General features: G+C 42.4%; 52 protein-coding genes and 2 pseudogenes (1 of these 54 running past the window's edge). 35 read left to right on the top strand and 19 right to left on the bottom strand.

Going from position 1 to position 57,671, the window contains the following annotated elements:
* The 8 genes from ACM0OX_RS17735 to ACM0OX_RS17700 form a co-directional block, all read left to right on the top strand.
* Window positions 1–1,761, top strand: the 3' portion of a protein-coding gene (locus ACM0OX_RS17735) for a hypothetical protein (protein WP_414516398.1). It extends 261 nt beyond the left edge of the window; only the last 1,761 of its 2,022 coding nucleotides appear in the window; its start codon lies off the left edge, out of view; it ends in the stop codon at window positions 1,759–1,761.
* 22 nt (window positions 1,762–1,783) lie between these two features.
* Window positions 1,784–2,419 carry a hypothetical protein gene (locus tag ACM0OX_RS17730; protein WP_414516397.1) on the top strand — a complete coding sequence of 212 codons (636 nt, stop codon included), beginning with the start codon at window positions 1,784–1,786 and terminating at the stop codon, window positions 2,417–2,419.
* A 206-nt stretch (window positions 2,420–2,625) separates the two neighbouring features.
* Entirely contained in the window at window positions 2,626–5,970 is a 3,345-nt protein-coding gene (locus ACM0OX_RS17725; protein WP_414516396.1) for a hypothetical protein, read from the top strand.
* A 33-nt stretch (window positions 5,971–6,003) separates the two neighbouring features.
* A complete protein-coding gene (locus ACM0OX_RS17720; RefSeq protein ID WP_414516395.1) occupies window positions 6,004–6,819 on the top strand; it encodes a hypothetical protein in 816 nt (271 codons plus the stop codon).
* Between the two features lie 20 nt (window positions 6,820–6,839).
* Window positions 6,840–7,958, top strand: a complete 1,119-nt coding sequence (locus ACM0OX_RS17715) for a hypothetical protein (protein ID WP_414516394.1) — start codon at window positions 6,840–6,842, stop codon at window positions 7,956–7,958.
* Between the two features lie 158 nt (window positions 7,959–8,116).
* Window positions 8,117–8,848, top strand: a complete 732-nt coding sequence (locus ACM0OX_RS17710) for a hypothetical protein (protein WP_223278179.1) — start codon at window positions 8,117–8,119, stop codon at window positions 8,846–8,848.
* 17 nt (window positions 8,849–8,865) lie between these two features.
* Window positions 8,866–10,500 carry a hypothetical protein gene (locus tag ACM0OX_RS17705; protein WP_414516393.1) on the top strand — a complete coding sequence of 545 codons (1,635 nt, stop codon included), beginning with the start codon at window positions 8,866–8,868 and terminating at the stop codon, window positions 10,498–10,500.
* A 173-nt stretch (window positions 10,501–10,673) separates the two neighbouring features.
* Window positions 10,674–11,444 (top strand): hypothetical protein, encoded by a 771-nt coding sequence (locus tag ACM0OX_RS17700; RefSeq protein WP_414516392.1) that lies wholly within the window; start codon window positions 10,674–10,676, stop codon window positions 11,442–11,444.
* A 248-nt stretch (window positions 11,445–11,692) separates the two neighbouring features.
* On the opposite strand, the gene ACM0OX_RS17695 is transcribed toward ACM0OX_RS17700, so the two are convergent.
* From ACM0OX_RS17695 to ACM0OX_RS17685, 3 genes are all read right to left on the bottom strand, one after another.
* Window positions 11,693–12,175 (bottom strand): type II toxin-antitoxin system VapC family toxin, encoded by a 483-nt coding sequence (locus ACM0OX_RS17695; RefSeq protein ID WP_414516391.1) that lies wholly within the window; start codon window positions 12,173–12,175, stop codon window positions 11,693–11,695.
* The gene (locus ACM0OX_RS17690; RefSeq protein ID WP_414516390.1) at window positions 12,168–13,472 is read right to left on the bottom strand and encodes an AAA family ATPase; all 1,305 of its coding nucleotides are present in this window, start codon (window positions 13,470–13,472) and stop codon (window positions 12,168–12,170) included. The genes ACM0OX_RS17695 and ACM0OX_RS17690 overlap by 8 nt, the downstream gene beginning before the upstream one ends.
* A 658-nt stretch (window positions 13,473–14,130) precedes the next feature.
* Window positions 14,131–16,854 (bottom strand): ATP-binding protein, encoded by a 2,724-nt coding sequence (locus ACM0OX_RS17685; RefSeq protein ID WP_414516389.1) that lies wholly within the window; start codon window positions 16,852–16,854, stop codon window positions 14,131–14,133.
* A 507-nt stretch (window positions 16,855–17,361) separates the two neighbouring features.
* On the opposite strand from ACM0OX_RS17685, the gene ACM0OX_RS17680 reads away from it, so the two are divergent.
* Entirely contained in the window at window positions 17,362–18,771 is a 1,410-nt protein-coding gene (locus tag ACM0OX_RS17680) for an ATP-dependent DNA helicase (protein ID WP_414516388.1), read from the top strand.
* 252 nt (window positions 18,772–19,023) lie between these two features.
* Here ACM0OX_RS17680 and ACM0OX_RS17675 read toward each other — a convergent pair whose 3' ends face one another.
* From ACM0OX_RS17675 to ACM0OX_RS17650, 6 genes are all read right to left on the bottom strand, one after another.
* Entirely contained in the window at window positions 19,024–19,335 is a 312-nt protein-coding gene (locus tag ACM0OX_RS17675) for an SDR family oxidoreductase (RefSeq protein ID WP_414516387.1), read from the bottom strand.
* The gene (locus tag ACM0OX_RS17670) at window positions 19,316–20,086 is read right to left on the bottom strand and encodes an SDR family oxidoreductase (RefSeq protein WP_414516386.1); all 771 of its coding nucleotides are present in this window, start codon (window positions 20,084–20,086) and stop codon (window positions 19,316–19,318) included. Before ACM0OX_RS17670 ends, ACM0OX_RS17675 begins: the two co-directional genes overlap by 20 nt.
* 45 nt (window positions 20,087–20,131) lie before the next feature.
* Window positions 20,132–20,647: a cupin domain-containing protein gene (locus tag ACM0OX_RS17665; protein ID WP_084227242.1), complete on the bottom strand. Its 516-nt coding sequence runs from the start codon at window positions 20,645–20,647 to the stop codon at window positions 20,132–20,134.
* A 19-nt stretch (window positions 20,648–20,666) separates the two neighbouring features.
* A complete protein-coding gene (locus ACM0OX_RS17660; protein ID WP_414516385.1) occupies window positions 20,667–21,164 on the bottom strand; it encodes a cyclophilin-like fold protein in 498 nt (165 codons plus the stop codon).
* 46 nt (window positions 21,165–21,210) lie between these two features.
* Window positions 21,211–22,287 (bottom strand): alpha/beta hydrolase, encoded by a 1,077-nt coding sequence (locus ACM0OX_RS17655; RefSeq protein WP_414516384.1) that lies wholly within the window; start codon window positions 22,285–22,287, stop codon window positions 21,211–21,213.
* A gap of 75 nt (window positions 22,288–22,362) precedes the next feature.
* A complete protein-coding gene (locus tag ACM0OX_RS17650) occupies window positions 22,363–22,509 on the bottom strand; it encodes a hypothetical protein (RefSeq protein WP_414516383.1) in 147 nt (48 codons plus the stop codon).
* 18 nt (window positions 22,510–22,527) lie between these two features.
* Between ACM0OX_RS17650 and ACM0OX_RS17645 the strand changes: the two genes are divergently transcribed.
* From ACM0OX_RS17645 to holA, 12 genes and pseudogenes are all read left to right on the top strand, one after another.
* Entirely contained in the window at window positions 22,528–23,454 is a 927-nt protein-coding gene (locus tag ACM0OX_RS17645; RefSeq protein WP_414516382.1) for an AraC family transcriptional regulator, read from the top strand.
* A gap of 722 nt (window positions 23,455–24,176) precedes the next feature.
* Window positions 24,177–25,241 carry a hypothetical protein gene (locus tag ACM0OX_RS17640; RefSeq protein ID WP_414516381.1) on the top strand — a complete coding sequence of 355 codons (1,065 nt, stop codon included), beginning with the start codon at window positions 24,177–24,179 and terminating at the stop codon, window positions 25,239–25,241.
* A 289-nt stretch (window positions 25,242–25,530) separates the two neighbouring features.
* Window positions 25,531–25,977: a DUF1257 domain-containing protein gene (locus tag ACM0OX_RS17635; RefSeq protein ID WP_414516380.1), complete on the top strand. Its 447-nt coding sequence runs from the start codon at window positions 25,531–25,533 to the stop codon at window positions 25,975–25,977.
* Between the two features lie 3 nt (window positions 25,978–25,980).
* Entirely contained in the window at window positions 25,981–26,187 is a 207-nt protein-coding gene (locus tag ACM0OX_RS17630; RefSeq protein WP_414516379.1) for a DUF2997 domain-containing protein, read from the top strand.
* A gap of 142 nt (window positions 26,188–26,329) precedes the next feature.
* Window positions 26,330–26,587: a hypothetical protein gene (locus ACM0OX_RS17625; RefSeq protein ID WP_104902201.1), complete on the top strand. Its 258-nt coding sequence runs from the start codon at window positions 26,330–26,332 to the stop codon at window positions 26,585–26,587.
* A complete protein-coding gene (locus ACM0OX_RS17620) occupies window positions 26,584–28,200 on the top strand; it encodes an AAA family ATPase (protein WP_414516378.1) in 1,617 nt (538 codons plus the stop codon). Before ACM0OX_RS17625 ends, ACM0OX_RS17620 begins: the two co-directional genes overlap by 4 nt.
* Before the next feature lie 104 nt (window positions 28,201–28,304).
* Window positions 28,305–28,856, top strand: a complete 552-nt coding sequence (locus tag ACM0OX_RS17615) for a WGR domain-containing protein (protein ID WP_414516402.1) — start codon at window positions 28,305–28,307, stop codon at window positions 28,854–28,856.
* A 375-nt stretch (window positions 28,857–29,231) separates the two neighbouring features.
* A complete protein-coding gene (dnaN, locus tag ACM0OX_RS17610) occupies window positions 29,232–30,683 on the top strand; it encodes a DNA polymerase III subunit beta (RefSeq protein ID WP_414516377.1) in 1,452 nt (483 codons plus the stop codon).
* 321 nt (window positions 30,684–31,004) lie between these two features.
* Window positions 31,005–31,414 (top strand): annotated as a pseudogene (locus tag ACM0OX_RS17605) (XisH family protein).
* Window positions 31,402–31,755 (top strand): XisI protein, encoded by a 354-nt coding sequence (locus ACM0OX_RS17600; RefSeq protein WP_414516376.1) that lies wholly within the window; start codon window positions 31,402–31,404, stop codon window positions 31,753–31,755. The pseudogene ACM0OX_RS17605 and the gene ACM0OX_RS17600 overlap by 13 nt, the downstream one beginning before the upstream one ends.
* 275 nt (window positions 31,756–32,030) lie before the next feature.
* Window positions 32,031–33,518 carry a DNA polymerase III subunit gamma/tau gene (gene dnaX / locus ACM0OX_RS17595; RefSeq protein ID WP_414516375.1) on the top strand — a complete coding sequence of 496 codons (1,488 nt, stop codon included), beginning with the start codon at window positions 32,031–32,033 and terminating at the stop codon, window positions 33,516–33,518.
* Entirely contained in the window at window positions 33,515–34,489 is a 975-nt protein-coding gene (gene holA, locus ACM0OX_RS17590; protein ID WP_414516374.1) for a DNA polymerase III subunit delta, read from the top strand. The genes dnaX and holA overlap by 4 nt, the downstream gene beginning before the upstream one ends.
* Window positions 34,490–34,902: 413 nt before the next feature.
* Here holA and ACM0OX_RS17585 read toward each other — a convergent pair whose 3' ends face one another.
* Together ACM0OX_RS17585 and ACM0OX_RS17580 are read right to left on the bottom strand one after the other, a co-directional pair.
* Window positions 34,903–35,394: a hypothetical protein gene (locus ACM0OX_RS17585; protein ID WP_414516373.1), complete on the bottom strand. Its 492-nt coding sequence runs from the start codon at window positions 35,392–35,394 to the stop codon at window positions 34,903–34,905.
* Window positions 35,395–35,511: 117 nt separating this feature from the next.
* Window positions 35,512–36,597 carry a helix-turn-helix domain-containing protein gene (locus ACM0OX_RS17580; RefSeq protein WP_414516372.1) on the bottom strand — a complete coding sequence of 362 codons (1,086 nt, stop codon included), beginning with the start codon at window positions 36,595–36,597 and terminating at the stop codon, window positions 35,512–35,514.
* Between the two features lie 96 nt (window positions 36,598–36,693).
* On the opposite strand from ACM0OX_RS17580, the gene ACM0OX_RS17575 reads away from it, so the two are divergent.
* The 5 genes and pseudogenes from ACM0OX_RS17575 to ACM0OX_RS17555 all read left to right on the top strand — a co-directional run bounded on the left by ACM0OX_RS17575 (window position 36,694) and on the right by ACM0OX_RS17555 (window position 42,254).
* The gene (locus ACM0OX_RS17575; protein ID WP_414516371.1) at window positions 36,694–37,413 is read left to right on the top strand and encodes a multiubiquitin domain-containing protein; all 720 of its coding nucleotides are present in this window, start codon (window positions 36,694–36,696) and stop codon (window positions 37,411–37,413) included.
* 9 nt (window positions 37,414–37,422) lie between these two features.
* Window positions 37,423–38,823, top strand: a complete 1,401-nt coding sequence (locus ACM0OX_RS17570) for a HesA/MoeB/ThiF family protein (RefSeq protein ID WP_414516370.1) — start codon at window positions 37,423–37,425, stop codon at window positions 38,821–38,823.
* Window positions 38,820–39,164: a DUF6527 family protein gene (locus ACM0OX_RS17565; RefSeq protein ID WP_414516369.1), complete on the top strand. Its 345-nt coding sequence runs from the start codon at window positions 38,820–38,822 to the stop codon at window positions 39,162–39,164. The genes ACM0OX_RS17570 and ACM0OX_RS17565 overlap by 4 nt, the downstream gene beginning before the upstream one ends.
* A gap of 194 nt (window positions 39,165–39,358) precedes the next feature.
* Window positions 39,359–39,608: pseudogene (locus ACM0OX_RS17560) on the top strand (hypothetical protein); the annotation flags it as partial.
* A 57-nt stretch (window positions 39,609–39,665) separates the two neighbouring features.
* Entirely contained in the window at window positions 39,666–42,254 is a 2,589-nt protein-coding gene (locus tag ACM0OX_RS17555) for a DEAD/DEAH box helicase (RefSeq protein WP_414516368.1), read from the top strand.
* 62 nt (window positions 42,255–42,316) lie between these two features.
* Here the strand turns inward: ACM0OX_RS17555 and ACM0OX_RS17550 are convergent, their stop codons facing one another.
* From ACM0OX_RS17550 to ACM0OX_RS17540, 3 genes are read right to left on the bottom strand one after another with little or no spacing between them, the layout of a single operon-like run.
* The gene (locus tag ACM0OX_RS17550) at window positions 42,317–42,664 is read right to left on the bottom strand and encodes a hypothetical protein (protein ID WP_414516367.1); all 348 of its coding nucleotides are present in this window, start codon (window positions 42,662–42,664) and stop codon (window positions 42,317–42,319) included.
* A gap of 6 nt (window positions 42,665–42,670) precedes the next feature.
* Window positions 42,671–43,033: a hypothetical protein gene (locus ACM0OX_RS17545; RefSeq protein WP_414516366.1), complete on the bottom strand. Its 363-nt coding sequence runs from the start codon at window positions 43,031–43,033 to the stop codon at window positions 42,671–42,673.
* Window positions 43,030–43,356: a DUF5674 family protein gene (locus tag ACM0OX_RS17540; protein WP_084177611.1), complete on the bottom strand. Its 327-nt coding sequence runs from the start codon at window positions 43,354–43,356 to the stop codon at window positions 43,030–43,032. Before ACM0OX_RS17540 ends, ACM0OX_RS17545 begins: the two co-directional genes overlap by 4 nt.
* A 238-nt stretch (window positions 43,357–43,594) precedes the next feature.
* Here ACM0OX_RS17540 and ACM0OX_RS17535 point away from each other — a divergent pair, with 238 nt between their 5' ends.
* The 7 genes from ACM0OX_RS17535 (at window position 43,595) to ACM0OX_RS17505 (ending at window position 49,598) form a co-directional block, all read left to right on the top strand.
* The gene (locus ACM0OX_RS17535; protein WP_414516365.1) at window positions 43,595–44,251 is read left to right on the top strand and encodes a hypothetical protein; all 657 of its coding nucleotides are present in this window, start codon (window positions 43,595–43,597) and stop codon (window positions 44,249–44,251) included.
* A gap of 48 nt (window positions 44,252–44,299) precedes the next feature.
* On the top strand, window positions 44,300–45,154 hold the full coding sequence (locus ACM0OX_RS17530; RefSeq protein ID WP_414516364.1) for a hypothetical protein: 855 nt from the start codon (window positions 44,300–44,302) through the stop codon (window positions 45,152–45,154).
* Window positions 45,154–45,810, top strand: a complete 657-nt coding sequence (locus ACM0OX_RS17525; protein WP_414516363.1) for a type I restriction endonuclease subunit M — start codon at window positions 45,154–45,156, stop codon at window positions 45,808–45,810. Before ACM0OX_RS17530 ends, ACM0OX_RS17525 begins: the two co-directional genes overlap by 1 nt.
* A gap of 353 nt (window positions 45,811–46,163) precedes the next feature.
* Window positions 46,164–47,591 (top strand): hypothetical protein, encoded by a 1,428-nt coding sequence (locus ACM0OX_RS17520; protein ID WP_414516362.1) that lies wholly within the window; start codon window positions 46,164–46,166, stop codon window positions 47,589–47,591.
* A gap of 55 nt (window positions 47,592–47,646) precedes the next feature.
* On the top strand, window positions 47,647–48,060 hold the full coding sequence (locus tag ACM0OX_RS17515) for a XisH family protein (RefSeq protein WP_181927201.1): 414 nt from the start codon (window positions 47,647–47,649) through the stop codon (window positions 48,058–48,060).
* Window positions 48,048–48,386, top strand: a complete 339-nt coding sequence (locus ACM0OX_RS17510; protein ID WP_094333515.1) for a XisI protein — start codon at window positions 48,048–48,050, stop codon at window positions 48,384–48,386. Before ACM0OX_RS17515 ends, ACM0OX_RS17510 begins: the two co-directional genes overlap by 13 nt.
* Window positions 48,387–48,413: 27 nt before the next feature.
* On the top strand, window positions 48,414–49,598 hold the full coding sequence (locus tag ACM0OX_RS17505) for an ARPP-2 domain-containing protein (protein ID WP_414516361.1): 1,185 nt from the start codon (window positions 48,414–48,416) through the stop codon (window positions 49,596–49,598).
* Between the two features lie 306 nt (window positions 49,599–49,904).
* Here the strand turns inward: ACM0OX_RS17505 and ACM0OX_RS17500 are convergent, their stop codons facing one another.
* Window positions 49,905–51,791: a type IV secretory system conjugative DNA transfer family protein gene (locus ACM0OX_RS17500; RefSeq protein ID WP_414516360.1), complete on the bottom strand. Its 1,887-nt coding sequence runs from the start codon at window positions 51,789–51,791 to the stop codon at window positions 49,905–49,907.
* A gap of 127 nt (window positions 51,792–51,918) precedes the next feature.
* Window positions 51,919–52,152: a hypothetical protein gene (locus tag ACM0OX_RS17495; protein WP_414516359.1), complete on the bottom strand. Its 234-nt coding sequence runs from the start codon at window positions 52,150–52,152 to the stop codon at window positions 51,919–51,921.
* A 181-nt stretch (window positions 52,153–52,333) separates the two neighbouring features.
* On the opposite strand from ACM0OX_RS17495, the gene ACM0OX_RS17490 reads away from it, so the two are divergent.
* Window positions 52,334–53,440 carry a DUF5895 domain-containing protein gene (locus ACM0OX_RS17490; RefSeq protein WP_414516358.1) on the top strand — a complete coding sequence of 369 codons (1,107 nt, stop codon included), beginning with the start codon at window positions 52,334–52,336 and terminating at the stop codon, window positions 53,438–53,440.
* Window positions 53,441–53,739: 299 nt separating this feature from the next.
* On the opposite strand, the gene ACM0OX_RS17485 is transcribed toward ACM0OX_RS17490, so the two are convergent.
* The 3 genes from ACM0OX_RS17485 to ACM0OX_RS17475 form a co-directional block, all read right to left on the bottom strand.
* Window positions 53,740–54,468, bottom strand: a complete 729-nt coding sequence (locus ACM0OX_RS17485) for a hypothetical protein (RefSeq protein WP_414516357.1) — start codon at window positions 54,466–54,468, stop codon at window positions 53,740–53,742.
* A gap of 3 nt (window positions 54,469–54,471) precedes the next feature.
* Window positions 54,472–56,463: a M23 family peptidase gene (locus ACM0OX_RS17480; RefSeq protein ID WP_414516356.1), complete on the bottom strand. Its 1,992-nt coding sequence runs from the start codon at window positions 56,461–56,463 to the stop codon at window positions 54,472–54,474.
* A 113-nt stretch (window positions 56,464–56,576) separates the two neighbouring features.
* Window positions 56,577–56,885 carry a hypothetical protein gene (locus ACM0OX_RS17475; protein ID WP_414516355.1) on the bottom strand — a complete coding sequence of 103 codons (309 nt, stop codon included), beginning with the start codon at window positions 56,883–56,885 and terminating at the stop codon, window positions 56,577–56,579.
* A 139-nt stretch (window positions 56,886–57,024) separates the two neighbouring features.
* Here ACM0OX_RS17475 and ACM0OX_RS17470 point away from each other — a divergent pair, with 139 nt between their 5' ends.
* On the top strand, window positions 57,025–57,657 hold the full coding sequence (locus ACM0OX_RS17470; protein ID WP_414516354.1) for a hypothetical protein: 633 nt from the start codon (window positions 57,025–57,027) through the stop codon (window positions 57,655–57,657).
* Window positions 57,658–57,671 lie beyond the last annotated feature (14 nt).

The raw sequence follows: 57,671 nt of genomic DNA, 5'->3' as shown, positions 1-57,671 counted from the left end.
TATCGCTTCTATCTCACCAATGATCCGAACCACAGAACCAGTGGCAAGTACTTGATTAAAAACCTAGAAGGAATTACCAGCAAAGATGAAAACTACTTCACCCCTTCTAACATTGCTGAAATTTGTGGTTTTGCTGAAACAGAACTAGATGATCTCGATGATGAATTAGAAGATGACCTGCTTGATTTAGATGAAGAAAATGAAGAAATAGATGATACAAACGATGAACTAGACGACCTATTAAATGACGATTTCAACACCAAACTTGATGACCTAGATGACTTAGGTGAAGAAGACGAGCCATCTGTTAGTCGTGTTAGCGCAGCCCAAACTAAAACTCAAGCCAAAACTTCAACTAAAACCCAAAGTAATTCTCAGCCTAAAACACAACCTAAAACTCAAGACAGAGCTAAGACCAATAAAACTGCTGCCAAAAACTCCAAATCCAGAGAACCTCTAGACGAAGCTTCGCGTTTAAGTGCCACAGCTGCCACCAATGGGCGAGAAGTGAATGGGGTGAATTTGGCAGGCTTAACAGGACAACTGGCATCTCTGGGAATTGCGGTAGGACAAGGTGTTTTGGAACAGCTAGCAGCTGAAGCTGATGAAAAGCGGCTTGAACGAATTCTCAAAGAACTCCAACAGCAGAATGACCGCGTAGATAACATAGCCAGTCGCTTGCAAGAAGCAAAGCCGGACTCACCAGAGTCTCAAAAGTCTCAAGATTTTCAAACTGTATCTGAAGAATCAGCCGCAGACAATCCACTGGCTGTAGCTGCTACCAAAATCGGCTCGAAAGTAGATAATCTTGGTGACAAACTAGACCCCAAATACCAATCTCAACCATTTGAATTAGATAAGGATGCCAGTGTCAGCGAACAGCTTGACCAAATTGAAGCCTACCTGAAAGTTCTTTCCAAGCGACTTGACCGTTTAGAAATGGTAGTTAGCCGATTGGAAAAACAGATGGCAGCACAACAAAGCAGTTCTGATGTTGAGTCAAAAACTGATGCAGATATTGTCCAACCTAACTCTGCTAACCAGCAACCAGCAAACGTTGACATTTTAGAACATTTGACGAAACGCCAAGCACAGCAACAACAAGCTGCCTGTGCCGATGCTTTAGTGGGGTTTGCCAAAGTTGCTGGTGAGTTATTTGACCAATCACCCCAAGCAGGTATCGCCATTTCCAGTAACAAAACTTTATGGGTAGAAGCACAGGACAAGCAGGTAGCGATCGCCTTAGAAAATACCCAAGGTGAAACACTCTTTGCTGGTACTCGCACTCAGGGACAATGGGCGATCGCACAAGACAATCTCAGCCCTGATGAAAAGACGGGCATCTGCAAACTGCCACAGTCGAAAGAAGAATACGCCCTCAAAGCCAGTACCCAAGCATTAATTCAAAAATTTCAAGAACAACTACCTAACCGATTTAACAGCAACGATGAACCGACATTCACCTGGACTGAAAAGGGCAAAGTCAAGTACGAGTTTGAAGTAGTAAAACTGCCCAATGATACACGGCTACTTCAAGGATTTAACCCTAATCGTAACGATGAACAAGTGCTTGATGCCGTTTTAGTACCAGGGCAGCCCCCGGAGATTTTGCAGTGTAGCATCCCCCTGCGTGAGATAGAAACGCTACTGGACAATCAGCAATCAGCTCCCTCTACCCAAGCCCAGACTGATAAAGATACTGCAAGGCAACGCCAGAAACAAACTCAAAGAAAAGCCAGCAAACCAGAAATGCAAGTTTAATTCTACAAACGAGAAGAGAAAAATGAACAACACAAAATCTCACATTTCTCAGTTCAAACTGCTGCCATCTCGTAAATTTTCAACCAACTTGAGAAATCTGAAAATCAACCGCACAGACTTACTTTTCATTTTACTATGTGTTGCGATTGGAATTTATTTGTTAGCTACCAAACCCATATTCGTCACTATTTTGGGATGTGCCACCATTGTTTTCTTGAGTATTGGGTACGTAATTCGCACAGTACCAATTCTAGAAAAGTATTTAGGTAAAAAAATTCGCTTTTGGCATATTGTTGCCGCCATTATCACTGTTACCGCTTTACTCGATACCTTTACAACTCCAGCCCAAGCTATTTTCTTAAGCGGGTTAGAAAGCTTCTTCAACAATCTAGCTCAACAAAGTTCCCAAGCAGGAGGCGGTTCCACTAGCACTTTGGATGCTAACGTTGTTGGTTTGACATTCAACCTCATCCGAGGTGCATTCTTGCTGCTGGTTGCTGCTGCTTCTCTATTTGCCTATAACCAAGCCCAGCAAGGTAACGACTGGCGACCAATTGTTACTCAAGTTGGTTTAGCGTTCTCCATCGTAATTGCCATTGATGTCATCACTTTCATATTTGTCGGTAATGGCGCAGGAACAACATCAGCCATCAGGTAAACCCAACTTGAATTTTATACCCATTAAATAAGAATTCAGAAGTCAGAAAACATTCGTCATAACTCATCAGTGGGGGATGAGCATAGTTGATCTAGACAACTTTGAGAGGTTTATGACAAGAAGAAAAGTCCTATTCTCCCCCTTATCTTCACTTGTCACTTCTTGGTTGACTGACTACTAATGCAGCACCAGAGAATTATACAAATATGGCACAAGACAATCGAGAATTCATCAAAGTCAATCGGATTCTAGGCAAGCAAGCCAGCATTGGGCCAATTCCGGCTGAACAGCTACTTCCTTGGATTGCCATCATTGTAGTTTGCTATGTTCTCACCAATGGTTTACTCAGTTTGGGTATGGGTTGGTTCTTTGCCACCTCCTTCTGGCTAATTATCAGTTGGTGGATTCTCACAGGCAAACAGCCCCATCAGTTTTTAGATCGATGGCGTAATCCACCAGGAACAGAGTGGTGCAATAGTAACAGCATTTATATCTCACCGATCCCTGAATATCGACCCTGGTGGGTGCGTCGGCGTTACGCAGACTCGCAAGTGCAAATCCGATTCAAGCCGCTGATTGTACCGAATCAATATGGAGGCAAAAGTAAGCTCATGCCCTTCCAAAATGAGGTAAACATCTGCTGTATTGCAGAAATTAAGAAGGATGATCGTGAAGTGGCTGCCCTGTTATTGGATAAAGGCAACTCTCAGTATCAACTCGTGTTTGGGTTTCGCATCGCTGGACTGCATGACATACTACATGAAAATGAGGTTAGCGAATTTGCCCACTCTATCGAAGAGGGTTTGAAAGAACTACCCCCCGGTGAAAAAATTACTTTTTGTACAGGCTGTTATAGTGATGATACTGAGTCATATCCCCTACAGACAGGCTCTACCAAGCGAGTACCGCACAAACGCCAAACCCCACTTACTGCCTTAGCAGACGATTGCCACTTGAAACCAGTTTCTGTGCTGCTTCGCAACGAGCAATTGCGGGTGGAACAACTCAAGGAAGCAGGTTCTCGCCAAATCTGGAATCAAATTGCCTTCTGTACTTGGACGAGCGATGATGAAGCTGGTTCACAGCAAAAGGATTTTGTAGGTGGACTGATTGAAAAATTCAGAAAATTTGGCTCTTGGGCAGTTGAACTGATTACAGGGAACAAACGCATTTACCAAGAGGAGTTTTTCAAAAAGCTCTTACTGCAAGGGTTTCAGCAAGGATTCATTCAGTGGGAATTGCTGCTCAATACTAAAATTGGCTTAGAAGTAACACCTTGCAATGCTACAGATTTGTGGCAGTGGCTTTGGAATCGATTTAATGAGGGTGCAGCACCTCCTATTCCCCAAGTTATTACACTCAAGGAGACTGAGACGGGACTGGAGTTAACAGAAACCCTAACCACCGATAAACACATCTGTACATTACTGATTGAAGGACAACAAGGACGTTCCGCTTGTCCCGAACATCGGGGAGATAATGACCGAGTTTACCTCACAGGTAAAAGCAAGGTTTGTGGAGTCATGGTTGTAACAGATCCCCCCGTTGGTTGGTCTAATGCCCAAGAGCAGCTAAAGTGGGTTTGGAAAATCCTTGCTTCCAGCTACGTCCACGATACAGAAGCTTGGATTGAAATCAGCCGCAGCAACGACTTCTTAATCCAAGACAACCTGGCGCGTCAGGCAAAACAATCCAAAACAGCCCGCACTTTAGCCATAACCAAAGGACAGGGACGGGACGTTGGAGCGGAAATCAAACAGGAGGAATCCTTTGAAGCTCAACGACGACTTTATGAAGGGACGAAAGCATTGCACTGTGCGCCTGTATTTCTAGTTTACCGCCACAGTGCCCAAGAGTTAACCCACGCTTGTAACTTGTTAGCTAACAGTTTTGAGACTGCCAAAGTAATTCGGGAACGTAATATTGCTTGGGAAATTTGGCTGCAAACCCTACCAATTACCTGCAAATGGTTGCTGCACGGAGGCAATCTCAGCGAACGCAGAATAACTTTAGATACCAATACCGTAGCTGGAATCATGCCCCTAACTGTCCCCAAGGACATTGATAAACAAGGTGTGGAATTCCTTACCAGTCGTGGTGGTAAGCCTATTTATGTTGACTTATTTCACCAACAGATAGGACGCGCTCTAATTACAGGTACTTCCGGCTCAGGAAAGAGCGTTTTGGGATGGCGCTTTGCTTTAGAGGCATTAGCGAACAATATTCCCGTTGTTGGTATGGATATCTCTGCTAGTGGTAACAGCACTTTCAAGACGGCAATTGAGCTTTTGGGCGAGCAAGGAGCATATTACGATATTTCCAGTGGCAGCAGTAACCTACTGGAACCGCCAGATTTGCGACGCTTCGACAAGTCAGAACGGGAACGGCGGATGGAATCTTGGAAGGACTTTATTCGCAAAGCATTAACTGCGATCGCAATGGGTAAAGTTGAAAACCCCCATCTAGCTCAACGGGTTGATGCCTTGCTAGTCAAAGCTTTGGACGTATTTTTAAAAGACCCAGAAATTATTACTCGCTACAACCGAGCATTTGAGATGGGTTGGCTTTCACCAGAATGGCAGCAGATACCCACGCTACCAGATTTCGTCAAGTTCTGCACTAGAGAGCGCCTTAATCTGAGATCCTTTGAAGAGATTGACCGACAGGCACTTAACCAAATCCAAAATCAGGTTAGCGCTTTACTGGCATCTAAGTTGGGGAAAGCGATCGCTCGTCCCAGCACTTTTTCCCCATTACCGGCGATTAAATTCTTTGCTCTCAGTGGATTGAGTAACGAACAGGATGCTTACTTGATGGCAATTAACGCCCATAGTGCCTGTATCCGTAATGCCCTATCCCATCCTAAGAGTTTGTTTATTGGCGATGAGCTTTCCGTATTGTTACGTAAAGATGGCTTTGCCCAGATTATAGGCGAAACCTGTGCCACGGGAAGGAAAGAAGGCATTGCTGTTCTGCTGATGTCCCAAGATCCGGATACCATTTGCGAGTGTTCAACAGGCGCTCAAATTATGCAGAACATGACCTACCGGATTACCGGACGTATTACCAGTAGCGGTATTGCTTCTTTCCAACAGTATCTGGGCTATCCCGTCAATATTATCAGTCAAAATGCGACTGAAGCATTCTTGCCCCGTACCAGCGACCTTTATTCCTGCTGGCTAGTAGAAACAGGTGGTAGATTCTGGCGTACCCGCTTTTACCCTGGCGAAATGATGCTGGCCAGTGTTGCCAATAACCAAGATGAACGGGAAGCACGAGAACGGGTGATGGCTCAGTATCCAGATACCGCTAAAGGCAACTTGTTAGGACTGAGAGCGTTTACCGATGCTTACATTCCGGCTTTGAAGGAAAACAGAGGGTTTAAGCATATTGGTCAACAGATACATCAAACCGCAGCATTGCGCGATTGGCTACGCCCAGCCGTAAGTCCTGCGGACATCCACCAAAGCGGAGCATCTCTGCAAGGAGAAAGCGATCGCCCAGAGAATAACGATGACCAACAGGCTCAAGAACGCCTGATTGCAAGTTGATATATCTAAAAACTGCATTAAGGAAGGTGAATCATGAAATCTAAACTTACCTCTATCAGATTGATAGCACCGATTCTAATTTTGTCACTTGGTTTTATCGCCAGTCCAGCCCTTGCTCGCACTCAAGACAACGGTCGAGATCCAGTAGCTGCTGCTGTTAGTAACAAAACTACTGGTAGTAGTATTTTCACCGCAGACACAGCATCTCAAATCAATGATTTTGTGGGAGATGTCAAAAATTTCGCTCAAAATGACCTATTTAATCCTCTTGGCAATCTGCTCAATTCTGCCTTGGGTGCAATTCAAATTCCAGATTTAAACAAAGTTTTGGCAGGAATCATGAACGGTTCAGCCAACAACGACCCTGGTGCCGTGCTGTCTGAAACTTTGGAGAACAAAACCAATGGTCAAAGCTCTTATGGTATCCGTGAAGACCTTGGTAAATATGCTACTAGAACAGTTGCTACAGAGATCGCTAATCAGGCTACTTGGAGCCAAACAGCCCAAAGTCAGATGGCTCAAATTAAGCAAGCTACTCAACAAGATACTCAAGAAAACGTCAGCTTGGGTGAGGAGTCCCAAAGTTTAGATGTCACCCAACAGATTTTGCAAAACCTATCCCAACAGACTGCCCTTAGCAGTCGCGTCAACGAGCGGATGCTTATTGAAGCCCAGCAAGCACGCATTGACAGGGCATTGAGTAACACCTTAACCGCTCAAACAGCCAAGGAACTTTCAGCCATCAATACTGCGGATCGCCGTAAGAGTGTTGCCGCAGGCAATGCTGCCACTCAACAGGCGGGGTTATTGATCATGCCTGGTGGCATTACCCTTGGTTCTGACAAGTAGTAGCTTTGATTTCGACACTCATGATCCACATTATTGCTCAATCATTTCCAGTAACAGGCGGAGAATCCGATGCCCTAGAAATTATCTCCAGTTCTTTAGAACTTTCTCGCGCCACAGTTGAGTCGTGGAATACCGTCTGGCTAGTTACTTTAGATCCGCTCGGTTCAGCATTATGGATTGGCTTGATTAAATTGGGCATCACTTTGGGAGCTGCCAGTATCTTATTTGTAGCGCTGACCACTGGTAAAGAAATCATTGAAAAGCAATCATGGTCAGAACTGGCATCAATCTTTGTTTGGCCCTTCGTGATTATGATTTTCTTGGGGGCCAACGGCAATATGCTGGCAAAGACAATTACTGTTATTCGAGGCTTCGCTTACAACCAAGTGCAAAGCGTTCTTCAGCTTCAAGTTGGTGAACTAACATTTCGAGATGCTATTACCAATGTGGCAATTAGCAGTATCGCTAGACAACAGCTAGAAAACCTCTATAGCGAATGTCAAGGAAAAGTCGGTACAGAGTTAGTTGAATGCTGGAACTCAAAGCAAGCCCAGGCACAGGCAATTGTTACCAAAGCTGAAGAGGAAGCTAAATCTCCACTCCAACCACTACGAGATTTTGGTAGTTTTCTCTGGAATAGAACTTTGCCTGGTCAAATCGGTACTGCTGTTCAGTTTGCCAATGATCCAGGTAGTGTGTTTCGAGATACTGCCATCCCCATTATTCGCTTTATCCTGTATGCCCTGCAATGGGGCTTTGTAAATATTTTGGAAGCTGCTCTGCTGCTGACGGCATTATTTGCACCGATCGCAGTTGGTTTATCTTTGCTGCCATTGCAAGGTCGTCCTATTTGGGCGTGGCTGACAGGGTTTATTTCCTTGTTTGGCGTTCAACTTAGTTACAACATTTTAGTAGGTTTAGCAGCCGTCGTCCTGGTGAAGTCTGGTGCTGAATTAGCATCTGATGTAGCATTTTTATGTTTCCTGAGCATCTTTGCACCAGTTTTGGCGGTATTGATAGCTGGAGGTGGGGGAATGGCAATCTATAACGGCATTTCTGCCAATGTCAAAGGTTTAATCGATATTTTTAGCAGTGCCATTGGAACTGCAACCAGTATTGCTCTACTCCGTAGGGGGTAATACCAATTTTGGATTTTAGATTTTGGATTTTGCGGAAAGTCCCCAGTCCCTAGTCCCTATTTTCAAGACAGGCATCAGAACTTTCCAAGACGAATTAAAAACCTTTAACACAAGGCTGTTCCAGGATTCTCAAACAATACTACTTATGCCAATTTGGTATGACTCTGCAAATTAAACGACTTCAAGCTCCATTGCTTCCAGAAGCCAAAAACCTCCTAGCTGTTTGCTTTATCTGCCTAACTGCATTTAACGGTCTGATATTTTTGTTGACTCTATTCACCGCTTTCAGGGTCAATAAAATTGCCGATCGCAAGACGACCTTTGCCCAGTTGGTAAATGGCGAGACAATCTACATTTCTGAGCAAGACCGTAACTGGCGCTATCCAGCTGTAATTCAAAAGGTAGTTAGTGACTGGACAACCCTGACATTTAACTGGGATGACAAACTCACTGGCACTAATCAACCAGACCAAGGCATTCAAGTTGGTAGAAATGGGCGGATTCCTACAAATACTTGGTTTGCTTCCCTGCTACTAGAACCGGAATTTGCCAAAGCTTCTCTACCGAAGATTGCCGAATTAGTTCCTACTAGCTTCTTTTCAGGTCAGCTGCGTAGCACCACTATTATTTCTTATTTGTCAGAACCAAGAGCAGTACGACCTGGGGAATGGGAAATAGATATGATTGCTACCCGTATCTTAGTTGACCGCACTACTGGTAGAGATGAGCGTATTCCTTTTAACCGCACCTTTACCGTTCAAGCAGTGGAGATTCCCCGATCTCCTTTAGGTAAAGATGCCCCCCTGGTAGAACAGAAAATTTATGAAGTGCGATCGTCTGGACTGCAAATTACCAAGATGGTTGAGTTCAATTCTCAGCAACGACGCTAAAGGAAAAAGGTAGAATTATGAGCAATTCAAATCAAAACCATGAATTTGACTACCTAAATGAAAACTCTGGTGATTCTTCGCCGGAATTCAACAGTACTAACGGCAATCATCGCTCTACCCAAGCCACTTTGGTGGCTGATGATGATATCAGCCCTGAAGAGGAGCAGTTGTTGGCAGGTTATAACCCTACTGCAAATCACCTCATTTCCGAAGAATATCGCTTGAAACAAGATGCAGAAGGAGCAGTAGAGCGACCGTTAGCAGAAAAACCTAGTGTTCGACTAGGTTCAGTAGTTGCCTTAGTGGGAATGGTTATTGGCTCTGTAGCCCTGATCTGGTTTGGATTTCTCCAACCGAAACCTCCTGTCAAACAAGTAGTCCAAACTCCTACTACATCTCCAAAAGACGAACCAGTTTTAGATGAATCTGCCGAACTGAAAAGCAGATTAGCGTTTCAAGACCAACGGCAACAACTCAAAGTAGAACCTGTTGCGGCTAAATCCCCAAGTCCAACCCTACAAAATAAACCTAAACCAACGCCATCTCAACCTCAAGAGACTTTTTCGCCGCGCACAACTCCTACATCACGCATAACACCAATAACTCCTGTAAGAATTTCTCAACCTGCGCCCCCAGTAGTGCGGTATATTTCTCCAAATCCTGTAAGTTATCAAGCTTCAACACCAAGACGACAGCCTGAAAGTAATGTCGATCCTTTCCAGCAGTGGAGTCAACTAGCTAGCCTGGGACAGTCGCAAATCGGTAACTCTAAAGCAGCTGAAACTCAGTCAGAAGTTGCTGTTAACACTCAAACTCCAACAGGCTCGAAACCAACAGCTAGGCCATCCATTTCCACTCCCGAAGACCCTGGTATTCAAACAGTTTTAATTGGCTCCAAAAGCACTGATAGTAAAACTGATAACTTGACTCCAGGAATGGTAGGTATCCTCAATCGCACCCCTGTAGCTACAACCAATCTCAATGTCAATGAAACTAAAGAGGTAGCACTGGGTACATCTGCCACAGGTAGAATTATCATGCCGATGATTTGGGATCAGGGAGGCAATAATAAGAGCGATCGCTTTGCCATCGAATTAACCAAACCTCTCACAGCCACAGATGGCACGGTGGCACTCCCGGCTGGTACTGTTTTAGTAACGAAAACAGTGGCAGTAGGTAAAAAGAATAACTTAGTATCTGCTAGTGCGATCGCGCTTATTTACCCTGACTCCCAAGGCACAGTCAAACAGGAAACCATTCCGGCTGAGACTTTGTTAATTCGTGGTCGAAGACAGCAACCGTTAATTGCTAAAAAGCTGAATGATGTGGGGACAGATATTGCCCAACAAGATTTATTAGTTGGATTACTCAGTAGTTTGGGTAAGGTGGGAAGCATAGTGAATCAGCCCCGTACTCAATCTAGCACTGTTGTTTCTAGTGGCACTTTTAACCAAAGTACTATTAGTAGTAACTCTAATCCTCAGATTTGGGCGGCGGCACTAGAAGGCTTTTTTAGTCCAGTCAGTGAACGTCTGTCTAGACGCTCTGACCAAGCAGTACAGGAATTACTACAACGTCCAAATATCCAGTTTTTACCTGAAGGTACAGAAGTCTCGGTTGTCGTCAATAGTTTTTTGAAAGTTGAACGATGATACCAATTTGGTATAAGTAGCCAGCAATTTAAAATTCAAACAGATTGAAGTCGAGTTATCTACAGCATTCTGGCTCTTGAATAGATACAAACTGAACGTTCTACAACTTAATCTTTGAGATTACTGGAACAGCCTATAAGTCAAAACTTCTAGTCCAAAATTCTTTCATTGGTATGAAACAATTTGCCACTCTTGTTATTGCTAGCACCACAATACTATTTGGGGTAACGATACCTGTTGTACAGGCACAAGCACAAACTCCTGCATATCGCTTGATTGAACGGGATATGGCTGCAAGCAATAGGATTCAGGTTCAAATTACTCCAGGACGTGCTACGCCTATTAGCTTCACTCAAACCGACGAGGCGATCGCCTACATTTTGGTAGCAGATCCTTCACGACTGGTCTACACCACAGATACAGATTTAAAAAACGGACGCGCCACAACCATCTTTCTGAGGGCAATCCAACCACTAAAGTTTCCAGGGGCTACCACCACTGCCATTACTAACTTACTTGTCCAAACTGTAGACAAAACGGGACAAAAGCGACTCTACAACTTCGATATCGTTCCAGTGCGTAGAAACACTGGGTATGTTGGTATTCAGATTGCAAATGCGATTACCTCTGGCACTGCGCTAAGACGCGGAGCGGCTTCTGAAAGTAGCGCAATCGCTGGACAACAGACACTATTAATAGATAAAAATCGCAGAGCTAGAGTAGATGATATTGAAACCGGGCTGAGAATTGCTATTAATCGGGGTTACACCAATAAAAGCGATCCAGTTGTTCCTAAAGTGCAGCAAGTTTTATCTCTGTTGCGAAATAGCAGAATAACAATCCCAGAAGCAGCTACATCTGTTGGTGTTCCAGTTGAGGTTATTTCTGAATTAGGAAGAATCGCCTTAAATGACCGTCTACTCAGATTAGGACAGCAACGCTAGAGGTTATGCATTATGCACTGGTTAAAATACATTTCTTTTTACTAAATTCAGATAATTCAGAATTTGAAAATAGAAAAATTAATTAATGCAATAATTTTGAAGCAGGGAGATAGCGACGGTCAAAAAGCCAACTGAGTGATAAGTCAGTAAGCATTGCTTAATGAGATTATTTGAGAATTTGTTGAGAACACAGGCTTCTTAATGACAACATACGTTCGCCCTAATCTCGATGCTGATGCTAAGTATTGTCATTTTCCCCTTTGGTGATAATTCTGTAAATCGCTGTCCAGTGACCAGATAAACACTTCACTCATTTGGAAAAGATTACAGGACTTATGAAATTCCTGAATGATGCTCATATCTCCAAAGCTGGTTCCTTCTGACTTAAGACGAGCTTTGTTTCTGCCAGCCAGATCGGGGAAGTCGTCAATCCACTCCAATATCTCTGCGGTGTTCGGGAATGTAGTAGGTCTCCAGGGAGCTACGCCTGTGAATGCCTCTTTAACTTCTTTAACAAAACGTAGGGCAGTTTTCCTTCGCATTGTGCCATCGCCGTTCTGGGCAATGTGGTTGCCTGTTTCAAGTATCGTCGCCATAGGCAACAAAAAAGTACAGCCAGATTGAGCATAGGTCTGAAAATCTTCGAGAACTGATGCTCTATGCTGATTATAGTTGGGGACGTTGAGTATTTCGAGGAATATGCTGGTATCTATCAGGCAGATACTACTCATTGCCGTACTCCTGCAAACGAGACAGCCATTCCATAGCTTGCTGTTTTCTGTCTTCAGGTGTGTGCGGCGACTTAACAAACCGATCCACTACCCCAGCAGTTACCAGTTGACCGAGCGGCCCCTGAGATATCAGACTGGGGAAATCGTACATATCCCCAAGCCGTACAAGGCGGCTATCTCCTGACTCTGGATCTCGGAAACAAAACACTACATCACCGAGAGCCGCATCGGGTAAGGCATCCATTAGGGCTGGGTTGTGGGTAGAAAGCAGCACCCGCAATTTCCGCCGCTCGGCAATATCCCGGATGCTGGCGAGTAGATGCTGGGCGCGGTTGGGATGAACGCCGTTGTCGATTTCCTCGATTACCACTAAACTACCAACGGGTGCCGATAGCATAGCCGCCGCGATCGCTAACACCCGCAAAGTACCATCGGATAACAATGCCGCCTCACAATAGCGACGGGTATTGCCAAAGGTTTCTGCTAGTCGCACCATGACTTCATCCCGTGGGCCGAAAAGGAAATCTAGCCCATCTATAGCCTGTTCTGGTAGACTCTGGATAAAGTTGAGAATTGCCTGTTGATTTTCGGCTTGGTTCTCCCACAAGCGATACAGGACGCTGGAAAGATTGGTACCATCTTCTTGTAATCGCTTATCAGATTTGAAACTGTACTCGCGCATTCTGGCGGGGACGGGATCTAGAAACAGGATGTTCTTTAAAACTCGTTGATATTCGCGGACGGTTTCAGGAATTATCTTTTGGGATTTGGGGTACTTTGGATCAAAATGGGCAGGGGTGTCTAATTGCACGAATATAGCCATCTGATCGCTGCACGTTACTCGTGGCTTGTTCTTCCCTTTTGTAAAGTTGTTATATGCGACACCAACATCAGTCCCTACTCCTTGAGAAGGCTGATCTAGGTCATATAGCGGGACTTGACTTGTCGAGCCAACGATTCGCTCACTACTGATGTGCAGTTCTCCGTCACGCACATTCAGGGTTATATCGAGTTGGTTCCAGTCTGGGTAGTCTAAACGGCAACCAATGGTAAAATTTGACTCTCCTCTATGGCACAAGTCATTTACTCGACCGCGTACAACGCGCTCTGCACTATTTACTGCATATTGAATGCTAGAAAGTTTTTGTCCTTGTGCCAGCCATGACAGAAAGCGCAGACCTTCAAGGGCATTACTTTTGCCTGCGGCATTGGCTCCGATTAGTACGGTTAGCGATCCAAGGGGCAATCGGCTTGTACTGTAGCTTTTGAAGCTGGCGAGGGTAAATTCTGTCAGCATGGCACTCATCTTACAATTATCATTTCAAGGCTCAATGGTGGAGGGAGGCGAAGAGGGCATCGAGTTCTGACAGTGAGGCGTGGTGACTCATCTCTAAAGCCCGTTACTGTGAGTCGGTTATTGTGCAGGTTCCGAGTTGGGGACAAATAATCTCTATTGCCTTACTCTTGAAAAAAACAATTCTGTGTTCGTTATCTTCAGAGTCTCCTAAAGTGACTCGTTTACGGATGCTCATGTTTTTCATATCAGAGACGGTATTCTCAAAGAAATCCGATTGATGCCCACAGTCGCAGCGAAAGGATGATGGATACAGTTCTATTGCCATCTTACACACCATGACTTACCCCGCCAAATACTACCATGCTAGTCAGGCGATATTTGACAGGAATAGTAAGGTAATCAGTGGGGTATTCAAGCAAGAATACCTCACTCGCTAGCTGAAAGATGTCCAGAAAACCCCGTGAGATCAAACCAGGATACTGTTATAGCGGTTATCGATTGGATGAGAACACCAAAGTCCTTGCTGTCAAATCATTTCAGCAAAGTTTTTGTATCTCACTGAACTGCACACCGCTATATCACATTACCATTCGCTGCAATAACCGTGAGTTTCAGTTAACTCACCACGAATGCCGTCAGGTGATTGCTATACTCTTGATCAAGTTTTTAATACCTTGATTATCTTGTCCACGAGTTCCATTGGATCAATTGGCTTGGCAATAAAAAGTTGAAACCCTGCTTTTAAAATACGTTGCTCATTTTTGGCTTCAGCAAAAGCAGTGAGAGCGATAGCCTTCGGCATAACTTCGTTTACCGCTGGAATTTGTCCCCCTTGCTCTCTAGTGTGGGAGCGAACCTGACGAATTAAGGTAAAGCCATCCTCATCTGGCATACTGATATCACTAATCAGTAGTGCAGGCGATTGCTGTTCTAAAAGTGCCAATGCTTCTTTTACTGATGCTGCCACTAATACATCTGCTCCGGCGCTCTGAAGAACAGTCTGCATTAACATCCGAGCATCTGCATCGTCATCCACAACCAGAATGCACAAGTTCTGCAACTGGGTAATTTTCTGATTGCCATGCAGCAATTCTGCTACTACTAGTTCCTTATTACTCAACTGCTCTGTCATTGTCACGATAGGTAGTCTCACCGTGAATGTCGAACCCTTGCCGAATCCTGCACTGGCTGCTGTGATATTGCCATTGTGGAGTTCTACAATTGTGAGAGCGATCGCAAGTCCTAACCCCAATCCACCAGCAGAACGAGTAGTGGAAGCATCACGCTGACTAAACCGCTCAAAGACGAATGGTATAAATTCTGCTTCTATGCCCCTCCCTTGATCGATAACAGTAATCTGAGCCTGAGACTCAACTTGTTCCAACCTCACCTCTACACTTTCATTCTTGGAACTAAACTTGATTGCATTTGAAAGCAAATTCCAAACCACCTGTTGTAAACGAATGGCATCACCTAAAACGTTGGATACAGCAGCATCAAGATGTAATTGAATTTGAATACCCTTTGTTTCGGCTGACAATCGAATAGTATCTGCTGCTGACCGAATTACACTTGCTAAATCAACAGATTCGATTTCCAAATTCATCTCGCCCTTCTGCATCCTAGCCAGATCCAGCAAATCGTCAATTAAGCGAACTTGTAGACGGGCATTCCGCTCAATCGTTTCCAGTCCCTCAATTTTCAGTGCTTCATCCATCTCAGATTCAGTTAGCAATAGTTGCGCCCAGCCATGAAGATTATGCATGGGAGTACGTAACTCATGAGACAAGACAGCGACGAATTCATCCTTTACTCGATTTATTTCTGCCAGTTCCTCAGTCTTTTGTCTCAGTTCTTCCTCTACACGCTTTTGTTCGGTGATATCAATACCGATTAAAAATGCGGCTCTGTTCTGGTCATATTTTTGAGCCACAATTAAATAGCTACGATCTGCGCTTATGGATTTCAACTCATATAATGCTTCAGATTGATCTCCAGCAAAGAAATTTTGCACGAACTCACGAAACCCATTACCACTAGCTAAGAAGCCAATATCCTGACCAACAAAAGCTTCGGGAGGCAAATTAAAACTATCAGCTAAGTGCTTATTGACACCTAGATAGCATAAATCGGAACTGACCCAAGATACAATTCCAGGTACAGCCTCCAGTACAGTCTGCAACTGATCTCTAGCAGCTTGCAATTTTCTTTCTGCCTGGTTGCGCTGGGTAATATCTAGAAATACACTTACACATCCCCGCACTTTTCCATCTTCATCAAATAAAGGGGCAGCATACTGCGACAGATTAATTCTCACACCATCATTACGAACCACCTCAATCTCAGAATCCAGTATTTCCACACCATGAGTGGTAGCATATTGCATAGCTAGTTCTTCTGGAGCTAGTTCTCTGCCATCCTGGTAAACTTTAAAGTTAGTTGGACGTTCATCATTAGGAGCGCTGAGAGAGGCATTTGCGTCAACAGGTATGCCAAGCAGTTTAGCAAGAGCCGGATTAGCTCGAATAGTTCGGCATTGTGGATCTTCTGCAATGCCAATGCCAGTTGGAATCACCTCTAACAAAGTTTGTAGTTCTTTAACTCGTCGATTTAAAGCTTGGTTTAGCTTGATAATTTTTGCTTCTGCTTGTTTGCGGTTCGTGACGTTTTGGAAGATTGCCAAGCCAGTCAGAATTTTGCTATTTTCATCTTTAACTGGAAAAGTTTGTACTAGATAAACTTGATTGTTATAAGGAATTTCAATACACATTGGAGTACCCTGTAAGGTACTACGGTAAGCTGGTTCTATGAGTTCGTAAGTCTCAGGGAGAACAGTTTCGTGCAGCGTTTTACCTTGGAACTCTTCTTTTGGTAAACCAAAAATTTGCAGTTCTGTACCCTCAGCACCCATAAAGCGCATATCTCGATCAAAGAGAAAAACTACTCCATTGGGTAGATTTTGGGTTAATGTTCGGTATAGTTCTTCACCTTGACGGAGTGAACGCTGACTCTGTAATAAATCTTTTAGATTGATTTGGGCTTCTGTTTTATCAGTATCTGACTGCTGTTTACTTGACTGGAACTTAGCAGTTAGCGCACTGATTAATAGACCCTCGATAACAAATAATACAAATTCCAGACTATCGAGAGTAGAAGATGGATTTGTAAAAAAGTAATGACTAGCTAAAGCAGCCAAAAACACTGATGTCAATCCTGAAATGATACTACCGTACCAAGTACTTATAGCGATCGCAATCAGCCACAAGCTGAAAGAATTTGTAATTCCGGTTAGATGCTCTAGTCCCAGCTTTACTAGCAAGGTTGCTCCCACACTGAAAAATGCAATCCTGTAGGGCAGGTATTTTTGTTTGATAAATAACATAGAGATGGGAGCAACGGGATGGGATTTTGTAAGGCCGGATAAAAAACGAGCGATGTCTACGGCAGGCCACGCCTACACTAAAAACTATTTTCAGTGTAATAAAATTTTTAGTATATTTAAATACGTAGTAATGCGTAATTAGGTCTAATGTATGGTGACATGCGCGAAAATTTGTAATGACAAGAATTCAAGTAGGATTTCCGAGTAGCAATAATTTTAAGATTGAAGATGTTTACCTTCATGGAAAAAAATATATGTGCAATTTCAGATTTAACTAAATCATCTGAATCTTAAAAAACTTTGGCGTTGCATAAATGCGGCATTAATTGGCGGTTGAAACCATTGAAGATTTGTTCCAAATTGTCCGGAATTATCCCATGATTCAGCAATACCAAAACTTTTAATATATTGATTTCTGATGATGCCGAATGGATATAGAAACATATATTCCTCAAACCAGAAGGAGTATTGTTTTTCGGAGAAGTAAAACCAACAGCTATCGCTGCATTGAGTGGATCAATTAATGGAATTAGCGAAGCGATGATGATCCAAACACTTCCTACTTTCGCTGCAACAAGTTCTTTTCCATTTCAACTCACCCAACAGCAGCAAAAAGCTTTATTATCAATGTGGACATTTATACAGCCAACTGTGATGGCTGCTTTATTTCTGCTGGTTGGCTATGCAGGAACCGGCAAGTCAACTATTGTTTTCCAACTAGTTAAAGTTCTTGTCGCTGCGGGTAAGCGAGTTGTACTGACTGCACCCACTAATAAAGCTGTAGGTGTGCTGCAACGCATGGCGGCAGAAAATGGTGTAACTGGGGTAGAATTCTTCACCATTCACCAGTTGTTAGGACTGGGTATGGTAACTAGAGGTAAAGAGAAAGTACTTGACCAAACTGGGCCTTCTTACATCAATCTATTTGATGTTGTCTTTATTGATGAATGTTCCATGATTGGCAAACAACTCTGGCACTGGATTGAGGATGTTGCTAACCAATCATCCACCTGGACAAAAATCAAAATTATTCTCATGGGCGACCCAGCACAGTTAAATCCAGTTAATGAAGGAAAATCCCCTAGTTTTCAAGTGCCAGATAAAGCAGTATTGACTCAAGTTGTGCGTCAGGGAACTGGTAGCCCTTTGTTAGAGTTTGTCACCGCTTCTCGCTATGCAGTCACCAAGAGCAAGTTTCCTTTTGAGCCTTATGCCAAATATCTGCCTGATAAAAGTAATGGGGCGCTGATGGTTAAACGTCAAACTTTGCTGCGTTATGCCTGCAAAAAAATGTCTAAAGAATTTGCTCAAAACCCAGATTGTTTCCGAATTTTGTCCTGGACTAATACTCAAGTTGACTTTTATAATCAGCAGATTCGCACATATTTATATGGTGAAAATCTCAATCGGTTTATTCCTGGAGAAAGATTAATCACCAGAGATCCTGTGATGGCTCCTGATGGTAAAACTACGATTCTTTCTACATCTACAGAGTTTACTGTTTTAGATGTCTTTGGGGATCGTTACAACAACTATGATACTTGGAGGTTAAAGGTAGAGACAGATGAAGGAATTGTGCGTCAAATCTATGTTCTGCATGAAGATGAGCAAAAACAATTTGACCAAGAAACCAAACGCTTACTCAAAAGTGCCAAGCGTAATCCCTTTCTGTGGAAGCAGTACTACAAACATTCAGAGCAGTTTGCCAACATCAGAAACTGCTTTGCATTAACTGTTCACAATAGCCAAGGTAGCACTTTCTTAGAAGCGGGTATTGATGGTAAAGATTTGAGTAAGCGACTTTATCCAGAACGAGGAGATGACAGTAAGGCAGTCCTGGCAAAGATTAGAGAGTTTAATCGTTTGTACTATGTTTCTAGCTCACGGGCTAGACAACGGATATTAGTTATCCGGTGACAATGGTGTATGGGAATCTCGACCCTATCAAACGGAAATAGAGGCTGAAAAAGCTTACCTTATATCAATACCTTCGCCAATTTACGAGGGTGAGATTATGATGCTTTAACCATTAACTCCCATTTCTTTGAGGGTTGGCAAAAACAATCAGTCCTAAAAATTCCTTTAAGGTTTCCCACAAGGGTTTTTTAACGTATTGACAGCAGGATAAGGGTTTCAGATGACAAACTACATTTTTATCGAAACGCTTATTTATGCTTGCTTTTGCCACTTTTGCCAAAATTTATCTAGGCTCTTATTTTGGCAAAGGTATTGAACAACGAGAGTGTTAATTGCAGCAGGATAAATTGTCGCAGTACGAATGTTAGTCCCCTCTTGAGTAGACTCCATGCGTAGAACTTCCATGAAATCGCGCACGAACCATTTCGTCCCACCGTACACCGCACCACCTGGATAAGCTTTTAATCCAGCAACCGATGAAGTTGTGATAACATGCCCAGACTTTTGGTTAATAAATGTTGGCAACACAGCAGCGATACCATCACTACACCGTTTGACCGCCATCAACGACCAAGGCGTGCCCGACAACGAAGGAAGACGCATCCGAACACAGCCAGACCACGGCATTGGCGATCTCTTCGGGCTGTCCCATCCTTCCAATCGGTTCCTCTGAGATTACCTGTTCTCGTCCTTCAGGAGTGCCGCCGGTGAAGCGATCCATCATCGACGTGTCGATATAGCCAGGACAGACGGCGTTGATGCGGATGTTCTGCGAGGCGTAGTCGAGAGCCGCCGACTTGGTGAGTCCGATCAAGCCGTGTTTTGCGGCGGTGTATGCGGCTCCGCCCTTGATGCCTATGACCCCAGCGCCCGATGATGTGTTCACGATCGCGCCGCCCCCTTGCTTGAGTAGCAGCGGAATTTCATACTTCATGCACAGAAAAACGCCGCGCAGGTTAATGTTGACGATCCGATCCCACTCTGACTCTTCGATTTGGGCTGTTGCTGCATTCTTCTGCTCCACACCGGCGTTGTTAAAGGCAAAGTCCAGCCGCCCGAAGGTTTCGATGGTCTTGGAAAGAGCCGCCTTCACGTCCTCGCTTCGCGTCACATCGCACTTGACGGCGATCGCTCGGGAGCCGAGTTCTTCGATCATGCGTGCCGTTTCTTGATTGCCTTGTTCCGAAATGTCGGCGACCACTACATTAGCGCCCTCACGGGCAAACGCCAGCGCCGTAGCTCGACCGATGCCGTTCGCTGCTCCGGTTACAAACGCAACCTTTCCCATATAGTTTCCATTCTCGTTCGTTGTCATTTTTTAACTTCTAACTTTTATTCCAATCAAGATTTCTGAAAGCCGTCATTTCGCGTCAGCTTTATATTCCTCGTCCGTCACAGGCTTGAGCCAATTCACCTGACTGTCGCCTTTGTAGTTGGTAATTACAACGTGCGTCATCGGAGATTCGGGTGATGCACCGTGCCAGTGTTCAATGTCGGGATTGCAAAGAATTACATCGCCTTTGTTAATCGTTTTGATGGGTTTGCCTTTTTCTTGATAAAGCCCTTTGCCCATCGTCACGAGTATAGTTTGTCCTGCCGGATGGTTGTGCCAGTTTGCCCGTGCGCCCGGCTCGAAGGTCACACTGGCGATTGAAAAATTATTGTTTTCGGTTTTTGGAGCGAGTGGCTGCACATAAACCGTTCCTGTAAAAGTTTCCGCCGGGGCTTTTTCGCCCTTCGGAAAAATCGTGTTTTCAGTTTTATTTTCCGCCTTTTCCATTTTTGTTTGCTCCGTATTAGCCGATTGCTGATTGCTGCATCCAACGGCTAAAAAAAGTGCCGCGCATAATATCAATCCGATTGTTATATTTTTCATAATTTTATTCTCCCGGTGATTACTCCAATTCAAACGTCACCGTTACGTTTCCTGATCCTACTGCGGCTTCAAGCCCTGAAAGATCGTCCATCCGTCCGAGTTTTGTATAACTGTATTGCGTCGGAAATGTTTTATAGAAAAGCACTAAGGTATTGCTTCCCCAAACCATCAGATCGCCTTTGTTGATTGTTTTGGGATTGGAAGAGTCGGTCGGCAAATTGTTCGAGAAATCATATTTTTTCTCGTTGCCGTTCAGTTCATCCATCTTCAGCGTCAACGGCAGCATCGCTTTGAAAGCGTTTGCCGTCGCATTGTCAAAGAGTGTGGCATTGAAAGTCTTTGACCCGATTTTAATCTTTATCTTATTGCCTTTAGTCTCGTTGGCAGCATTACTGCTTTGATTATTAATATTCGTATTACCAGCAAATGCCGATTGGTCTTGACTGCAACCGACGGATCTGCCGAAAATAAATGCTGCTGAAAACATCATTACGATTAAGAATTTCATATTGCTCATTCGTCTTTTTTCAAAGTGAAACGACTTCTTGGTTTCTGCTTCCTGATTACTTTAGATTCGTTTTGAAAAAGCCTTCCAGCTTGTCAAAAGGAATCAGATCGGTTTTGTCGTATAAATCAACGTGTCCGGCATTCGGAACAATAACCAGTTCTTTCGGTTCGGCTGCGCGTTTGTAAGCATCCTCACTAAACTCTTTTGAGTGAGCCTTATCACCCGTAATGAAAAGCATCGGACGAGGGGAAATCGTTTCAATGTCATTGAACGGATAAAAGTTCATAAACTTAGTGTTACTGCTCAATGTCGGATGCGTCGTCAGTTCCGGCGACCCTCCCTTTGGGGTATAGTCACCTCGCGGAGTGCGGTAGAATTCATAAAATTCACGCTGAATAGGATGAGTGTTTTCATCCAACTTATGAACAGTCCCGCCCGTATATTTGGTTTCGCCGCCGGTAAACTCTGCGTAACGCTGCTTTGCAGCCTCAGCTATAAGTTTCTTTCTCTGCTCTAGGGTTTGCGAAAGATTAAGCGCATTGCGGCTCGCTGCTCCCATGTCATACATACTGACTGTGGCAACAGCTTTCATTCGCGGATCAATCTTAGCGGCACTGATAACAAAGCTTCCGCTACCACAAACTCCAATTATTCCGATTCTGTTTCTGTCAACAAATGGACGCGTCCCAAGAAAGTCAACTGCTGCACTGAAATCTTCAGAATAAATATCAGGCGCAACAGCGTTGCGTGGTTCGCCCGCACTCTCACCCCAGAAAGACAAGTCAAGAGATAATGTCACAAACCCTCGTTCAGCCATATTTGCAGCATACACGTTGGCACTTTGTTCTTTTACAGCTCCCATAGGATGCCCAACAATGATCGCCGAATGTTTTTTACTCTGATCTAAATTCTTGGGAATAAATAGATGTCCCGCAACATTCATTTTGTATTGGTTTTTAAAAGTAACCTTATACATCGTAACGTTGTCGCTTACCTTAAAAGTTGTATATCCCTTTGGTGTTATTTGTTCCATTTGTTTTGTTTTTTCTGATTGTCCTTTTTGTTCTGTTTGTGTGTAAGCTTGCCCGCTTATCATAGGAGCGATCATCGCTAAAATTAATATATATTTCATATAATTTCTCCCCTTTTGATTGTGAGATTTACAGATTGAAATTGTTGCTCTACTCACCTTAAATTTCTTCAAATATCAATCTGGTTTTATCAGCAGCGTTTCTACCGTTTGCTGTATGAGTTCAATTATGCGGGCGTGAGAACGGATAGCGTGAGGACGTTCGTCGAAAAAAACCGGACAATTCTCCAAAAAATCGCCGTGCAGCGTGCTGAACAGAAACAAAATGTTTAATATAAATTTATGAATCAAAAAGAAGCAGAATTTGAAAAGCGAAAGATGCAGCTCAATCGGGAAGAGCTGATCGAAAGAATGATTCGTCTCGCTCCCGAAAACAGCCTTGTGGAAGTGTTTCCGGGCATTTTCATATATCAATCGTCGAAACCGACCGAGAGCCAGATATCCGTATTAAAGCCTGCCTTCTGCGTCATCGCGCAGGGCAGCAAGGATGTGCTTTTGAACGATGAATTATTTCACTATGATTCCGGTCATTACTTAATCTCGACGCTTGATTTGCCGATTATGAGTAATGTCGTCGAAGCGTCCGAGGAAAAACCTTATTTGAATCTTCGCATAGACCTCGATCCGGCGCTTGTAGCTGCGGTGATGATTGAATCTGGCATCGAAACTAAAAAAAGCGGCACCGGAGTCAAGGCGATGGATGTCAGCCCAGTTGATGCCGATTTGCTGGAAGCGGTCGTCAAATTGGTGAAACTATTTGACACGCCGGACGAAATGAAGTTTCTCGCGCCGCTCATCATCCGCGAGATCATCTACCGGCTTTTAAAGGGAAAACAGAGCGCACGCCTCAGCCAGCTTATCACTACGGAAGGCGACGCGCAGCGCATCTCCAGGGTGGTCAAGCAAATCCGCGAGAATATTGATCAGCCGCTGAAAATCGAAGATACAGCCCGCGAGATCGGTATGAGCGTGTCAGGCTTTCACCAACATTTTAAGTCCGTCACGGCGATGAGTCCTTTACAGTTCCAGAAACAAATACGGCTTCAGGAAGCGCGCCGTCTGATGCTCGGCGAAAACATGGACGTGGCGATCGCCAGCTTTCGTGTCGGTTACGATGACCCGTCTTATTTCAGCCGGGAATATAAAAAACTATTTGGTATTCCCCCGCATCGTGACATCGCCAAGCTGCGTAGCAATTTAGGCCAATAAGAATTGGACAGGTTTATTGGGAGCATCCCAAATGTGCAAAAAGAGGGTGAAACGCCGATTTTATTCGTGAGTGTTTATCGTAAAGGACAAGGGGACTGTACATCAACACTTTTAATTCTCCAGAATTAAAAGTGTTCAATCCTTAGTACAAGATTAATGACCCCAGAAGATAAAAAACAGTTAGATGCTCACTTCTAAGCCATCGCCAAGATTCTGTATAAAAACACGCCACCTGAAAAAGTCCAAACTTTTGGAAGTCCCTTACTCTTACAAATCCCAACAATGGGTCAAAAGTTGGTATTTAAGTTCTGACTGGACTAATTAGTAACTCTGTACTAACCTATGTCTGCTTGTAGCCTTCTTATGTTTGGGTAAAATGGGAGAGTTAAAAAGCTGAAATTTATATAGTATAAGCTTTTTGAGCTTATATTTCCGTTTGAGCGTGAATCTCGGCTCAATGCCAAATTCAGATTAATCATTCGTCAACAATGATAACCCCGATTTATTAGATAAATAGGGGTTCTGTGCCTTGTGAAAATCACAAATTAAATAAGCTAATGAGCATTTAAGTTCTTACTACAAAGTTATCTATATTTAGTAAGCATTTAAATGATTTGTAGGAATAAAATTATAGCCCAAATGAGTGGCGAAAAGGTAAAGCTTACGCTTTATTTTACTGAAGTGAAGAAACATTATTGTTCCTAGTGAATGTGGTAAACTCAGTGATTACTAATTCAAGCGAAACCTTTCTGAAAGACGCTGTTATTGAAAGATATAACTTCTCTAAGCTGAATAAAACTCGCATACGTTTCAAGATTCAGTTAAAGAAGACAACCAAGAGTAATGCTCCAAAATGGACAGATGTTCTCAAATATTCTCAAGATGAACAAGAATCTGACTTAGTGAAGGTTACAACCTCAGAAGTTGGTTTAAAGGGCATCAAAGTTTTCAAAGCTTTAGACGAAGCAGCAAACCAACTAAGGCAAGAAATTGCTTCAGTCCAAGAATGGATGAATTATGACAATGGTGATTGGATTTGTTCTATAGACTTAGCGCCCTTGGTCTGGAATCAACTAATCGGAATTCGAGATAATATTGCACCTGTTTTACGCACTCAACTGAAAGAAGAGTATGAAAAGGGGTACACAGACTATCAAGAACGTATTGACAAATTTCTTTCACTCAATGCTTGGCAGTTATCTGTAGAACAACAACAAGAAGTTAAACAGAACTTAGCCAAAGCTTTTCCCTGCTTAGAGGAACTAGAGGACTATTTACAAGTAGTAATTGGTCGTCCTGTCATTATTCCCGCCATCAGTGAACAATTGTCAGAGAAACAAGCTGAATGCTTAGGGCAAATAACTCGGTTTATCGAACAGTATGACAGAAATTTAGAACAAACACTGAGGGAATCAGCGATCGCAGGAGGTGAGCAACTAGCAGCCCAGTTGCTCGAAGATTTGAGCAATTGGGAACCAGGACGCAAGCCAGTCAACTTCAAGAAGAAGATGGAACGCCATTTCAAAAAAGTCCAAATGCTTTTGGCTAACGCCAGTTTTGAAGCAGGTAGCAGCCTTGGACAAATGATGGCTCATCTAGAAAATGTTCTGGAAAACGCTTCTGTGGATGCCAAAAAGCTGGATTCACAAGGGCGTTCTCACTTACAGGAAAAAATGGATGAAATTTGCTCCAAGCTTCTGGATGAACAACGCCATCTCCAACGATTAGCAACTGATGAAGGTATGGGATTAACCAGAGCTACAGCGATGTCCCTCAAACTTCGCTAGAAAAAACAGTCAAGAACGTTTCTGTATCGTCCTTGATCGAAAACGAGGTGTGGGGGAGCCACTGCGGTGGACGGGTTTCCCGGCATAAAGGAGCCAGCGCTGTGGGCGGGTTTCCCGACTTGTTCGCGCAGCGTCTCCCCTTGGGAGAGGCGACTGGCGTCAAGTGGCGTTGTAGAGGAAGACAATACGCCCACACTTCCTAAGCTTGCTAGGGAAGGAACTTTTTGCTTCCTTGTCTATCACCACTGTTCGCATTAATTTACCAGTCCACAGTATTTAGAGGTAGGAAATGTCGCACTTTTCAACTGTCACTACAAAACTAACTAACCGTGAATGCTTAGTACAAGCTCTACAAGATTTACAGCTTACCGTCCAAGTTTATGAAAAACCACAATCCCTGAGAGGTTATTACGACGACTCCCAAGGACAAAGTGCTGAGATTGTTGTCCCTGGTCGTAGTTTAAGTGTCCGTGCAGATATCGGGTTTAGGTGGGATCAAGAGGCAGGGGTGTATCAACTGATCCATGATGCTTATGAAACTGTACCCCGACTAGGAGAAGACTTCTTTTCGCACACCCTAATACAAGCCTACGGACAGAAGATGGTTCGCGCTAAAGCAGCCCAGTTACAAGAACATCTGGGAGAATGCACCATCACAGAAGAAACCAATGGTCAGGTACATACCCTGCGTCTTGCATTTTCAGCACACCAGCAAACTCAACAAGTTCGGAGGTAATTTATGGAACGGGCAATCTTGATACATTTTGACACTTCTACAGGTGAAGTGAAAATAGAAGCCGAGGGATTTGAGGGATTGTCGTGCCTAGAAGCAACTCAACCTTTTGAGGAAGCTTTAGGCATAGTGCAAGGCGATCGCACTTACAAACCAGAATCTCAGCAACAGCTTCGTAGCATCATTACTCATCAACAACGACTGCACCAATAAATAATGAGAAGGGAGACGGGGAGACAACCGAGAAATATCTTCAATAATTCCCCCTGATCTTCCCTATCCTCCTTGTTCCTCACCTAAACAAACAATAAACACTCGATGGGGGACAAGGAAAATCCCCCCGCATAATTTTTCTATGAGCGAACTACCTGAAGATTATCCGATGCTCCATATTTATCCCTCAAAAGGAGCGCGGCAACCAGTAATTATCAAAGGAAATGCGGAGGGACTGTGCGCTTTAGTCAATGCTCTAATTTCCGCCATTGCTCATCCAAATTCTTCTGGAGTTGCTGAAGTGTTTAACGGCGATGCCGAAGTTTACGAAGTAGTTGTGCATCTTGTTACCACTCACGAAAAACTTTCTCCCGTACCCGATCAAAATTCGCAACAATGAAACTATCAAACCTGATTACCACCATTGATTCTCAAATACCCATTGTGGCAATAGATGTTCTGTCCCCCGAAGAAGCCACTATCATTCAGTGGTTAACTACTGAAGTGATGGATAAACTTAACAGTCCTGTGTACTTCTGGAATTTGGGAGTTTCCGGCTTGGAGCAATGTCTGATTGCTGACGACGGTGGACTGGTGTTCAAATCAGTCGAAACTTATAAAAAGCCTCATAACATAGATCCTTTAATATATGTGTTCGAGTACATCAACAATTTCGGCGGTAATGGGGTTTTCATCCTGGGAGATGTTCACCCTTTTGTGGGTAAAAACTCCCTGCAATTGAGTTGGGAAATCCTCACCAGAGTAAAAAACTTGTACCATCGCCTCAAACCGACTGAAAAGCGAATTGTGTTTTTAGGTCAAAACATTCAACTGCACGAATCCCTGCTGAGACTAATTCCTTGCTGTGAAGTTCCTTTGCCCAGCATTGAGCAAATTCAAGACCACTTAGAATCATATTTGCTGTATTTGCAAGAATCTGCCAGTGAGCAAGAGGTAACTTTTACCGTATCTCTCACCACTGAAGATAAAGAAACCTTGGCAAGAGCAGCTTTAGGGCTAACCTTGGAGGAAATTAGCGACTTTCTCCGGCTCACTGTTAAGGAGCGATTAACTTCTAAAGGTATAGTAATTGATACTACGGTTATCCCTTTGGTTGTCGAATACAAAACCCGCCTACTGTCTCAGATGGGTATTGAATTAGGTAAACTGGCGACCATACCCTTTGGTGGATTAGACCTGTTGCGCGATTGGTTGCAACGCCGCCGTCGGTTATTTTCCCAGGAAGCGCGATCGCTAAATCTACCCCAGCCTAAAGGGGTGCTACTGGCAGGGCCACCAGGGACGGGTAAATCGATAGTAGCAAAGAACATTGCAACCATACTCAATCTTCCACTGCTGCAATTAGACATTGCATCAATGCTTGGTAGCCTGGTGGGAGAATCTGAGGGCAATGTCCGCCGCGCACTCAAGACTGCTGAAGCGATCGCACCCTGTATCTTGTGGATTGATGAGGTCGAGAAAGCACTTTCAGCTAATGGCGATACCTCTGGAGTCTCACAAAGGATTTTGGGAAATATCCTCACTTTCATGTCTGAATGTACGGCGGGAGTGTTTGTGGTGGCAACTTGTAATGACCCAACAGCGCTGCCTATTGAGTTCAAGAGGAAAGGGCGGTTTGATGAGAATTTCTTCGTTGACCTGCCTACTGAGTTTGAACGTTGCCAGATTCTCAAAATTCACTTAGAACGGTTTGGTATAGAAGTTCCACAGGAATATTTAGAGGCGATCGCTGCTGCTACTGACAAATTTAGTGGTGCTGAGTTGGAAACCCTGGCATCAGAAGCAGCACTACTGGCTTTCGATGAAGGAAGACCTCAGCAGGTCACACTGGCTGATTTAGAAAATTGCCAGCTAAACATCACCCCTTTAGCGGTTCAAGATGCTGCTGCTGTTGAGCGGATGCAGTCTTGGTCAAAGATTGCGCGACCAGCTTCCAGTCCTGTGCAGGTGTCTAAGAAAGGTCTTCGTACTTCTAGGTTCCGTACTAATTAGGTATTCCCAAATTAGTAATGATTTGAAGCTTTTGTCAAATGAACATTTCAACAACAGATGTTCATTTGACATGGCAATACTTTACTCTAAATTATGTCAAAAATATGGAAGTTTACTTAATATTTGTAAATGCGGCTCAGAACAGTAACAAATTCTGGAGTGCAAAAGTTGAGCAAGGTAATCTAACTGTTGAGTGGGGTAGGGTCGGCTACAAATCTCAGCAAAAAGTTCACTCTTTCGGTAATTATCAACAAGCAGTTTCTAAATTCCACAATCTCGTGGCTGAGAAGAAAATGAAAGGCTACCGAGAAAGCCAACCTCAAATTGATAGTACTTCTGATTCTCTAGAAATCAAAAGAGCTATCCAATTACTGGAGATATTGCGCCCTTATGTGGCACAAAGACAATTTGCCAATAGAAATTATCTAGAGACATTAAACCAATATTTGAAAATCGTTCCTACACCTTTAGGAATGAAAATAGACCCGTCTCGAATATACCGCGATGTGGCAGATATTGAGCATCAACTATCACTGCTGAACTCTTTGTTGGAAACTGATTCTGTGCTGGCTGATAACACTACAGAAGAATCTGCTAATAACAGCAAAGTTATTAGTTTAAAAAGCATTGGAAAGAACTTTTGGAGGCATTTGTAGAACTTAATAAGCTGTCGCGCATTTAAATTTGATAATTTAGCGCCTGAAACCGTTTCCTGTCTTAGATTGCCTTGTAAAACTAGATGACGAACAGCTTAATTCAGGAGCAAAGCCAGAGGCTCCGAAAGCTGTGATCAGAATAAAGGCTTACTTGAGAGCCGTTAAATGGGATATACAGCAAAATTCAGGAGTAAAACAGGCTTTATATCTGGCTTTGAGACTTAGCTTGTATGCTTCACTAACTTGAAATCCTCTGTATCAGTAAAACTCTGTATGTCTTACAGAGTAAAAGCATCTGATTCAAAACTTCACATCCTTTATTTTCTGCTATCGCAGTCACCTTTCTAACAATGACGCAACCAGAAATAAATCATCATGACTCAAACAGCATCGAAACAAAGGGTAAAGCCTGCCAATCAGACAAAGCAAACAAGTGTAGCTACTCCTAAAGGCGAAAATGAAGTATCAGCAAATATCCCAGAAATATCTACAGGTAAAAAGAAAAAACCTACATCTCCAGATCCTGATACTTCAACTGAGCCTATCTCAAATAAGCGTACTAATAAACGTTCTGCCAAATCAGAGTTAAACTCTCAACCACTTATAGAATCAGGAATGGAGGTAATCTGCTCACAAACTAAATTTCACGATGCACTCTCTTTAGTTAGTTGTGCTACCCCAGCTAAACCTACCCATCCGATTCTTGCTAATGCTCTAATCATTGCAGATATCGAAACACAACAGATACATTTAACTGTTACTGATTTAGCATTAACAATTCAGGCAAGTTTTGAAGCCCAGGTGTTGCTCAAGGGTGAAATTACTGTGCCAGTGGAAATGCTATTTGAGATAGTTAAGCATTGCCCTAATGGTAATATTAGCCTCAGTAGTCAGACTCAGATTATACAGCTTATTGATGAGGATAAGCAAACAAAAATCTGCTCTCTCAGTTTATCTGATACTGATGGAAAATATGAAATTAGAGGCATTAGTGCTGAAGAATTTCCACCTAGTTCTACAATTGATGCTACTCCCATTCCTTTGCCAACAACAGTTTTCAAAGATGGTTTGAAAGGTGTAATTTATGCTGTAAGCACTGATGAAAATAAATATATCTTGACCGGAGTTCATATCCAACTTACACAGGAGAAGTTAAAGTTTATTGGTACTGATGGGCATCGAGTCGCAACCACTGAACTTTCAACTCAAGGAATTGGTAGAAAACCCCGCCAACAAGTAGAATCTTCAGAGATACAATTTACTATTCCTGGTCGGGTCCTCAAGGAACTAGCGCGTAACTTGGATGATTCTGTCGAATTCATTAATTTGTTGTATGATGCCCAAAGTAATCGCTTGGGTTTTGCTTGGCAAGATATTATCCTCAGATGTCAATGTCTGGAAGGAACTTACCCTGACTGCGAACAGCTATTGGCAAGATTTAGCTTTGACCGAGAAGTAATCCTAGAAAAAGCATTCTTAGTCAAAGCATTAGAACGCTTATCTGTGTTAACAGATAAAAAAGAGAAAGGTATTTACTTACAGTTTGATGGAAGTTTGCAGCAGCTACGACTATCAATTGAACGGGAGTTTGGCAAAGGTGATCAGGTTATTGCTGCTCATCTACCATCAGAAATGTCATTGAATATCCAGTTTAACCTCAAGTATTTAGTAGAAGCAGCCAAGGCAATTCCTAGTTCTGCTATCAAAATGCACTTGCAACAATCAGATCATCCTGCCATGTTGGTTCCTTATGGAGATAGACCAAATCCAGAACTGCAAATGGAAATGCGTCAATTCTTATTGCCACTGTACACTCTAAATGCTTAATAAATGTTAATCGGAATATTGAAGTTTTGTAGGGTGTTTTGGATACGAGTGGTGTTTATTTTAGACGGGGATTTGAGGAACTCTGGACAAAACTGGACAACATGAACGAAAATCCTCGATTTTGACAAATAGAAACTGTGCATTTTGGTGGTAAATATCCGACCATTTGCCGCCAAAATGCCAAATTTATCCAGTTTTATCAAGAAAAAAGGAAGCAAAGCAGGGTGCAAGAAGGAAAGAGAGAAAAGTATGTTTTAGAATCTAATCGTTACCCAATATGGTAAACACTTTACAATCAGAGTATTATTCAATAGTTCCGCCATGCCAGCAAAAGACATATACCATAATGAAGTCAGGAACGCATTGATAAAAGACGGTTGGACTATCACATTACTTTATCAAATATGAGGATGCTGAACTCTACGCCGACCTAGCAGCATAAAAACCAATCGCCGCAGAACGCCAGGGACAGAAGATTGTTGTAGAAATCAAGAGCTTTGTGGGCAAATCACTGATGTATGATTTTCACGTCGGCGCTGGGACAATACATAGTCTATCGGAAACTCATTCAACTTACAGAGCCAGAATATAAGCTTTATTTAGCTGTTGATGATGTTGTCTATGAGAACTTTTTTCAACGTAAATCTGTACAAGCAGTCATCAATGAAAATCACCTGCTGTTAATAGTTGTAAATATAGAAAAGGAGGAAGTTCGGCAATGGATAAGCTAGAGCAATACCGCAATGATATCAAGAAGATATTGACTGAGTATTACGAAACTACTAATACTCAAGTTATAAAAAATGGGGGAGTTGAAGTAAGCGATCGCTTGGCTTTTGATGAAACAAGAGATCAATATCTTTGGTTTAGGTTTGGCTGGGATGACAAAAAGCAGATACAGTATATTATCATCTATCTCTGCATTAAAAACGGCAAAGTTTGGGTGGAAGAAGATGCAACTAATTTATGCGTTGTTGATGATTTGCTATCAGCCGGAATACCCCAAGCAGATATTGTTTTGGGTTTCCATCATCCCAGTAAACGAGGTTTAACAGAATTTGCTACTGCTTAATGAGGCAAATGAAGAGTGTTGAGTTTCAAGTGCTGAGTTGAAAGACCGCCCACAATTCGGAAAGTATCAACCTTCTCCTGATAAAAGGATTCCGCCCACAAGGGGAGTTGCTCTTACCAAGTACATAAGTCAGGCGTACTTTTTAATTCACTCAGGACTCAGCACTGAGTATGGTAAATTCTACTAGGAACGGTTGAGTAAATCAGGCTACTTTGGATTCAAAATTACACCCCCTTAACAGGGGTAAGGGCGACAAATTAAGGTTAATGAATCCTATGTCTACAGTCGCCCTACATCAAAAATATCGACCCCAGACAATAGCCGAATTAGTTGGACAGCCCTACATCAAAACTGCTCTGACTAATGCTGTCAAATACCTGCAAATTGCACCAGCTTATTTATTCACAGGTTCTAGAGGCACAGGTAAAACATCAACTGCTCGGATATTTGCTAAATCCCTCAATTGTCTCAACACTAAGAAACCAACTGACCAACCTTGTGGTATTTGTCAATCCTGCCGTTCAATTGAAACCAGTAATAGCCTAGATGTTAGTGAAATTGATGCTGCTTCTAATAATGGTGTAGATGATGCCCGTGCTTTAATTGAGCGGAGTACCTTAGCACCTGTTGCAGGACGTTACCGGATTTTTATTCTCGATGAGTGCCATTGTCTAACCGGTAACGCCTTCAATGCTTTACTTAAGTGTATTGAAGAACCGCCACCTCATGTTGTTTTCATTCTCTGCACAACAGAATTGCACAAGGTGTTACCTACCATTGTCAGCCGTTGTCAGGTGTTTAATTTCCGCACTTTGTCTGTTCAGGCAATTGTACAGCACCTCGGTATTGTAGCAGATGCAGAATCTATCTCTATTGATGAGGAGGCACTAACAGCGATCGCACGCCTGGGCGATGGTGGATTGCGGGATGCACTGCAATTACTGGGTCAGGTGAGTCTTTTAGATGAAGATATCACTGCTAATCATGTCATGGAAATCGCTGGTGGTGTGACAGAAACAGAATTAATGTCAATTTTACAGGCAATATCCACCAACAACACCTTTAACTTGCTGCAAGTAGCGAGACTTCTAGTGGACTCTGGTAAAACGCCCAAATTGATTCTCTCCAACTTACTGCAAACATACCGAGATTTACTGATTATCAAGTCTGCACCCAAAGAGCAATCCTTGCTAACTGGTTGTGTTAGCTATGCTCAACTCAAGGTTTTAGCAAATCACTGGAATTTCGAGACGCTTAACTTGTCTCTAACAGAGTTACAAAAAGCAGAAAACTATCTTCGGTACACAGTAAATGCTGCTGTATGGCTAGAAGTTTGCTTACTGAACCTGATGCCCAGTTTATTTCCTGTCAGTGCAACCAAGACGCTAACTACTAAACCTGTAAATGACGGCAAGTTGCTACCAACAGTTGGAGTATACACCACAAATAAGGTGACAGCTAAACCTGTAGATGACAAATTGTTACCAGCAGTTGCAGCCCAAACTACTAACCTGGCTCAAATTTGGCAGCAGGTGATGGATACAGCTAAACCCAGCAATCAAAAGCTGTTGGCTCATGCTCATCTCGTTAAATTGCAAGGTGACAAGGCGATTTTAGAGGTTACACCAGCTTACCTGAATAAGTTTGAGAGTAGTAAAGAAGCGATCGCTAAAATGCTGCAACGAGCTACCCAAAGTCAACAACCAATGACTGTATTAATTAAAACTGCCAACAAGAGCAGTAACGGGAGGGTAAAAGCATGATTGTATTGTTAACAGGTGACGACCAACACGCCATCCAGGAACAGCTAAACCAATACAAAGCAGAGATTGATTCCCAATGGCTCACACTTTGCTATCACCGATTTCCAGCCGATCGCCTTGACCAAGCTATCAGTGTAGCTCGCACTCGTTCCCTGACTGGTGGTAAAAAACTGGTGATTGTGGAAAATTGCCACCTCAAGCAGTGGGGTGATACTGAGTTGGAAACCTTGCAGCAGCTTGTTCAAGTGCCTGAATTCACAATTCTGGTGTTTGTCGCCACCAATGTAGATAAGCGCCTAAAGATTTACAAACATCTTGTTAAGTATGCCAAGTTGTTTGAGTTTCCATTGATACCACCTTGGCGTACTGATTTGATTGAGAAGGCGATTAGTACTCAGGCTAAAAAAATTAAGCTGGTGCTGTCAAAGGGTGCAGTGGAATATCTAGCAGAAGCAATTGGTAACGACATGACCCGTGCAGCCACAGAGTTACGCAAACTGTATATTTATGGTAATGGCAGACAACTTGAGCTTGCAGAGGTAAAAGAGTTAGTGCCATGTCAGACTCAAAGTAGCCTACAACTGGCATCTGCTATTCGCCAAGGAGAAAGCAATCAAGTTTTGCACCTGCTGGATGATTTACTGTCACGCTCGGAACCATTAATGGTGATTGTTGCTACTCTCCTAACGCAGTTTAGAACTTGGCTGTGGGTTAAGTCAGCGATGTCTGCGACGGGCTACGCCTACGTTTCTGGGGTTAAGAAAGATAGTGAATTAGCTCAACTGTGCAGTATCAGCAATCCTAATCGCATTTACTATTTGCGTCAGGAGGTGGCAAATACGAGCATCAACGCTTTAGCTAAAGCAGTGACTATGGTGCTGGATTTAGAGATGTCTATCAAGAGAGGTGTTGAGGCTAAAGATTTACTACCAACAATTCTTAGTGTTAGCAGGTTATTCAAGTTAACTTAATCAACATAAAGTTGACTGAGAAGTTTGGATTTTGGATTGTATATTTGATTCCAGTCTAAAATCCAAAATTAGTTGTTTAAGTAAGTCATAAGTCAAATATAATTTTTTAATTCCTAAATCAATTGCTCAGGAGTTATAATTCGCGGAGTAATAATAGGAAAATATTCAGGATTACGGCTAATAATCGCATCGAATAGATTAAATACAGCAGTGGATGAATAGCATCTTTAAAATCCCTAATATTGGCTATTATAGCCATTCTAATTACAGCCTGATCTACTCTAGCAATTTGACAGAAGGTAACTATTTGTCTAAAAAAATAGTTAAATATCGACCTTTTTATTTACGGATAAGATAGTAAAGGTCGGCAAGCTTGGCTGTAGTTCCAAGAGCGATATTTTTGGGTATTTCCGTCAAATTATTTTAGATAAACAATCTTCTGCTTCCTTCCTTAACAAATGACAACGAGTCATTGCAGTTATATTGGACAATCCCTGTTGGAGAAAGTCCTGGCTAATTACTTGACGATCAAGCATTAACTCAAATAGCAAGCTCAGTGGGTAATATTGGATACGTTCTATTTCAGCTAATCTTGCCAACTCAGGATTAATTATTAAAAGAATGTATTCAGACTTTTGAGCTAAGGCAAACGCATAACCTTCGTCCTGACATAGGGTTGTATTACTCCGACAGTATTGCATCGCAAAGGTTGCCATTTCTGGATCAAGTGATTGAATTTGTAAACCTAGCTTTAGTAGCTTTTGTCCGTCATAGTCTTTTAATTCACGCTCGTAAAGAAGATCGGTGACATTGACTTCGATAGGTAAGTTGAACAGTGGTTCGAGAAACCCCACTCGCTCTAGTGCTATCAATATTGACGGATTTGATACCAACAACTGCATCACATTGTAGTTAAGATAATGAGCATTTTAAAAAGAGAAAAATTACATATTAAACTCTTCAATTTACAAATACGGCATATGTTTATAACAATTGTATTAGTATAATTGACTAAAAACTACCTAGCGTGTATCTCTATTTGGAATAGATTCTGCTTGAGCAGAATCCATCCTGGCTATCAAATCACACACTGGTAGACCTAGCAGTTCTGCTGCTTTAGCTTCAGAGATAGCATTTTCTGATAAAGCCCTAAAACAAAGTCGTTCAAAGCGGTGTGGTTCTTCTTTAGGTACTGGAAATGGTTCATAAGGAGGAGTCCGCCACCCTCTTCGCCCAAATTCAGCAAACAAACTTTGAAAAGTGGAATTATCAATAATTTCTAAATCTTTACATCGATAAGTTAATGCCTGCATACTAACTCCCAGTAATTGCTTTAACTGAGCAAGCTCTGCAATTGTTAAGCGACTACGGCGCTTGCCAATTTCAAGCCATAAAATTGAGGCGGGCATGAGAAATGCACTTGCAACTCTATGAGCGACTTTCTCTACATCAAGGTTGGGCGAAGTAATCAGCACCATATGCCCAAGTTCATGCATTAGTGTAAAGCGTTGCCGTTCACCATTATCATCTGCATTAATCACAATAACCGGCACCTGCTTACGGTTACGGCGTTTTACCCAGCAGGTTAATCCTGAGACGTTATTGTTTAGGGATAGAGACAAAATTTTAATGCCTTGAGATTCAAGAAATTCAGCCAAATTAAGAATTGGATCAGTCCCTAATTGCCAGTAAACACGCAGGCGTTCAGCCACAAACTCGGCATCTTTCAGTGAATTTACAGGAAATGGAGCTTCACGAGGTGAGTCCCATTCCGTAGTTGGAGCATAAATAATCTCTTCAATTTCTAGATATCGCTCAACATGGCTCAGAACCGCCGCTACAACGTGAGTCTCCTCTTTCTTACTGGTAATTTTTTTCTTCCTAAATTCTAAACCTTCGAGTTCTAGCTCACTTTGTCCCAGTAAATATGTCTCAGAAACCCCTAATGCTTTAGCAAGAGCTATTAGTGTCGTCGAGTTCGGCATCATCTCGTCCCGCTCGTACTTTCCGATTGCCTGGGCTGAAACTAAGTTTTCAATTTTTGATTCTAGTTCTCGTAATGACAAGCCACTTCCTTGTCTTGCTAGCTTTAATCTTTTACCAATCATAATTTATCCGTAATTATACTAGTTTACAAATTTCTGTTTTTTAAACTATTTTGTAAACACATTTAAATAAACGAAGTATCCAATAAGAAGGTCAGCATGATTAAGGTAGATGGTGAACAGCCCTTTGTAGATGAAATTATTGATCTAGAGGAGTTTGCTAAATCAGGAAAGATACCTCCTACACAATGTCGTGGTTACAGAATTAGGATTGGTAAGCAATTCTATACTGTAACCCGTTCAATGATGACAGGACGTGAACTGCTAGAGTTAGCAAGTAAGACCCCACCAGAGCGGTTCCGTATTGACCAGAAGTTTCGAGGTGGACAAACGAAGCGAGTTGGGTTAGAAGAAACGGTCAATCTAGCTACGCCAGGTGTTGAGCGTTTCCAAACACTACCGCTTGACCAGACCGAAGGCTATACTGCCCGTCGTCAGTTTCGCCTGCCTGAAGTAGATGAAGAATATCTTAATGCCTCTGGTTTACTGTGGGAAACAGTTGTTGAGCCTAGCAACCGACGTGTCATTCTCTATAATTTTCCAGTACCAGATGGATATAACGTCCGCACAGTTGACTTAAATCTTCGGATTGAAACGGGCTATCCTGATACCCAGCTTGACATGGTGTATTTCTATCCCGCTCTGGTGTCAAGTAATGGACAAGCGATCGCAGCAATCCGTAATGACACTTTTGATAGCAAAATTTGGCAACGTTGGTCAAGACATCGTACACCTGCTAACCCCTGGATGCCTGGTGAAGATTATATTGGTACGCATTTAGGGTTGGTTGAACATTGGCTGGAACGTGAACTAAATTAAGGTGAACCGATGAAATACTCTGTGACTATGACTGCTGATCAGCAGGCAGAAATTAAGGCACACGTTCTGCCTTCTGACGGCAAAGAAGCAGTTGCCATCGCTCTTTGTGGTCGTCGTGCTGGAGCTACTAGCCATCGTCTGCTTGTCTACAAGGTTATTCTTGTTCCTTACGAAGTTTGTTCAGTTCGAGAAGCTAATCGCGTTTCTTGGTCAACAGATCTATTGATTCCATTACTAGGGGAGGCGTCAAGACGGGGAATGGCAATTCTTAAAATTCATGGGCATCCGCAAAATTACCCTTGGCACTCTGAAGTAGATGATGAATCTGACCGTGAACTATTTCCTTCCATCTATGGCTGGATGGAGGATGATTACCCCCACGCCAGCGCAATTATGTTGCCCAATGGACAGATTATTGGACGCATTGTATCTCCAGACGGAATGTTTGAATCACTCGAAGTTGTTAAAGTTGTCGGGGAAGATTTGAAGTTCTATTACCCTAATACAAATTTACAAATTGTACCGGAATTTGCCAAGCGAACAGCACAAACTTTTGGTGAAGACACATATGCCAAGCTTAAATGTCTAAAAATCGGTATTGTTGGTTGCTCTGGCACGGGGAGTTGGGTTGTAGAACAACTTGGACGGTATGGTGTAGGTGCATTAGTGTTAGTTGACCCTGATTATGTTGAGGAAAAGAATTTAAACCGTATTCCTGCCTGGATGATTGATGCCCAAACGAAAATACTAAAAGTGGAGATGGCGCGACGAAATCTTGAATTGATGGGTTTAGGAACTCAAGTTGAGATATTTTCTACCAGCTTATTCAATTCTGAAACCGTGCGATCGCTCGCAGATTGTGACGTTGTTTTTGGTTGTGTAGACACGATCGATGGTCGTTGGCTCTTAAATCGTCTAGCAACGTTTTACTTGCTGCCTTACTTCGATTTGGGTGTAAAGTTGGAGGCTGATGGCAAAGGTGGTATTGATCAATCCTGTGGCGGTATCCAATATCTTCAGCCAGGGCAAAGCCTTTGGAGTCGAGGTATGTTCACACTAGAGCAAGTTCGGGCGGCTGGGTTAAAGCGAACTAATCCGGAGGAGTATGAGCAACTACGTCGTGACAAATATATTGCTGGATTACCACCAGATGAACGACCTGCTGTTATTAGCATCAACATGAATATTGCATCGTTTGCAGTGTTGGAATTCTTAGCAAGACTACATCCTTACCGAGAGGAACCTAATTCACAATATGCTTCCTTGATGTTCAGTTTTAGTCAAATGCAACTATACACTGAGCCAATGGCAACTCCTTGTCCAACTTTAGTGAAGCACGTAGGGAGGGGTGATGTGATTCCTCTATTAGACAATCCTGAGTTAAGTGATACAGAGGTGATTTTTGTATGAAATGGTTTTATTATGCCTATCGAATACTAAAACTATGGCTGTTAAGACAACCACTGCCACTACGAACTGTGTGGGTAATGGATTTACCCGATGAACTGCATTCTAGATGTGTTTACATTGCTGGTGAAGGTGAGTATCTTTGGTACGCTGCAATGTGCTGCCCCTGTGGCTGTGGTACAACTTTACACATGAGTTTAATGCCAGAAGGTTCTCCAAGGTGGCACTTAACAGAAGACCTAGACGGCACAGTTAGTTTACATCCTTCCGTTTGGCGTACAGTAGATTGTCGAAGTCACTTCTTTTTGAAAAAAGGTTTAATACATTGGTGTTCTAACAATTGATCTGAAGTGTGGACAACATAAAGAAATTGATGTGATAAGATTGGGAACCAATTAAGCTTCTGAGCCACTAGAAAGAGATAGAAATAGCCTCGCCCTGAGCTTTATTCACATAATATGAATGCAGTAAATAAACACTGTTTGAGTTTTAACTAACACAATTCGATAGAGTATAAATCTGGTGAATAGGGGGTTAAGTTGAGGCTGCTAAAACTCTATTTGCTGATTGTAAGAGTAAGCAAGCGCAAAACTTTTGTCGTTATCTCGAAAAACATAGCGATGCCTACGGCGGGGTACGCCTACGCCTTATCAACTACGAATACTATCAAGCTGAACAAAGAAAGTTCGATTGAATCTGCCGTTAAACAAGTTGACCGTCGAACTAAGATTTATGGAGCACAGTGGAAACGAGAAAATGTGCCTCAGACCCCCTATTACTTATCCTAATTTAATATCACTCCCCCAATGGGGGATTTTTTAGGGCAGTGAGCGAAAAACACCGCCATGAACACGCCCAATTATAGTGCCTTACTACAAAGCTTTTGGACACCACCTCGTACACCCATTACAGAAAATTCCAACTCAAATAACCATCTTACTGAACCAACAGATATTACTGAATTTCTAGGTGAAGATTTACTCTGGCAACAGACTATCCCTGCCAAAGAACCTAATCTGAAAAATATCCCTAATGACCTGCCAACTAAATTAATTAAAGCACTTCAATCATTAGGAATCACCCAACTTTACTCTCACCAACTTCAAGCCTTACAAGCAATTAGACAAGGTAAAAGTTTAATCCTTACCTCTCCCACAGCCAGTGGCAAAACTCTCAGCACATACCCCGCCATTCTGGAAGGTTGTATAAATCAAGAACATCGAGCATTAGCATTTTATGGACTACGAGCATTAGCGCTAGACCAGTTCCACAAAATCTCTGAACTACTCTCTACCATACCAACACAATCCAGACCTATACTGGCAATGATCACTGGAGATGTCAAATCAGAAAAACGAGAACAAATCCTCAAGAGTGAACCGCATATTTTAGGTGTCACACCAGAATTAATCCACTTTCAACTCAAGCAAGCCTGGAAATCCGCGCATTGGGCAAACTTTTATCAGCGATTGCGCTACATATTAATTGACGAAGCTCACACCCTCTCAGGCAGCTATGGCGCAAATATGTCCTGGCTGATTCGTCGCATTAAACTAGCAGTAGATCATTACGGTGGCGACTCCAAGAAACTGCAATTTATCTTCCTGAGTGCCACTTGTGGTAATCCTAAACAACTGGCTCTGAAACTCTCCGGCTTAAAACCAACTAAACTCAACCCCAAACCCCTAATTTGGATTCGCAAAAGTGGAGCCGCTTCACCATCCAGACAAATAATAATCACTCAGCCCAGTTACAATTTGACTGGTGATACCGCTCGAATAATTCAATTTTTGCTCAATCAAGGTAAATCAGGTATCGCCTTTTGTAACTCCCGTCGCAGTGTGCGGGAACTCACAGAATTACTCAAATCAAACCAAGTAGCCGCTTTCTACAGTGGCATAACTTCTGAGCGTCGTACAGAAGTAGTTGACCAACTCCAGTCTGGCACGATCAAGTGGATTATTGCCACAGAAGCATTAGAAGCTGGAATTGACCTACCAGAATTAGAATGTTGCATTTTGCGTGGCTGGCCAGGTTCCAAAATGGCATACCAGCAACGCAGTGGCCGCGCCGGACGTTCTCAGTCTGGACTGACAGTGCTGCTTCCCAATGCTCTCAATCCTATTGACTGCTATGTAGCAGAACATCCAGAAATGCTGGTATCAGGAGAAGCTGAGGAAGTCTTCTTTAACGACGAATATCCCATCTTTGCTGCTAAACATTTGATGTGTGCAGCAGCCGAAACTGGTATTCCTACTAATAAAATCAAGCACTACTTTGGCACAGCAGCTTACGAGGTAGCAAAACTCCTGTTAGCCCAAGGGCATCTAAATAAAGGTCGTAATGGACTGTGGGCAAAAGGCTATCCCCATAAAGATGTTAACTTTCGGGGTGGCTTATCCCAAACTACCATCAAGCTAGTAGATGCAGAATCTGGGGAAGAACTAGAGGAAATCTCAGAAGATATTGCTCACCGGGAAGTCCATCCCCAAGCCATCTACAAACGACAAGATGCCAATGGACGAATGCTGACTTATCGGTGCATCTCCCTTGACTTGAACAGCAAGCAAGCAATTTTAAAACAGACAGCAGATAGCTCACTGTTTACAGTTGCAGTTACAGAATCAGAAACCAGCAGCCTAACAGTGCTGACAGATCCGGTGAAGTTACCATTGCTGTTTTCTCAAGTCAGTGATGTTGATGATTGTCAGGAATACTTAACCCTGGAACTTAGTTTTGGTGAAGTTAAACACATTACCAGTGGTTACAGTTTAATGACCCAAATCTATGAGCAGACTTGTTTGAACAAGCGGTGTCTTAACTATAAAGAGCTGCTACCTAAAGAACGTCGTTGTCCACTTTGTAGCAAACTCACACGCAAAGCTGTAATTGTGAAAACCCTATCAGAAGAAAAGTTTGAGCAGCCTTTCCGTACTCAATTTTCTGCACCAATGGTCAAAGTAGCAATTAACTCAAGTGCGCGGGAATACCTCCAGCACAATGCTTTGGAAACTAGAACCAATTTAACCCGCAGTGGAGAACCAATTCCACCAGGCTATCAACAGTTGTGGGAATATTCCAGTACCTTGATTGCTATCCACAGCTTTGGGCATCAAATTATGAGAGCGTTACAGCTGGTGGCTAGAGTTGACCCAAAACAGGTAAATTTTACAGTAGTGAAGGAGTTAGGGGAAAATAACAATTACACAGGCTATTTCTATGATACCAGTGATGGTGGTAATGGTGCGGCTGAAGCTGTGTTTAAACATCTGCCAAAACTTGCTAGTGCTGCTAGAGCGATCGCACGAGATTGTAATTGCGATACTGGCTGTGCCAAGTGCCTAATTCAACATGGTTGCCCTGATGGTAACATTGCTTTATTGAAGCAAATGGGATTACTGTTGTTAGATGCGATCGCCTCCGACAAAACGTAGCCTATCGCTACACCTGATGTTTGACACAAGCATCGTCGTAAACATCGCTCAACTTCCAGATTTTATTGTCCCAGATACTCAATCACTGCCTCCAAGTCTGCGATCGCCCGATTAAATCGATTGAGCATTGCTTCTGCTACTTCTGGTTGAGCGTTGACAGTTGGTAGTTTTTCCCTCACCACACCTTTGAGCGCTTCTAGCCACAGCGACAAATTTGTATGTCGAACTGCTGTCAACAATCCCATATTGGTGAGAACAGACAAATGAAATCCAAGTTGGTCTTGTCCACCGTAACCCAAATATCCGTTACTCAGTTCTAGTTTTTCTGGAGTAAACTCAAAATACTGGTCAGAGGTAATACCAGATCCTTCGAGTTTGGGTTGTGGTAATGGAGGTTGGGATTGAGTCATTATCAGTTAGGATTGTTGTACAGCAGGTAATTTTGACATTTGCAAAACACTGTCTGACCAAGTGCCAAGTTCTTGAATAATCTGGTTTTTAGCTTCTGTGTTATTCCAGGCTTGTTCCCAGTTAAACAGCCAGCGTGTGAGAAACCTTCCTAAGTTTGCTAACTCAAAAGCATTATCAATATCTATATCTGGGCCTATCCACTCAATAAAATACATAGTCTCTCTAATCAGGCTTTTGACCACATCCTCATCCGTAGAGTCACTGAAAAGTTGACTTATCCGTGCTAAATTAGTTGCCAATTTTCCCAATCTAACAGGAATACTATCTTGCACAAAGGTTTCTTGCTCATAAGTTAAGCCACTATTCATCCCAGAAACTCCATAATAATTGCGGCAACCTGTTCTCTAATCTTAACGTCCATAATTTCCATTGAACGATTCTGTCGGGGACGGAGATTAACCATAGACTCATAGATTATCTGTTGTGTATCAGGTCTAAAACTAGCAGCCCAAATATCACTCTGCTTACTGCCATCTTCTAGCAACGCCTGTTCACAGTAAAAGTGCATTTCACCTCCCCCAGCCAGAATCCGATGTTCAATATCTACCGCTACCTTAATATAAAACTTTAACTCTTGTAGCATCTGCTCAATTTGCCCCGGTGTAGCACGAACTCTAATAATCTCAATCAAAAAACTTACTCCTATTAAACATACGCTTGCCCTGGCTATCTTGCCTAATTACATCAGCCTTCAACTATCAACATTAAAACCCAATTGGTGCGTAGCTTTGTAACTAAATTTTCTACTTCCTGCAACTGGATTTCCTGCAACCGGCAATACGCTGTATATCTGTATTGAAGCATAATTAATCGAAGTAATTAATTTGCAGCTTACCGCTGCATGGGAGAGATGTTATATTCTCTCCACCATGCCAGTAATTAATCTTGCCGATATTCAACAAATTACTAAAACACAGCAACAACTCCTATTACCCAGTCAAAAATATTATCCAAATCGCTATGCCTTTGACTCTATAGTTGCAGATAATTTATCTTTGGTGATGAAACAACTATTTTTAGGACTGACTGTAGAACCTTTATTAAATGCCTATCCTCAAATTGCTCAGTGGGTTGATCAAATACAGGAACTTGCACCGGAAATTTTTCAATCTCGGAAAAAGTTATTAGTCGATAATCCAGTTATTGCACCTCTTGCAATTAATGACGACAAGCACTTTATTCAAGTATTAACAAATATAGCATTTAAACAAGGTATTCCCAGGCTTTATGAATGGGCTATACGCCATCCATACTTAAGCTGGCAAGACCGGGTAAAGTTGTGGACTACGGCTAGACAATACTCAGTTACTCCTAACCAAATACAACTCGTAGTTTTAGCATTACATCCTGTGAAACCAGCCCAAAGATTAGATGTACGCTGGAATAAAAAGGATCAGATGCAGACTGAAAAATGGTTAATTAAACTACTAACTCAATCTCCAGATAACAAATCACAATCAAACATAGTCATTCCTGAGTTATCGTCAATGGTCAATTTAGAAGCTATTCCAGAAGTCAAGATTTAAGAGGCTAATGCCTCTGCCATTGGCAAATGCTTGTTACAGATAATCCCAATGGTACTAAAATCAACTGTTGAACATGGATGGCTATTATCAAAACTACTGAAATTAGATGATGAATATCAAGGTAGGTGGGAGCAATGGCGATGGACAATGGAAACTGGAGAACTGCCTAAAGAAATACCACAAACTGAGTTTTTAGACTTAGGACATCCTCAAGTTTTACAGATGCTCTCAAGCTGTCTGCAATCTATTCCTAAAGGTGGATGTGGCAGTCCTTCCAGATTTATTCCCTATTTCACTGACTGGTTACTTTATGCTCTAGGGCATCCCAGCATTGCTAAATTGCCTCATGAGCCAGAGGGATGTAACGGTGCGAGTAATCGTCTTATTCAAGAACTAGAACTGAAGCTTTTGATTTCTTGTCCCTTCGATTACTTCGGTAATTTATTGGCTGCTAATCGTTACGGGCAATCAAGAGCTAAATTCTATCCTACTCCTACTTGGACAGCCAGGACAATGGCTATTGCAGCAGTTGACAGTTCTGCTGCAATAGCACCATTTCATATATATGAACCAGCACTTGGTACAGGAAGATTAGCATTGGAAATGTCAAATTATGCCATCAGTTTGACAGGCTGGGAGTGGGATTCACTACTAATAAAAATAGCAAGTTTAAACTTCATGCTTTATGCTCCGTACTTGGCATTGCCTATTCCTAGTTTGGGTGGAGATTTAGTCATCGGAGACACCCTGACTGGCAAGGGTATTTCTTTTATCCGACCAAATCTAAAGTATGAAACTTCTGCATCAACACCTAAACCGAAGCTAAATAATAGTTTGCTGATTAATGGTATCAAATACGAAAATACTAAAGCACAAAATATGTTGCAAGGAAGTTTATTTTGATGGAAATTCAAATTACTGAATGGCAACAACTATTTCAAAATTGTGTCAGTAATCCTCCTCTGCCAATTTCCTTGCCTACTGTAGCCATTGCCAATCCTCCCTATTGCAAAATTAATCTCACTTCCGATTCAGAACTAACCAGATTTGAGATGGCTTATAAATGGATAAAACACGGAGATGGAAGCTACGTTATTACATCTAAGTTGAAAACCCAAGCAGAACAAGAGTGCTTATTTGTAGAACAGTGTTTAAATCAATTGCAACCTGGTGAAATAGTCTGTATCTTGGTATCTAATGGAATTCTGTCTTCATCTAAGCAAGCACACTTTCGCCAATGGCTATTAAAAGACATGGCTTTGCTAATTGCTTCCATTCAGTTACCTACAGAAAACTTTCAGGTAGAATGTGGATTGGGAATTATCACCAGCTTTTTGATTCTTCAGCGCAAAGGTGGAGATTTACCAGTACCAGAAGATTACTCAATCTTTATGGCAGTTGCGGATAAAATTGGTTTTGATAGTCGAGGCCGTCGTCTGTTTCGTCCAATTACAAATGGGCAACAAACCCAAGAAATTGATAGTGATTTACCTCTGATTCTAGAAGAGTTCAAAAAGTTTATCAAAGAGGTATGGCAAAATAATAATGTTGAGAAATAGCACTTGCTGTCTATTAGCGCCGTCAAAGTTACCTATGCAAGTTGTATATGGGGAAAATCAGGACGTATCTCATGAATTTGCAGACTTACTTTAACAACTATAGGATTCCTATTTAATTTTTGAAAAACTGAGAAAATAGAAGCCTTGCGTCATAGAGGTTAGAGCCTCAGTATACTTAGTAAGATTTAAGTCGGATTCCTCTAGCTATTTTCTAATCTAGAACTTAAAATAGTCGTTAATACTGTTTGCGGGACTTTGGTGCGACTTCCGAACCTAGCCTGTAACGCTATCCTAGCTTGTCGTGTCGTCATTCCCCGAACAGTACCCCCTTCAAAAAAGCCACTATGCCAACAATGGACATTAATCGGGCTAACCAACATCAGCAGGTGGCAAGGGAAGATTTAGTCATGTTCATTAATGCCTGCCTCTCCTGCACAGGACAGCGTGAGTTCTACGGTGATGGTTACGGACAGCGCGTATCTATTGACTTTTTGCACGACTATATTTTAGGTAATTACCGATTACTCTATACCCGGACATTAGCAGCAGGAATTAACCACTTCAACCAAGCGCAGATTATCCTCAAATTACTAGCAACAGGAAAACATACACCCCCTGAACATCGACAAGAAGAAGGTGCATTAATTGCCGCAGCATTAACAGCCCTACCACCACAACGAGGTTGGGAAGTATTGCAACAATTGCGGAAAAGAAGTATCAATAATCGTCGTAGCAGAGCGATCGCTCGTGATTATCTCCAGCAAAAACGTGACATCAACTTTGATGCTGTGAAGTATCGCTCTAAATTTCGAGCGATCGCTTCCCATGCTCACCTCACCCTACCAGGGGAATTAGGCAACTTCCTCTTTGGTAAATGGAAACAGCAAGTTTATCAAACAGAATTATTCGAGACATTTCGCCAAGCACACTATAGCGCTCAAGCAGTTTATCAGTTACCCTTTACAGTTGCCGAAGGTTTAGCAGCGAAACATGGAATTAAACGAGAGGTCTTTTTATCCCGTATTCAAGAGCAAATGACCTTGAATGAAAAATTGCGCTTTCAAGGTTCAGCCAACCGCACAGAAGTAGAAATCGACATTAATTTAGGTCATCTCCCCCTAACTCGTTTGGCACTGTATATCCTATCTTTGCCATTGGATACTCGTAAACAGCAGTGGGATATCTTAAACCAAGCATTAGAGAAATCTGCTGCCTTCACATTAAGAAAATCACCCCTAAAACTAGGACGAGTAGCAGCAGTCCTAGATTGCAGCTACTCCAGTTCCGGTTCAGCCGAAAAACATCGTCGTCCTCTAGGGGTAGCTTTAGCTACTCATTACTTACTAAAAGCAGCATCCCAGGAATACCAAGCTTTTTGGACAGCATCAACCAGCGATCCACTGCTGATTCTACCTCGTGGACAAACAGACCTAGCTACTCCCCTACTGGATGCTTTGGACTGGGGCGCAGATTTAGTAGTACTTGTCACCGATGGTTGGGAAAACGATCCCCCCTGTGGAGCATCGGAAATTCTGCGTGTATATCGCGATCGTTTAGACCCAAAACAAAAAACTTCCATTATTCATTGCAATCCTGTTTACAACGCCGATGACTTTTCTTTACACCCCCTGAGTCCCGCAATTCCCACAGTAGGATTACGAGATGCAGAAGATTTACCTACGATGTTGGGCTTTGCCCGGTTTGCTGAAGGTTCTGCATCTTTAGCTGAACTGGAGGCATATTTAGCAGAGCGAGTCAAGCAAATGTTGGACAGGGTGTAGGCTGTAAGGTATAGGTGTACCTCATATAGTTGAAAACCGTTGTAAATATTCCACTATGGCCAAAGACCTATTCCACCAAGCCGTCAAGCAAGCCTTAATCAAAGACGGATGGACAATTACTAGCGATCCATTAATCATTCGCATAGAGCGCGTTAAACTAGAGATTGATCTCGCTGCTGAAAAAGTATTTGCTGCTGAAAAAGATGAGCAGAAAATTGCTGTAGAAATTAAAAGCTTTATCAATCCCTCCGTTATTAGTGATTTTCATAATGCACTAGGTCAGTTTCTCAACTATCGCCTTGCCTTAGAAATGACTGAACCTGATCGCATCCTCTATTTAGCTGTTCCTATTGATATTTTTAATACTTTTTTTCAGGAGCGTTTTACTCAAGCAGCAATATCACATTATGCCCTAAAAATAATAGTATATAAACCGAATACAGAGGAGATAATCGAATGGAAAAACTAGCCAAATATCGCCAAATTGTGCGCGAATTATTAATCGCCCATGCCACCCCAAACCCCCCAAACGAACCAAATATTGAATGTCAACTCATTTTTGATACAGAACACGATCACTATCAAATTCTAGATATTGGTTGGCAAGAGTTTAATCGTATTTATGCCTGTTACATTCATTTAGACATTAAAGATAATAAAATTTGGATTCAGCACAATATGACAGAAGCCGATATTGCTCAAGAGCTAGTGGAAAGAGGAGTTCCAGCTTCAGATATTGTTTTAGGCTTGCATCCCCCATACAAACGCCCCTATACCAAATACGGTGTTGCTTAAAGTTAATAAAAATAGACACACCATCTTATGGCATCCAAAAGCAATCTGTTAGCAGACATATCACTCAAAGGACTAGAAATTGCTCCTTCTCAAATACGGGGAACAGTGCGGATTGTGCCATTATTGCGTCATCAAGTACGTAACGACTTGCGTTTGCTGCGTCGTAGCTACGATGAAGATTTAGCAGTTGTTTCCTTAGCAGGAGAAATGACAGCACCAGGAATGAAATATTTTTCCTATGTTCCTCACGGCCTAGTGTTGTCTTGGACTAATGACGGCAGTCCTGTGGGGGCTTTTGGGGGACAGCTTTTTAAAACAGATGGTAAACAGCTAAACTATGGTTGCGCCAGTGTCCGGTTGATGCACCGAATGGCGAAGCGGGAATCTAGTAATCAACTGAGATTTTTGCCACTGCACTTGGCAATGGAAGGTTTTTTATCAATGTTTTTCTCTGGCCCTGATATTGCCTGGAGTGAATATTCTAAGTATGCCCTTTCTCATGGGTTGGGTAGCCGAATGGAAAGCTCTTTTAGTGGACGTTACATTGCTGGACTTGAAGATGCTTTGCGGGTATTTGAAATTCACTCTCAACAGGTTGGAGTATTAGTATTTGTTGCCGAAGCATTAGCATCAGCTTTTGTAGTACCGACACCAGAGGACTATCGACTTCTGCACAATAGCTTGTTAGAAGATTTCTATGGTGAGTTACTGTACCAATACGCGTTGCTGCACGATACTACTTTGACCATGAGTGTATCTTTAGATGAGTCAAAAATTAATGATTTAACAGCTTTGAGAGTAGCAGTACAAAATATGCGTTCAGATTGGGCATCGTTTCAGGGTTTCATGGCCGAGGGACTGTTAGGACGCAAGTTAATTTCCCAAAAAGTCTATACTGCTGGTTCGTTCATGTTACAACGATTTATTACTGACCTCAACCCCAACGAAGAAAATCATATTGGGGAAGCAATTATTCGAGAGAATGGTGAATTGGAGTATTTGAAGACTTACCGCTTATCAGGAATGCAGACTCGCCGAGTTTATTTGCTGAGTCAGTTAGCAGAGCATAATTGGAATTTGGATGCTACAGCTAGTAAATTGGGCAATACACGAGAGGAATTTGTGCTGCGTTTAGAAAAGGTGGGTTTTGGTTATTTGCTTAATGCAGAAGTACGACAAGCGGCATTGAAAAAAGTTAAGGGTAAAAGGTGATATTGTCTTGCTAAGATTCAGCATTAATTTGTAAAAATTTAATTTCAATACATTCGCCAATTTCCGAAGGAGTAAGCTGTCGTGCGTATAACTTGCACTTTTTAGGTCTGCAACCATTGGTAACTCTGTAATGCTCTGGAAAATTACAGATGCGACAGCTTATATATAACACTTAGTTAAACAGCGTTAACACAACCTAAAAAAGTGAAAAAAGGCTGCCAAAATCTACCAGTTAACACTGAAGATTCTATGCAGTGAGCAACAAGATATCCAACAATATTTCGCTTCTTAAAAGCTACCAGCCTCTTATCCTTGCAATCCGGGAGTTTGATAAACTCGTGCTGGGAAATTTTCTAAAACATCAGTTTCACTGCTACTAGACTCATGTGCAGGTGCTACATCTTCTTCTGGTAATGGCAACATCCGCGCGGCTGACTCAATCCGTTCATGTAATGCTTGTGTTAAAGTTTTAATATCAGGAATTATCACCTGACTTTCTAAAGCAGGTTTAACTTGTGTGTCCCAAAGAGCCTCACTATCATGCGCCCGTTTTTCATCGGCTTTAGACACGGGAATAATTAAAGGATAAGGAATAGAAGCTTGTCCCTCGGAACTGTAACCAGGACTGGTAATTACGCACTTGCCTTGAGGAAATTTCAAAATTTCGTCAGCACTGATTACAGGCATTTTTTGCAAATTCTCACTCCAGCTAATTGAACGGCTCATTTGTCCGCCAAGCGATCGCCCTGTGGTACGATTTTTAATCAGCACTTCCTTCTCACCGTAACGCTTTGAGTAATCCTCAGCCGTTTTGTAGTTCCCAGGATTAAACAGAACATGGGTACTACAAGCAGAAGCGATCGCACTCCCCATTTTATCTCCATAAATATCGTAAAGTTGCTCTAAACTTTGGATACCCAGAATAAAGCAGGCACCGTTGGAACGATATTCATTAATCCATTGAGGTAAACGGTCTAGCTTAATTGATGGTAATTCATCCAAAGAAATAATCAACGGGTCTTTGCGGGGACGGCTCAAATTACCAACAATCATCAAGTGCATTGCAGCCGCCAGCAGAGGCCCAACCACACTGCGGCGTTCATCATCTAGCTTGAACACTACCATCTCTTTACCTTCCAGCTTAGTGGGAATGTCCGATTTCCCTATAAATGCCCTCAGCAAATCAGCTTGGATGAAAGATGAAAAAGTACCTGCTGCTGTGGTCAAAATCCCAGAAATAGTCTTCTCTGCATCCTTAGCACTCAAAAATTGAATAAACGAAGTTGCCACCCATTCATCCAACCTTTTGGACTGTACTGCATGGTCAAGACGTTGTACAAGTTTTGGCAACCGCAGCACCGCATAAAGCATCGCCATATCTGGGTAAGGAGAACCCTTAACTAACTGCAAAAGTGCTTTAGCTAACAAGTCACCGGCTTTAGCAAAGAACTCATCACTTTTACCACCACTGGAAGCATTGCGGTTAATCACTTGTCCAATTTCCCCCGCCATTACCCCATCGCGTGCATCACGCATATAATCCAAAGGATTGATCACACCGCTAAAGGGTTCACCGGGGGCAAATACTCGTACTTTATAGCCATAACGTGCAGCTAGGGGTGCATGGAGTCGTAGTTGGTCGCCCTTCTTGTCGTAGAGTAAAATCGGAAAACCTTGCTGCATCGCACTTTCTAACATCCGGTCTATGGTAGAGTAGGTTTTACCAGACCCAGGCGCACCTATTACCAGTGTTCCCCTTTCGGCATTGGGAAACCAAACTGTAGGAGATGCACCTAACATTGTTTGCAGATTAGTAATTAGCGTAGGCGTAGCCCATCGTAGATATCGCCATTTACCTTTTACCCAATAGCGAGGAGTTCCAGACCACAGGGTAACTTTATTGTGTTTATGCTCCTTGATTTGCTTGAGTGCTAGGTTAGTTGCTGCTAGTTTCTCGCTAATACCGGAGACTTTACCAGTGGTAATTTTTCCCTTACCACTACCACTGATTTGCAACAACAGTATAACGAACAGTATTCCACCTACCATCATCCAACCTTGGGGATTGTTATACTGTTGAAACAACTTGCCAAAGTCAATGCTAGCCAGAGGTGCTTGGAAGGATGACACTTCAATTAATGTCGAGTTAGCAGTGATCTGGTTGTGTGGTAGATTTTTCTGGGAAATGTTCATAGCAGTGAAGTATGCATTTAGCAGAAATTTTAGCTACCAAGTGAAAGCTAGGGTATTGACCTTTTGGACATTTTTTTAGAGGTGTTAGAAACTCTATTTCTAGAGGAGTGTCAGATACATAACAGCTTTATGAATGATTGCTGTTAAACCTGGCCAATAAATCCTCACGGGAGAGATTCGATAACTGCAACAGTAAAGAAGCATACTCTTGTGAAGGTAGCTCTAGAATAGGCTGAATAATTGTGGCTAATTGTTCATCCAGCCTACCAAATCGAACTGTTGGTAAATTTTCTACAACCATCCCTTGCCCTTGCTTTTGAGCCTCTTGCTCCCACTGCACATATAATGGTGATAATTTCATGATTAACCTCCTGTCATCCTCATCTATATTTTCGCTAGTTTGTAAATTAGCATTCAAGATACTTTATTTGATGGCGTAGTTTAAATCTGTGGTGGAGAGTAATTGCCTCATAAACAACGATTGGTAAATAAGTTTTGAGGCTAACGCCTCATGCGTTGGGCAATCATATTTATGTACTCCAATGGTTAAATCTAGGGTTTCAAACAACTCTAATCGCTCCAATCAATCTACTGGCAAAACTGCTGCTGATAATCCCAAAGCTAATACCAAAGCTCAAGCAGCTAAATCTAAAGCTTCTAACACTCAATTGTCAGACCTTGATATTGACGATATTGACCCAGAACTTCTCAGCGACAGTTATAACCAAGTTAGACGACCGTTACTGCCTTACGGCATTGTCGTTAATGACAAACCCGCCGGACTTCTAATTCCAGAAGACCAGTTAGAAAAGGCTGGCTGGCTTGATATGCCTGATGAAAACGACCTAACTATTGTCACCCTAACTGAAGATGTTACTGGACTCTTAATTACTCAAGCACGCTTATTAGTTTTAGCTTTTGTACCAGAATATATCCGTTATAAGTCAGATGTTGAAGACTTAGGTGGTTCTTTTGTTGGGCTTTATGATGAATACAAGCATAACCTTGACAAGAAAACAATGGATGTGTGTTCAGAACATGCACTGGTGTTTCTGGATGAGGATAATCAACCCCTGCATACTACTCCTGTCGTTGTCCGCTTTAAGAATGTAGCTCTCTGGAGTTTTAAGTCGGTGCGTGAGGAGTTTTACCGTTCTTTGGAGAAAACCTTTGCTAACTATTTCCAAGTGCCATTTAGCGGCAAAAGCGATAGGTGGCGTAGCTTAGGTGTACTGGAAGTCGAGTTCAAAGCTGTCAAAGAAGGCGAAGGTAAGAATAAACACGACTGTTGTAAGACTGTAGCTTATACCAAACCCACCGTTGAAAATCTGTCTCAATTTTATTTGGGTCAACCCGCAGCTAAAGCCCTAATTTGGCAACAACATGATGCGATCGCTGGTTTTAATGAACCTCAATCACTACCTGCTTTGCCGGGAGAATCGGTATCTGTAGACGTGGAAGTATTGCCACCAAATAAGAATAGGAACAAAACTCAAAGCGTTCGTAAATCGAAACCAGCGACCAAGCCACCTCGCAAAATTCAACTTATTGACGATGATGACTTCCTCGATGAAACCGACGATTTGGAAGCTGAGTTAGACGATGATGATTTTGAGGAGGAAGACGATGAACTGGATGATGAGGAATAGTCCAATGCAACTATAGCGTCTGTGCTGGTAAACTACCCAGTACTCAGTGCTGAGTCATGAGTTCTGAGTAGATTAAAAGTCACTCAGTACTTATGTACTTGGTATATGCCCCGCACGGCATCCACTTGTGGGCGGCCTTTTAACTCAGCACGGGCTAAACGCCCCGCTACCGCTAACAGCACTCTTCATCCACCATTGACCTAGATACCGATTTAATGGGAATTTCCTAGAGGTTTTAGAAGAAAACTCTGCCGTAGCTAAGATGACTATGGCAGAGTTTTCTTCTAGATTTCGAGTTATCAACTTTGGGAATTTTTACTATTAGTGAAAAGCTGACTATCAGCAAGTTGATAGCCAGTGCCATTGAAACAAAAATTCAATTGGCGTAGCTGCTCTTGCTCAGTTTGCAGTACTTTAATGCACGGTAATGCCTGACCTCGGTTCTCTCCCACTGACAACAAATGTTTACCTGGTGGTAGATTGGGATTCAAGTAACTCAAGAATACCTGAGTAATTGGTTTGTCCTTTCTGAGCCAGTAACCAGTATACAGACATCCCAAAGCACCACAGACATCAGGCGTGTTCAAGTTGAAAACTGCAAACCTGCCGTCTTTCCCTTCCACACTCCAAGCCAGTATATTTTTAGCAGATACTTTGGAATTTAACTCTGTATTTTCTACAATCACCTGTTCAACGACTGTAGCAGGCACAACATTAGCAGCTTTGTTCCAAGTAACAGTTGCCGCATTTAAGCTACAACCCCCTAAGCTCATGAGAATCGACAGCAACAAAAAGATGCCCAAACCAATGCGAAACCAATGAATCCAGTAGCGTACCCTCATAGTCGGTGCTGGTAATTGATATGCAGTTGTCTTCAGTGGTTGAGACTGAGTAGAGGAGGCGGAGTCAGAATAAACTCCCTTTCCTTCCCCTGTTTGTCCAAAGTGTATTTTTGAATGCAGATCAGTATCAAGTATTTCTTTTATCTCATGGGGTGAAGTAATAGAAGTTTTAGATAAATCTGTCATAGTCTACCTCCCATTTTCAGTATTTTTAGCAGTGCTGATGTAGCTAGAATTTACATTAGGAGAACAGGTCAGCGTTTCATTATCGCTATTACTGTTGCGATAACTAGCTAAAGCGGTTTTGCCGTAATCTTTGAGACTGAGGCGACCGAGGGCATCTGAGCCATTTCCATCAACTTTGCTGTAATCACCACCAAAATGCTTTTGAGCCACTCGTTCAATTAGGCGTTCGCCCGTAAATGGCTGTCCTGTAGCCGGATCGATTTGCTCTTGTGTCACTTGAATTTTTTTAGCCATATCAGCCATAAATGCCCTATCTTGGTCAGCTGGAGGAAAAAACTCAAATAGTTCAGCCTCTGTTGGTTGATGCCCTTGCTCTACTTGACTCAAGAACTTTTGACCTCCAGGCTTGGCAGCAATTAACTGCACTGCATAGGGGTTATAACTCATGAACTGGTAGCGACCGAGAGCGCGACCACAATTTAACCCCCCATCCGCACAGGTATGTATGCCAATGGCTTTGTAATCGCCGCTACCAGCGCTCTCAATCTCCGCAATTGCATTTGAGAGCGATCGCAAATCAATACCAGAGAATGATTGATCTGTTATCGACTGACTAGCACTACTAAAGGTGCATGGATTAATCTTCTCTGTTACTCCAGTACGGTTGGTAGTGTTAGCTTTCGGCTCTCTTGTCGCTCCAGTTGGTAAAGACGCGGTATTTGTCCTCTGTTCACTCAAATTACCTACAAATATCAGAGAGTTAACCTTGTAGCTGAAAAAAGGAACAGGCCCGATAAAGTAAGGTGTACAACCCATTCGCCAAGCACAAAACCGAAAGAACAAAGCCGTATCTACCGTATCAGTCGTTTCATCCGGCTCCATTACCACCACCTTAAAAGCTTTACCAAACGGTAGCCGTCCTGTTGGTTCCCGACCGTTATTCACTGCTTTCAGGATACCCCGCCCGCCCTCGACTTCTTGGTATTTACCGGAAATCCACTGTTTACCTTCCAACTTACTGCGATGGCGGAACGCCCACCTTCGGTGATCGCTACGACCTGCATTTTCCAAATCATCCAATTCTAAGTAAGCGCAGTCTTTTACAGTACAAGGCACAGAAAACCCTTGCACGTCTGAACCAGAAATCGTATTGTTACGGCGGTTTTCTGCTGGCCCATAAACTACATCAATCCGCATTACCAAGCTACCAATTTCAGTGATGGGATTAGGCATTAATCCTAAAGGTACTTGTCCCAAACCAGGAATATCCGAAACATTGCTATTCATCCAACCTGTAAATTGTTGTAGCTGTACTGCATCTAAGTTAGGAATTGAAGAAATAGAAAACTCTGACAAGTCGATTTCTCCCAGCTTCATTTGCCCAACTTCATACTGTGTTAGTACTTGAGCTAGTGTTAAATTAGATGCAGCAATCCCCTGAGATTTTAGTAAGGTTGCAACAGGTGTAATATTGTTTACTTGTGTCTTAGCTAATTCTGGAACAACCTGAGCTAAATGGCTCAATGTCTGCTCACCAATTAGGGGAAATTCACTCAAGGCAATTTTGTTTAAATCTATACTGTTAATGTCTGTGTTCGCCTCTGGTTGTGTGCCCAGAGCGATCGCCTGGATCGCCTGCAAAGAAAACTCCTCTGCCTGTAATGCTTCACTGATATCTCCTAACTTCAAATATTGGTCAGGAGTCATACCCACATTCCAAGTGCGACTCAGGTCATAACCTAGTGTTTGACTGTAGGGACTGCCATCAATTGCACCGGATTGACTGATACCTGGTAGCTGGGCCAGAGAAATGCGGCTCCAGTCTGGCAGCAAAACTTTAGTAGCAGGTAGTCGAGACTGAGGATTTGCAACTTCTACAATTCGAGTCGGTAAATTGCCATCACCAATTGTGTTGATTGTAGCTTGTGCGGCGATACTATAAATAATACAAGCAATGACAACCAGAAGAGATATCCATACTTTTGGTATCTTCATAATTTCAGGTTTAAAAATGACAGCAACTACACCCCGATAAGCAAAGTAATTTATTGAATGAGAACCCAATTAATTGTTGCTTATGGGGTATAGGAAGAGAGTGAAAATATGACTTATAACTCTAGCTCCGGGAATGCTGACTGTTGACTTTTCTTAGACTTGTAACCGGAGCCAGAGCCATATCCTGGTAATTGAGGATTGGGATTAGCAGCCGATTCAGTGTAAGGTGTATCCCCAAGATTGATTTCAAAAATATTCTCTTGATAACCATCCCTAAATTGGTCTGTTTGCAAAGGATTACTACTATCTCCAGAACTTGATTGCTCAACACCGTAACATAAAGATTGATAGCCACTGCCAGACTGATAATTACTACTGTCGTCAGTATCAAGATTTTGGTTAATTGTGGGTTCGTTATTCATTGGCATTACCTAAAAAAGCTGTATCAATGCCAGCATAAAAAGATTTATCTAGTATCAGCATTTACCTTTTGGACATTAATTTTTTAGCCGATTGGCTATTTTTGGTGATGCGCTCATATCGAGATGAAAAATGGAGCAAATGAATTTCATTTCACCAGAAATAATGGCAGAAATTAGTGATGTTAATAGTACCAAACTGCCAGACAACACCCGAAAAATGCTGCAAGTTCTGGCAAGTTTAAATACACCAAAAGAATTATTAGCAAGCCTTTTAGAAATAGCTGAATTTTCCCTACACCATGTTCGCTACCTTGCAGGGCCATTGGTAATTCATCGCAGTCCTTGGAGTGATACGATTCCCCAATGGCTGAAGTTTGCTTGTATTCAGGATCGATTGGAACTTATCTTCACTGAATACGAACAGAATCAGGTTGGTGTTTCCAGCACAGCCACAGAAGTTCTTACCTACATGATGCCTGCAACTTACGAAGCACCTTTACATAGGGATTACGCTGACCTTTATCTTTGGGTAGGTAATGAAGTTTTAACCAAATACGATAAATTACCAAAGGGTTGCAAGAGTTTTTATGAATTTATAGGTGATGGTGATACGAGCAATGCCAGCAATAATCGCATCATTCATTTTAATCAGGTAAAAAATGAATTCGACTATCTTAGCAGGTCAATTCGACGCAGCATAGTTAAACACGCAGCACAAGAGGGATGGGGTAACCCGGATTTCTCACAAGTGAGAAAAAAACACTTGGATTAGCCAGATTTAGGATA

This window comes from Nostoc sp. PCC 9305 (assembly GCF_963920915.1).
Taxonomy (GTDB): domain Bacteria; phylum Cyanobacteriota; class Cyanobacteriia; order Cyanobacteriales; family Nostocaceae; genus Nostoc.
This window is presented reverse-complemented; position numbering and strand designations above follow the sequence as displayed.

Excerpts from the sequence above, each read along its gene's own strand:
- ACM0OX_RS17525 (WP_414516363.1), top strand. The coding sequence starts at position 45,154 with ATGGAAATTCAAATTACTGAATGGCAACAACTATTTCAAAATTGTGTC.
- ACM0OX_RS17475 (WP_414516355.1), bottom strand. The coding sequence starts at position 56,885 with ATGAATAACGAACCCACAATTAACCAAAATCTTGATACTGACGACAGT.
- ACM0OX_RS17700 (WP_414516392.1), top strand. The coding sequence starts at position 10,674 with ATGAAACAATTTGCCACTCTTGTTATTGCTAGCACCACAATACTATTT.
- ACM0OX_RS17500 (WP_414516360.1), bottom strand. The coding sequence starts at position 51,791 with ATGAACATTTCCCAGAAAAATCTACCACACAACCAGATCACTGCTAAC.
- ACM0OX_RS17515 (WP_181927201.1), top strand. The coding sequence starts at position 47,647 with ATGGCCAAAGACCTATTCCACCAAGCCGTCAAGCAAGCCTTAATCAAA.
- ACM0OX_RS17715 (WP_414516394.1), top strand. The coding sequence starts at position 6,840 with ATGATCCACATTATTGCTCAATCATTTCCAGTAACAGGCGGAGAATCC.
- ACM0OX_RS17480 (WP_414516356.1), bottom strand. The coding sequence starts at position 56,463 with ATGAAGATACCAAAAGTATGGATATCTCTTCTGGTTGTCATTGCTTGT.
- ACM0OX_RS17630 (WP_414516379.1), top strand. The coding sequence starts at position 25,981 with ATGGAACGGGCAATCTTGATACATTTTGACACTTCTACAGGTGAAGTG.
- ACM0OX_RS17545 (WP_414516366.1), bottom strand. The coding sequence starts at position 43,033 with ATGAATAGTGGCTTAACTTATGAGCAAGAAACCTTTGTGCAAGATAGT.
- ACM0OX_RS17685 (WP_414516389.1), bottom strand. The coding sequence starts at position 16,854 with ATGTTATTTATCAAACAAAAATACCTGCCCTACAGGATTGCATTTTTC.
- holA (WP_414516374.1), top strand. The coding sequence starts at position 33,515 with ATGATTGTATTGTTAACAGGTGACGACCAACACGCCATCCAGGAACAG.
- ACM0OX_RS17570 (WP_414516370.1), top strand. The coding sequence starts at position 37,423 with ATGAAATACTCTGTGACTATGACTGCTGATCAGCAGGCAGAAATTAAG.
- ACM0OX_RS17615 (WP_414516402.1), top strand. The coding sequence starts at position 28,305 with ATGGAAGTTTACTTAATATTTGTAAATGCGGCTCAGAACAGTAACAAA.
- ACM0OX_RS17470 (WP_414516354.1), top strand. The coding sequence starts at position 57,025 with ATGAATTTCATTTCACCAGAAATAATGGCAGAAATTAGTGATGTTAAT.
- ACM0OX_RS17670 (WP_414516386.1), bottom strand. The coding sequence starts at position 20,086 with ATGACAACGAACGAGAATGGAAACTATATGGGAAAGGTTGCGTTTGTA.
- dnaX (WP_414516375.1), top strand. The coding sequence starts at position 32,031 with ATGTCTACAGTCGCCCTACATCAAAAATATCGACCCCAGACAATAGCC.
- ACM0OX_RS17505 (WP_414516361.1), top strand. The coding sequence starts at position 48,414 with ATGGCATCCAAAAGCAATCTGTTAGCAGACATATCACTCAAAGGACTA.
- ACM0OX_RS17550 (WP_414516367.1), bottom strand. The coding sequence starts at position 42,664 with ATGACTCAATCCCAACCTCCATTACCACAACCCAAACTCGAAGGATCT.
- ACM0OX_RS17485 (WP_414516357.1), bottom strand. The coding sequence starts at position 54,468 with ATGACAGATTTATCTAAAACTTCTATTACTTCACCCCATGAGATAAAA.
- ACM0OX_RS17580 (WP_414516372.1), bottom strand. The coding sequence starts at position 36,597 with ATGATTGGTAAAAGATTAAAGCTAGCAAGACAAGGAAGTGGCTTGTCA.
- ACM0OX_RS17710 (WP_223278179.1), top strand. The coding sequence starts at position 8,117 with ATGACTCTGCAAATTAAACGACTTCAAGCTCCATTGCTTCCAGAAGCC.
- ACM0OX_RS17655 (WP_414516384.1), bottom strand. The coding sequence starts at position 22,287 with ATGAAATATATATTAATTTTAGCGATGATCGCTCCTATGATAAGCGGG.
- ACM0OX_RS17575 (WP_414516371.1), top strand. The coding sequence starts at position 36,694 with ATGATTAAGGTAGATGGTGAACAGCCCTTTGTAGATGAAATTATTGAT.
- ACM0OX_RS17520 (WP_414516362.1), top strand. The coding sequence starts at position 46,164 with ATGGACATTAATCGGGCTAACCAACATCAGCAGGTGGCAAGGGAAGAT.
- ACM0OX_RS17555 (WP_414516368.1), top strand. The coding sequence starts at position 39,666 with ATGAACACGCCCAATTATAGTGCCTTACTACAAAGCTTTTGGACACCA.
- ACM0OX_RS17675 (WP_414516387.1), bottom strand. The coding sequence starts at position 19,335 with ATGGCGGTCAAACGGTGTAGTGATGGTATCGCTGCTGTGTTGCCAACA.
- ACM0OX_RS17620 (WP_414516378.1), top strand. The coding sequence starts at position 26,584 with ATGAAACTATCAAACCTGATTACCACCATTGATTCTCAAATACCCATT.
- ACM0OX_RS17695 (WP_414516391.1), bottom strand. The coding sequence starts at position 12,175 with ATGAGTAGTATCTGCCTGATAGATACCAGCATATTCCTCGAAATACTC.
- ACM0OX_RS17530 (WP_414516364.1), top strand. The coding sequence starts at position 44,300 with ATGGTACTAAAATCAACTGTTGAACATGGATGGCTATTATCAAAACTA.
- dnaN (WP_414516377.1), top strand. The coding sequence starts at position 29,232 with ATGACTCAAACAGCATCGAAACAAAGGGTAAAGCCTGCCAATCAGACA.
- ACM0OX_RS17720 (WP_414516395.1), top strand. The coding sequence starts at position 6,004 with ATGAAATCTAAACTTACCTCTATCAGATTGATAGCACCGATTCTAATT.
- ACM0OX_RS17600 (WP_414516376.1), top strand. The coding sequence starts at position 31,402 with ATGGATAAGCTAGAGCAATACCGCAATGATATCAAGAAGATATTGACT.
- ACM0OX_RS17510 (WP_094333515.1), top strand. The coding sequence starts at position 48,048 with ATGGAAAAACTAGCCAAATATCGCCAAATTGTGCGCGAATTATTAATC.
- ACM0OX_RS17690 (WP_414516390.1), bottom strand. The coding sequence starts at position 13,472 with ATGCTGACAGAATTTACCCTCGCCAGCTTCAAAAGCTACAGTACAAGC.
- ACM0OX_RS17565 (WP_414516369.1), top strand. The coding sequence starts at position 38,820 with ATGAAATGGTTTTATTATGCCTATCGAATACTAAAACTATGGCTGTTA.
- ACM0OX_RS17490 (WP_414516358.1), top strand. The coding sequence starts at position 52,334 with ATGGTTAAATCTAGGGTTTCAAACAACTCTAATCGCTCCAATCAATCT.
- ACM0OX_RS17725 (WP_414516396.1), top strand. The coding sequence starts at position 2,626 with ATGGCACAAGACAATCGAGAATTCATCAAAGTCAATCGGATTCTAGGC.
- ACM0OX_RS17495 (WP_414516359.1), bottom strand. The coding sequence starts at position 52,152 with ATGAAATTATCACCATTATATGTGCAGTGGGAGCAAGAGGCTCAAAAG.
- ACM0OX_RS17645 (WP_414516382.1), top strand. The coding sequence starts at position 22,528 with ATGAATCAAAAAGAAGCAGAATTTGAAAAGCGAAAGATGCAGCTCAAT.
- ACM0OX_RS17730 (WP_414516397.1), top strand. The coding sequence starts at position 1,784 with ATGAACAACACAAAATCTCACATTTCTCAGTTCAAACTGCTGCCATCT.
- ACM0OX_RS17665 (WP_084227242.1), bottom strand. The coding sequence starts at position 20,647 with ATGAAAAATATAACAATCGGATTGATATTATGCGCGGCACTTTTTTTA.
- ACM0OX_RS17705 (WP_414516393.1), top strand. The coding sequence starts at position 8,866 with ATGAGCAATTCAAATCAAAACCATGAATTTGACTACCTAAATGAAAAC.
- ACM0OX_RS17625 (WP_104902201.1), top strand. The coding sequence starts at position 26,330 with ATGAGCGAACTACCTGAAGATTATCCGATGCTCCATATTTATCCCTCA.
- ACM0OX_RS17535 (WP_414516365.1), top strand. The coding sequence starts at position 43,595 with ATGCCAGTAATTAATCTTGCCGATATTCAACAAATTACTAAAACACAG.
- ACM0OX_RS17660 (WP_414516385.1), bottom strand. The coding sequence starts at position 21,164 with ATGAGCAATATGAAATTCTTAATCGTAATGATGTTTTCAGCAGCATTT.
- ACM0OX_RS17635 (WP_414516380.1), top strand. The coding sequence starts at position 25,531 with ATGTCGCACTTTTCAACTGTCACTACAAAACTAACTAACCGTGAATGC.